The 51,529-nt window shown below is 70.0% G+C and carries 53 protein-coding genes; 12 read left to right on the plus strand and 41 right to left on the minus strand.

Annotated features, from left to right (window positions below; all coding sequences use genetic code 11):
- Window positions 1-136: 136 nt before the first annotated feature.
- From Afe05nite_RS39985 to Afe05nite_RS39995, 3 genes are all read right to left on the minus strand, one after another.
- A complete protein-coding gene (locus Afe05nite_RS39985; protein ID WP_203822553.1) occupies window positions 137-1,492 on the minus strand; it encodes a poly(ethylene terephthalate) hydrolase family protein in 1,356 nt (451 codons plus the stop codon).
- On the minus strand, window positions 1,492-2,856 hold the full coding sequence (locus Afe05nite_RS39990; RefSeq protein ID WP_203822554.1) for an extracellular catalytic domain type 1 short-chain-length polyhydroxyalkanoate depolymerase: 1,365 nt from the start codon (window positions 2,854-2,856) through the stop codon (window positions 1,492-1,494). The genes Afe05nite_RS39985 and Afe05nite_RS39990 overlap by 1 nt, the downstream gene beginning before the upstream one ends.
- A gap of 238 nt (window positions 2,857-3,094) precedes the next feature.
- On the minus strand, window positions 3,095-4,822 hold the full coding sequence (locus tag Afe05nite_RS39995) for an amylo-alpha-1,6-glucosidase (RefSeq protein WP_203822555.1): 1,728 nt from the start codon (window positions 4,820-4,822) through the stop codon (window positions 3,095-3,097).
- A 222-nt stretch (window positions 4,823-5,044) separates the two neighbouring features.
- On the opposite strand from Afe05nite_RS39995, the gene Afe05nite_RS40000 reads away from it, so the two are divergent.
- The 3 genes from Afe05nite_RS40000 to Afe05nite_RS40010 all read left to right on the plus strand — a co-directional run bounded on the left by Afe05nite_RS40000 (window position 5,045) and on the right by Afe05nite_RS40010 (window position 9,377).
- A complete protein-coding gene (locus Afe05nite_RS40000; RefSeq protein ID WP_203822556.1) occupies window positions 5,045-6,058 on the plus strand; it encodes a LacI family DNA-binding transcriptional regulator in 1,014 nt (337 codons plus the stop codon).
- Window positions 6,059-6,156: 98 nt separating this feature from the next.
- A complete protein-coding gene (locus Afe05nite_RS40005; protein WP_239118569.1) occupies window positions 6,157-7,896 on the plus strand; it encodes a cellulose-binding domain-containing protein in 1,740 nt (579 codons plus the stop codon).
- Window positions 7,897-7,907: 11 nt separating this feature from the next.
- Window positions 7,908-9,377 (plus strand): arabinofuranosidase catalytic domain-containing protein, encoded by a 1,470-nt coding sequence (locus Afe05nite_RS40010; protein WP_203822557.1) that lies wholly within the window; start codon window positions 7,908-7,910, stop codon window positions 9,375-9,377.
- A gap of 52 nt (window positions 9,378-9,429) precedes the next feature.
- Here the strand turns inward: Afe05nite_RS40010 and Afe05nite_RS40015 are convergent, their stop codons facing one another.
- The 5 genes from Afe05nite_RS40015 to Afe05nite_RS40035 all read right to left on the minus strand — a co-directional run bounded on the left by Afe05nite_RS40015 (window position 9,430) and on the right by Afe05nite_RS40035 (window position 14,686).
- Window positions 9,430-9,795: a hypothetical protein gene (locus tag Afe05nite_RS40015; protein ID WP_203822558.1), complete on the minus strand. Its 366-nt coding sequence runs from the start codon at window positions 9,793-9,795 to the stop codon at window positions 9,430-9,432.
- Between the two features lie 100 nt (window positions 9,796-9,895).
- The gene (locus tag Afe05nite_RS40020; protein ID WP_203822559.1) at window positions 9,896-11,341 is read right to left on the minus strand and encodes a multicopper oxidase family protein; all 1,446 of its coding nucleotides are present in this window, start codon (window positions 11,339-11,341) and stop codon (window positions 9,896-9,898) included.
- Window positions 11,338-11,745 (minus strand): COX15/CtaA family protein, encoded by a 408-nt coding sequence (locus tag Afe05nite_RS40025; RefSeq protein WP_203822560.1) that lies wholly within the window; start codon window positions 11,743-11,745, stop codon window positions 11,338-11,340. The genes Afe05nite_RS40020 and Afe05nite_RS40025 overlap by 4 nt, the downstream gene beginning before the upstream one ends.
- A gap of 248 nt (window positions 11,746-11,993) precedes the next feature.
- On the minus strand, window positions 11,994-13,481 hold the full coding sequence (locus tag Afe05nite_RS40030; protein WP_203822561.1) for a DUF6851 domain-containing protein: 1,488 nt from the start codon (window positions 13,479-13,481) through the stop codon (window positions 11,994-11,996).
- 41 nt (window positions 13,482-13,522) lie between these two features.
- Window positions 13,523-14,686, minus strand: a complete 1,164-nt coding sequence (locus Afe05nite_RS40035) for an acyltransferase family protein (protein ID WP_203822562.1) — start codon at window positions 14,684-14,686, stop codon at window positions 13,523-13,525.
- A 292-nt stretch (window positions 14,687-14,978) separates the two neighbouring features.
- On the opposite strand from Afe05nite_RS40035, the gene Afe05nite_RS40040 reads away from it, so the two are divergent.
- A complete protein-coding gene (locus tag Afe05nite_RS40040; RefSeq protein ID WP_203822563.1) occupies window positions 14,979-15,785 on the plus strand; it encodes an SDR family NAD(P)-dependent oxidoreductase in 807 nt (268 codons plus the stop codon).
- A gap of 69 nt (window positions 15,786-15,854) precedes the next feature.
- Here the strand turns inward: Afe05nite_RS40040 and Afe05nite_RS40045 are convergent, their stop codons facing one another.
- Together Afe05nite_RS40045 and Afe05nite_RS40050 are read right to left on the minus strand one after the other, a co-directional pair.
- A complete protein-coding gene (locus tag Afe05nite_RS40045) occupies window positions 15,855-16,532 on the minus strand; it encodes a hemerythrin domain-containing protein (protein WP_203822564.1) in 678 nt (225 codons plus the stop codon).
- 92 nt (window positions 16,533-16,624) lie between these two features.
- Window positions 16,625-17,779: an acyltransferase family protein gene (locus Afe05nite_RS40050; protein WP_203822565.1), complete on the minus strand. Its 1,155-nt coding sequence runs from the start codon at window positions 17,777-17,779 to the stop codon at window positions 16,625-16,627.
- 256 nt (window positions 17,780-18,035) lie between these two features.
- On the opposite strand from Afe05nite_RS40050, the gene Afe05nite_RS40055 reads away from it, so the two are divergent.
- The gene (locus tag Afe05nite_RS40055) at window positions 18,036-18,959 is read left to right on the plus strand and encodes an NADP-dependent oxidoreductase (RefSeq protein ID WP_203822566.1); all 924 of its coding nucleotides are present in this window, start codon (window positions 18,036-18,038) and stop codon (window positions 18,957-18,959) included.
- 71 nt (window positions 18,960-19,030) lie between these two features.
- Here Afe05nite_RS40055 and Afe05nite_RS40060 read toward each other — a convergent pair whose 3' ends face one another.
- Window positions 19,031-20,491 (minus strand): MFS transporter, encoded by a 1,461-nt coding sequence (locus Afe05nite_RS40060; protein ID WP_203822567.1) that lies wholly within the window; start codon window positions 20,489-20,491, stop codon window positions 19,031-19,033.
- 175 nt (window positions 20,492-20,666) lie between these two features.
- On the opposite strand from Afe05nite_RS40060, the gene Afe05nite_RS40065 reads away from it, so the two are divergent.
- On the plus strand, window positions 20,667-21,542 hold the full coding sequence (locus Afe05nite_RS40065; protein ID WP_203822568.1) for a MarR family winged helix-turn-helix transcriptional regulator: 876 nt from the start codon (window positions 20,667-20,669) through the stop codon (window positions 21,540-21,542).
- A gap of 72 nt (window positions 21,543-21,614) precedes the next feature.
- Here Afe05nite_RS40065 and Afe05nite_RS40070 read toward each other — a convergent pair whose 3' ends face one another.
- The 10 genes from Afe05nite_RS40070 to Afe05nite_RS40115 all read right to left on the minus strand — a co-directional run bounded on the left by Afe05nite_RS40070 (window position 21,615) and on the right by Afe05nite_RS40115 (window position 30,600).
- Window positions 21,615-22,220 (minus strand): hypothetical protein, encoded by a 606-nt coding sequence (locus Afe05nite_RS40070; RefSeq protein WP_203822569.1) that lies wholly within the window; start codon window positions 22,218-22,220, stop codon window positions 21,615-21,617.
- Window positions 22,221-22,312: 92 nt separating this feature from the next.
- Complete coding sequence (locus Afe05nite_RS40075) at window positions 22,313-22,519, minus strand: hypothetical protein (protein ID WP_203822570.1); 207 nt, start codon at window positions 22,517-22,519, stop codon at window positions 22,313-22,315.
- On the minus strand, window positions 22,506-23,051 hold the full coding sequence (locus tag Afe05nite_RS40080; RefSeq protein WP_203822571.1) for an AfsR/SARP family transcriptional regulator: 546 nt from the start codon (window positions 23,049-23,051) through the stop codon (window positions 22,506-22,508). Before Afe05nite_RS40080 ends, Afe05nite_RS40075 begins: the two co-directional genes overlap by 14 nt.
- Before the next feature lie 18 nt (window positions 23,052-23,069).
- Window positions 23,070-23,783 (minus strand): thioesterase II family protein, encoded by a 714-nt coding sequence (locus Afe05nite_RS40085; RefSeq protein WP_203822572.1) that lies wholly within the window; start codon window positions 23,781-23,783, stop codon window positions 23,070-23,072.
- A gap of 45 nt (window positions 23,784-23,828) precedes the next feature.
- On the minus strand, window positions 23,829-25,481 hold the full coding sequence (locus Afe05nite_RS40090; RefSeq protein ID WP_203822573.1) for an NAD(P)/FAD-dependent oxidoreductase: 1,653 nt from the start codon (window positions 25,479-25,481) through the stop codon (window positions 23,829-23,831).
- Entirely contained in the window at window positions 25,475-26,302 is an 828-nt protein-coding gene (locus Afe05nite_RS40095) for a methyltransferase domain-containing protein (protein WP_203822574.1), read from the minus strand. Before Afe05nite_RS40095 ends, Afe05nite_RS40090 begins: the two co-directional genes overlap by 7 nt.
- A gap of 14 nt (window positions 26,303-26,316) precedes the next feature.
- Complete coding sequence (locus Afe05nite_RS40100) at window positions 26,317-28,113, minus strand: ATP-binding protein (protein ID WP_203822575.1); 1,797 nt, start codon at window positions 28,111-28,113, stop codon at window positions 26,317-26,319.
- Between the two features lie 55 nt (window positions 28,114-28,168).
- Window positions 28,169-28,357, minus strand: a complete 189-nt coding sequence (locus Afe05nite_RS40105) for a hypothetical protein (RefSeq protein ID WP_203822576.1) — start codon at window positions 28,355-28,357, stop codon at window positions 28,169-28,171.
- Window positions 28,354-29,067 carry an SRPBCC family protein gene (locus Afe05nite_RS40110; protein WP_239118570.1) on the minus strand — a complete coding sequence of 238 codons (714 nt, stop codon included), beginning with the start codon at window positions 29,065-29,067 and terminating at the stop codon, window positions 28,354-28,356. The genes Afe05nite_RS40105 and Afe05nite_RS40110 overlap by 4 nt, the downstream gene beginning before the upstream one ends.
- A gap of 12 nt (window positions 29,068-29,079) precedes the next feature.
- A complete protein-coding gene (locus Afe05nite_RS40115) occupies window positions 29,080-30,600 on the minus strand; it encodes an acyl-CoA carboxylase subunit beta (protein ID WP_438869716.1) in 1,521 nt (506 codons plus the stop codon).
- Between the two features lie 305 nt (window positions 30,601-30,905).
- On the opposite strand from Afe05nite_RS40115, the gene Afe05nite_RS40120 reads away from it, so the two are divergent.
- Window positions 30,906-31,427, plus strand: a complete 522-nt coding sequence (locus tag Afe05nite_RS40120) for a flavin reductase family protein (protein WP_203822577.1) — start codon at window positions 30,906-30,908, stop codon at window positions 31,425-31,427.
- Complete coding sequence (locus tag Afe05nite_RS40125) at window positions 31,424-32,317, plus strand: AfsR/SARP family transcriptional regulator (RefSeq protein ID WP_203822578.1); 894 nt, start codon at window positions 31,424-31,426, stop codon at window positions 32,315-32,317. Before Afe05nite_RS40120 ends, Afe05nite_RS40125 begins: the two co-directional genes overlap by 4 nt.
- 48 nt (window positions 32,318-32,365) lie before the next feature.
- On the opposite strand, the gene Afe05nite_RS40130 is transcribed toward Afe05nite_RS40125, so the two are convergent.
- A complete protein-coding gene (locus Afe05nite_RS40130) occupies window positions 32,366-33,325 on the minus strand; it encodes a questin oxidase family protein (RefSeq protein ID WP_203822579.1) in 960 nt (319 codons plus the stop codon).
- Window positions 33,326-33,422: 97 nt separating this feature from the next.
- Here Afe05nite_RS40130 and Afe05nite_RS40135 point away from each other — a divergent pair, with 97 nt between their 5' ends.
- Window positions 33,423-34,145 (plus strand): response regulator transcription factor, encoded by a 723-nt coding sequence (locus Afe05nite_RS40135; protein WP_203822580.1) that lies wholly within the window; start codon window positions 33,423-33,425, stop codon window positions 34,143-34,145.
- A 25-nt stretch (window positions 34,146-34,170) separates the two neighbouring features.
- Here Afe05nite_RS40135 and Afe05nite_RS40140 read toward each other — a convergent pair whose 3' ends face one another.
- The 4 genes from Afe05nite_RS40140 to Afe05nite_RS40155 are packed head-to-tail and all read right to left on the minus strand — an operon-like array spanning window position 34,171 to window position 37,605.
- Complete coding sequence (locus Afe05nite_RS40140) at window positions 34,171-34,593, minus strand: ester cyclase (RefSeq protein ID WP_203822581.1); 423 nt, start codon at window positions 34,591-34,593, stop codon at window positions 34,171-34,173.
- Window positions 34,590-35,108 carry a cupin domain-containing protein gene (locus Afe05nite_RS40145; protein ID WP_203822582.1) on the minus strand — a complete coding sequence of 173 codons (519 nt, stop codon included), beginning with the start codon at window positions 35,106-35,108 and terminating at the stop codon, window positions 34,590-34,592. The genes Afe05nite_RS40140 and Afe05nite_RS40145 overlap by 4 nt, the downstream gene beginning before the upstream one ends.
- Window positions 35,109-35,151: 43 nt before the next feature.
- Window positions 35,152-36,804: an NAD(P)/FAD-dependent oxidoreductase gene (locus tag Afe05nite_RS40150; protein WP_203822583.1), complete on the minus strand. Its 1,653-nt coding sequence runs from the start codon at window positions 36,802-36,804 to the stop codon at window positions 35,152-35,154.
- 30 nt (window positions 36,805-36,834) lie between these two features.
- Window positions 36,835-37,605: an SDR family NAD(P)-dependent oxidoreductase gene (locus Afe05nite_RS40155; protein WP_203822584.1), complete on the minus strand. Its 771-nt coding sequence runs from the start codon at window positions 37,603-37,605 to the stop codon at window positions 36,835-36,837.
- Between the two features lie 82 nt (window positions 37,606-37,687).
- Between Afe05nite_RS40155 and Afe05nite_RS40160 the strand changes: the two genes are divergently transcribed.
- Window positions 37,688-38,170: a MarR family winged helix-turn-helix transcriptional regulator gene (locus Afe05nite_RS40160; protein WP_203822585.1), complete on the plus strand. Its 483-nt coding sequence runs from the start codon at window positions 37,688-37,690 to the stop codon at window positions 38,168-38,170.
- 11 nt (window positions 38,171-38,181) lie between these two features.
- On the opposite strand, the gene Afe05nite_RS40165 is transcribed toward Afe05nite_RS40160, so the two are convergent.
- The 11 genes from Afe05nite_RS40165 to Afe05nite_RS40215 form a co-directional block, all read right to left on the minus strand.
- A complete protein-coding gene (locus tag Afe05nite_RS40165) occupies window positions 38,182-38,652 on the minus strand; it encodes an anthrone oxygenase family protein (RefSeq protein WP_203822586.1) in 471 nt (156 codons plus the stop codon).
- An 18-nt stretch (window positions 38,653-38,670) separates the two neighbouring features.
- Window positions 38,671-39,861 carry an FAD-dependent oxidoreductase gene (locus tag Afe05nite_RS40170; RefSeq protein ID WP_203822587.1) on the minus strand — a complete coding sequence of 397 codons (1,191 nt, stop codon included), beginning with the start codon at window positions 39,859-39,861 and terminating at the stop codon, window positions 38,671-38,673.
- A gap of 10 nt (window positions 39,862-39,871) precedes the next feature.
- The gene (locus Afe05nite_RS40175) at window positions 39,872-40,180 is read right to left on the minus strand and encodes an antibiotic biosynthesis monooxygenase family protein (RefSeq protein WP_203822588.1); all 309 of its coding nucleotides are present in this window, start codon (window positions 40,178-40,180) and stop codon (window positions 39,872-39,874) included.
- Complete coding sequence (locus tag Afe05nite_RS40180) at window positions 40,177-40,500, minus strand: antibiotic biosynthesis monooxygenase family protein (protein WP_203822589.1); 324 nt, start codon at window positions 40,498-40,500, stop codon at window positions 40,177-40,179. Before Afe05nite_RS40180 ends, Afe05nite_RS40175 begins: the two co-directional genes overlap by 4 nt.
- Window positions 40,500-41,240, minus strand: a complete 741-nt coding sequence (locus Afe05nite_RS40185; protein ID WP_203822590.1) for an SDR family NAD(P)-dependent oxidoreductase — start codon at window positions 41,238-41,240, stop codon at window positions 40,500-40,502. The genes Afe05nite_RS40180 and Afe05nite_RS40185 overlap by 1 nt, the downstream gene beginning before the upstream one ends.
- An 18-nt stretch (window positions 41,241-41,258) precedes the next feature.
- The gene (locus tag Afe05nite_RS40190) at window positions 41,259-42,458 is read right to left on the minus strand and encodes a ketosynthase chain-length factor (protein ID WP_203822591.1); all 1,200 of its coding nucleotides are present in this window, start codon (window positions 42,456-42,458) and stop codon (window positions 41,259-41,261) included.
- Window positions 42,455-43,726, minus strand: coding sequence for a beta-ketoacyl-[acyl-carrier-protein] synthase family protein (locus Afe05nite_RS40195; protein ID WP_203822592.1), 1,272 nt, complete (start codon window positions 43,724-43,726; stop codon window positions 42,455-42,457). Before Afe05nite_RS40195 ends, Afe05nite_RS40190 begins: the two co-directional genes overlap by 4 nt.
- Window positions 43,723-44,145, minus strand: coding sequence for a cupin domain-containing protein (locus Afe05nite_RS40200; RefSeq protein WP_203822593.1), 423 nt, complete (start codon window positions 44,143-44,145; stop codon window positions 43,723-43,725). The genes Afe05nite_RS40195 and Afe05nite_RS40200 overlap by 4 nt, the downstream gene beginning before the upstream one ends.
- Before the next feature lie 153 nt (window positions 44,146-44,298).
- Window positions 44,299-44,610: an antibiotic biosynthesis monooxygenase family protein gene (locus tag Afe05nite_RS40205; RefSeq protein WP_203822594.1), complete on the minus strand. Its 312-nt coding sequence runs from the start codon at window positions 44,608-44,610 to the stop codon at window positions 44,299-44,301.
- A gap of 22 nt (window positions 44,611-44,632) precedes the next feature.
- A complete protein-coding gene (locus tag Afe05nite_RS40210; RefSeq protein WP_203822595.1) occupies window positions 44,633-45,556 on the minus strand; it encodes an oxidoreductase in 924 nt (307 codons plus the stop codon).
- Complete coding sequence (locus Afe05nite_RS40215) at window positions 45,557-45,907, minus strand: TcmI family type II polyketide cyclase (protein ID WP_203822596.1); 351 nt, start codon at window positions 45,905-45,907, stop codon at window positions 45,557-45,559.
- A 215-nt stretch (window positions 45,908-46,122) separates the two neighbouring features.
- On the opposite strand from Afe05nite_RS40215, the gene Afe05nite_RS40220 reads away from it, so the two are divergent.
- Window positions 46,123-46,770, plus strand: a complete 648-nt coding sequence (locus Afe05nite_RS40220; RefSeq protein ID WP_203822597.1) for a response regulator transcription factor — start codon at window positions 46,123-46,125, stop codon at window positions 46,768-46,770.
- 4 nt (window positions 46,771-46,774) lie between these two features.
- On the opposite strand, the gene Afe05nite_RS40225 is transcribed toward Afe05nite_RS40220, so the two are convergent.
- On the minus strand, window positions 46,775-47,644 hold the full coding sequence (locus Afe05nite_RS40225; RefSeq protein WP_203822598.1) for a MarR family winged helix-turn-helix transcriptional regulator: 870 nt from the start codon (window positions 47,642-47,644) through the stop codon (window positions 46,775-46,777).
- A 102-nt stretch (window positions 47,645-47,746) separates the two neighbouring features.
- Window positions 47,747-49,069 carry a cation:proton antiporter gene (locus Afe05nite_RS40230; protein ID WP_203822599.1) on the minus strand — a complete coding sequence of 441 codons (1,323 nt, stop codon included), beginning with the start codon at window positions 49,067-49,069 and terminating at the stop codon, window positions 47,747-47,749.
- Between the two features lie 192 nt (window positions 49,070-49,261).
- On the opposite strand from Afe05nite_RS40230, the gene Afe05nite_RS40235 reads away from it, so the two are divergent.
- Entirely contained in the window at window positions 49,262-49,555 is a 294-nt protein-coding gene (locus Afe05nite_RS40235; RefSeq protein ID WP_203822600.1) for a chorismate mutase, read from the plus strand.
- A gap of 189 nt (window positions 49,556-49,744) precedes the next feature.
- On the opposite strand, the gene Afe05nite_RS40240 is transcribed toward Afe05nite_RS40235, so the two are convergent.
- Complete coding sequence (locus Afe05nite_RS40240) at window positions 49,745-51,226, minus strand: glycoside hydrolase family 10 protein (RefSeq protein ID WP_203822601.1); 1,482 nt, start codon at window positions 51,224-51,226, stop codon at window positions 49,745-49,747.
- A 125-nt stretch (window positions 51,227-51,351) separates the two neighbouring features.
- A partial coding sequence (locus Afe05nite_RS40245) for a non-reducing end alpha-L-arabinofuranosidase family hydrolase (protein ID WP_275407551.1) occupies window positions 51,352-51,529 on the minus strand: 178 nt, incomplete at its 5' end.

The raw sequence follows: 51,529 nt of genomic DNA on the forward strand, positions 1-51,529 counted from the left end.
TCGGCGATCCCGGCCGGGCCGGCCACCCCGATCCCCGCGACCAGGGCGCCGAGAGCGGCGGCGACGAGCCATCTTCTTCGTCCGCGCATGCGGAAGTCTCCGTTTCGTGGTCCAGGCAATCGAGGGGGGTTCAATCTCAAGGACTGGTGCAGGTGAGCGCCGGGACCGACGGGGTGCCGGTGCCGAGGAATCCGAAGACGACCGACCCGCCGGCCGGGATCGATCCGCCGTAGGCGGGGTTGCGGACGGTCACCGTCGAGCCGCTCGTGGTCAGGGTGCCGTTCCAGAGCTGGGTGATGCTCTGGCCGCTGCCGAGCGTCCAGCCGACGGTCCAGCCGTCGACCGGTGCGCCGCCCGCGGAGACGGTCACCTCACCCTGGAAGCCGCCCGGCCAGGAGTTGACCGTCCGATAGGTGGCCGCACAGCCGGTCGCCGGGTTCGAGGGACTCGGCGTGAGGCTCACCGAGGGCGACGGGCTGGCCGTGGGGCTGACCGACGGTGACGGGCTGAGCGTGGAACTGGCCGACGGCGACGGGGAGGTCGTGCCCGGCGGCAGGTAGGGGCATTTGCTGCGATACAGCGAGATGCCCTGCGGGTCGGCGAGCGACGGGCACAGGAACTGGGTGTACCGGGTGTCGTTGTCGAGGAAGATCTTGAGCCACGGGATCAGGACCTTCATCTCGGTGTTGTTCGCCCGGGTGAAGAAGAGGTGGTCGGCGCCGGCGATCTGCACGAAGTCGCTCGGCGTCGCCGCCGGCATGGTGGCGTACAGGTTGTTCAGATAGGACGGCGTCACGGTGGGATCGGTCTGCCCACCGATGATCATCATGGGCACGTGGTTGGTGGCCAGGCTGAGACTGCCGGGTGTGCCCGGAGCGAGGCCGACCGCGGCCTTGAGCGACGGGCGCCGCTCCGAGGCGAGGATCGTCCCCGCGCCACCGGCCGAGTGACCCATGACCGCCAGCCGGGTGGCGTCGACGCGGTCCCGGACCTGGCTGCGCTGGGTCAGGTAGTCCAGCGCGGCGAGGAGCTGGGTGGCCCGGGCGTCGGCGCCGTCGTTGCGGGTGATCGTCTCGACGCCGATCACCACGAAGCCGAAGGAGGCCAGCCACGGCCCCATCCAGGCTTCCTCGTTGGCGAACAACGCCGAGTAGCCGGGCACGATCGCCACCGCGCCGTACGTGCCCCGGCTGGTGTCGGTCGGGTAGTAGATGTATCCCCCGCCGAATCCGTTGCCGGCCGGCACGGTGAGCTGCGCGGTCGCGAAGGTCCCGCGGGTGGCCGCGACGCTCGCCACGGTCGGGTCCGGGCCGCGCTGGTACGGGTTGTCCGCGGCGAAGGCGGTGCGCGGCGACAGCAGCGCGGTGAGCAACACCGCGGCGGCCACGGCCGTGATCGCGACGAGTGCGGTGAGCCGCTCGCGCGGCCCCCGTCCCGTCCGCGACGCGGTGATGTCCGGTGAAGCCGGGTCTCGCGGCACGGCGGGCGACATCAGCCGACGCCGCACGCGTTGCCGTTGAGGGTGAAAGCGGTAGGCGCGGCCGAGTTACCGGTGTGCGTCGCCTGGAAGCCGATGGTCACCGACCCACCGGCCGGGATCGCCGCGTTGTAGGACGCGTCCTTCGCGGTCACCGCCCCGGAGCTGGGCGCGTAGGAGGCGTTCCAGCCGGAGGAGATCGTCTGCCCGGCGGGCAGGGCGAAGTTCAACGACCACCCGTTGACGGCCGAGCCGCCGGTGTTGGTGATCGTGATGCTCTCGGTGAGCCCGGTGCTCCACGCGCTGACCGTGGCCGTGACGCGGCAGGCGGCCGGACCCGCGGTGCTACTCGTCGGCGGGGTCGTGACCGGCGACGACGGCGGGGTCGAAGGCGGGTTCGAGGGCGGGGTCGAGCTCGGGGTGGTCGGCGGGGTCGTCGGCGGCGCGGAGGTGCGGTCCAGACCGAGGAAGGAGATCGCGTACGCCAGTTGGCCGGTCTGCGGCAGCGCGTGCCCGACCCCGGCGATGCTGACGCCCTCGATCGTGGCCAGGGTGCCGGTGCTGCCGTAGCGGGTACGCGTCCAGGAGGACTGCGGGTGATCGGTGAACGACGGGGTCTGGCTCAACCCGTGCAGGGCGGTCCACTGCTTGATCTCCTCGCCGAAGTTCGGGTAGGCGAGGGTCGTGTCGGTGGTGCCGTGCCACAACTGCATCCGTGGGTAGCCGCCGGTGTAACCGGGGTACATCGCCCGCGCCTGGGTCGCCCACTGGGCGGCGGTCTTGATCAGGCGTCCACCGGAGCAGGTGCTGTTCCACAGTGATCCGTCGGTGGTGGCGAAACAGCCGGCCGGCACGCCGGAGAACGCCGAGGCCGCCGAGAACACGTCCGGATACTGCGCGGCCAGCACGTTCGTCATCATCGCGCCCGAGGAGAAACCGCTCACCACGATCCGGGCCGGGTCCACGTGATAACGCGACCGGGCCCAGGAGACCATCGACATGATGCCGGTGGAGTCGCTGCCGCCGTCCCGCTTGAGCCCCTGCGGGCTGGACACGTCGAAGCAGCTGCCGCTGCGGGTGGCCTCGGGCAGCACGATGACGTAGCCGTAGCGGTCGGCCGCGTTGACGTAGTCCCGGCCGTTGCCGTTGAAGATGCCGCTGGCCGAGCCGCTGCAGTAGTGCACGAGAAGCAGCAGGGCGGGCTGCGGCGCCACGTTGTTCGGCACGTAGACGTACATGTTGAGGTTGGTCGGGTTGTTGCCGAAGCCGGTCACCCTGGTCAGGGCGGCGGCCGACGCGGGCCGGGCGACCAGCATCAGGGCCGCGGCGATCAGCGGGAGCAGGGCGATCGGCAGGAGCATCCGTAGACGCCTTCGCATGTCGACTCCATTCAAACGAGCGGGATGGGGACAGCGGTCACCCAGGATCGGCTCCCGCACGCGAGAGGTACGCATGCCGGGACCTTGGCCGCAGCCATTTGCGTTAACGTTAACAACGCGATCCGGATGTTACGGAAGCATTGCCGAGCATTCAAGGCCGTCATTGGATAACGGCTTTTCAGCAAGAATTGTGGGCGGCATTCCCGAGCTATTCGCGGCGCCCGGGAGCCGCCGCCAGCTAGCGCACCGTGCGGCGGCGGTGGTCCGCGGCGAGCACGAGGTACGCGGCGGCGGTCCAGGTGTAGGCCCGATCACGCAGGCCGGCACCGGTCTCGGCGTCGAAGTTCTCGGCGAAGCCGGACTCCTCGCACAGGTGCCGGAAGCGCTCGCTGACGGTGTCGGCCAGCTCGGTGTGGCCGGCCCGGCGCAGGCCGTCCTCGATGAGCACGGTCGAGGGCGCCCAGATCGGCCCGCGCCAGTAACCGTCCGCGGCGTAGTGCGGCGAGTCGACCGGCTCGGTGGCCAGGCCGTACGCGGTGAGGTGGGTCTTGATCCGGTCGGCCAGCGCGGTGTGGATCTCGGCCGGCAGGTCGGCGCCGAGCACGATCGGCATCAGTGCGAGCAGGCTGGAGCTGCGCCGGGCCGGCCCGCCGTACGGGTCCCGGGCGACGAAGTGGCTGCCGTCCCACAACTGCGACACCAGCGCCGTGGTGATCTCCTGCGCGGTGGCGTGCCAGCCCGCGGCGGCGGCGTCGTCGCCCAACTCGGTGGCGAGCGCCTCGAGCTCGCGGAGCTGGGTGATCAGGAAGGCGGCGAGGTCGGCGGTCTCCAGGACGCGGCCGGCGTCGAACGTGGTGGAGTTGTCCCAGCCACTGTCGTTGCCGTGCTGGTAGTGCGGCAGGACGTGGCCGGGAGCGCGGCGCTGGGTCAGCCAGAAGGTGGTCCAGCGGCTCAGGCGCCGATAGGCGTCGGTCAGCTGGGGCCGGGTCAGCGACATGCCGGGCTCGGCGCGCAACCGGGCGAGCGCCCAGCCGTGGATGGGTGGCTTGACGAAGTTGTGGAGCACCTCGGAGTGGGTCACCGAGTCGGGCAGCGCCCCGGTCGGATCCTGGTGGTCGAACGGGAGGTGGAACTGGTGCCAGGCCAGGGCCGGGTCACCGGCCGCCAGCGCGAGGGCGTTGAAGCAGTGGTCCCAGCTCCAGACCTTGTCCATCCAGTGCTTCGACATGAGCACGGCCGGACGGGCGAGGAAGCCGGCCGGCGCCACCGTCGCCGACCACAGCACGTAGGTGGCGAGTCCGGCGGCCGGCGTCTCGGCGGCCCGCCAGGGCGCCACCGCCTCGAGGTAGGCATCGAAGGCGGCGGTGACCCGGCTGACCACGTCGTCGAAGCCGACGGTGGCTCGGTAGGGGTCGCGGCTGGTCGCGTACTCCTCGATGGCGACCTCCCAGGAACCACCCGCCGGCAGGTCGAGGTGCCGCTCGCCGGCACCGAGCAGTTCCGCGCCCGCCCCGGTGACAGACGTAGCGCCGGTGGCCGAGGTCGCGCCGAGCACGGTGACCCGGTAGCGGCGACCGGTCTCGTAGGCGGTGAAGACGAAGGCCCGGTCGCGCGGGTCGCGGTAGAGGTAGGTGCCGGAGAACGGGGTCAGCGTGCCGGCGGCGGCCGCGATCCGCAGGCCGAGACCGGTGCCGCGGAGCCGGACCGTGTCGGCGCTCTCATAGGCCAGCTCGATCTGCCCGGCCGGGTGCTCCCAGCGCAGCCGGGCCGGGGTGGCTTCGACGTCGGCCGCGGCCCGCCCGTCGCCGTCCCGCGCTTCCAGCCGCAGGATGGCGTGCATGCCGGTCTGGTGCGACACCAGGTGCGGGTCGTCGGCGTGGGTGTTCTCCGCGACGACCGGTGAGATGCCGAACCACGATCCCGGGTGGCTGAACGGGATGCCCTGGATCGAGAAGGTGGTGAGCACGGAGCGGTGCCCTCCGTTCGAATCGGTTCGACAGCGGGTCCGCCGAGGCTATGACCGGGACGATCGTCCGGTCAACTACTGAATAACCGTTACCGGAAACAGTAGCGTCATGACCTCGACACGCGACGTTGACATCGGCATCCGTCCATGCCTACCTTGTGCTGCGAACCGATTCGACTGTTCGTTCGCCGAGATTTTGTTGGGCCGAGATGAGGTGCCGCCGTGGACATCGGGGAGATCGCCCGACGGGCCGGGGTGTCGCGCAGCACGGTGTCCTACGCGCTGAGCGGCCGCCGCCCGGTGCGCGCCGAGACCAAACAGCGCATCCAGGCCGTCATCGACGAGATCGGTTACCGGCCCAACGCCGCCGCCCGGGCGCTCAAGGAGGGCCGCACCCGCACCCTCGGCCTGGTCATCCCGCCGGCCAGCCTCCGGCTGACCGACATGCAGCTGGGCTTCGTCGCCAGCGTCGTCGAGGCCGCCGCGCACGCCGACCTGGACGTGCTGCTGTCCCCGTCGGGTGGCGACCACGACCGCTCCTTCGAACGGATGATCTCCGGCCGGCGGGTCGACGGGGTCGTCCTCATGGAGATCCGGCTCGAGGACGAACGGGTCACCCGGCTGGACCGGGCGGGCCTGCCGTTCGTCACCATCGGGCACACCGCGCATCCGCGGGGCACCTCCTGGATCGACGTGGACTACGCCACGCTGGTGGCGCGCTGCGTGCACCACCTGGCCGACCTCGGCCACCGCCGCATCGCGCTGATCAACCGATCCCCGGAGCTGGTCGCGGCCGGTTACGGGCCGGCGCACCGGGCGCAGGCGGGGTTCGCCGAGGCGGTCCGCCGCCGCGGCCTGACCGGCGTCGAGCTCGCCTGCCAGGACGATCCGGCGGCCGGCGAGGAGTGCTTCGAACAACTGCGCGAGCGGCACCCCGACGTCACCGCCATCACCACCGTCAACGAGGCGGCCCTACCGGGCATCCAGCGCGGCATCGAGCGGGCCGGGGTGGACGTCCCGGGTGCGATGTCCATCGCCGGGGTGGCCGCCCGGCACTGGGCCGAAGGCTTCCGCCCCCAACTGACCGCGGCCGACGTCCCCACCCTGGAAATGGGCGCCCGCGCCGTCGAACTGCTCCTCGAGCGGATCGCCACGCCCGGCGCGCCAGCACGTCACCTGCTGCTTACACCCCCCATCTCGCTGCGGGACAGCACCGGGCCGGCGCCCGCCCGCTGACCCCCGTCCCCCTCCCCGGGCGCGGCCACCGGCTCCGCCCGCGATCACCGCTGTCCACGTCCCGTCGCGTAGCCGCTCCCCCATCTTCTGGAGGCACCGTGAGATCCGCATCCCCACCCCGTTTCCCGGTCGGCCGTGTGCTGGCCGGGGCCCTGATCGCGGTCGGCGTGCTCGCCGTCCCGGCGCCGGCCCAGGCCGACAACCAGAGCATCGGCGTGAACTTCGCCGCCGGCACCGCGGCGCCCACCTATCGGGCCTCCGGCTGGATCTACGGCATGACCGAGAACGGCACCAACCCGCCGAGCAACTACTTCACCGACGTCAAGTTCCAGGCCATGCGGGCCGGCGGTGCGCAACTGGCCGGCGGCGGCTGGCAGGGCGGCGGGTACGACCGCAGGTGGAACGCCACCCGGGCGCAGATGCTGCGGACCAAGGCCCTCGGCGGCAAGTTCGTCCTGCTCCCGCACGACCTGTGGGGCGCCGACGGCGCCAACATCGCCCGCTACCCGGGTGACAACGGCAACTGGACCGACTACAACAACTTCCTCACCCGGGTGATCGCCGACGTCAAGGCCACCGGCGTACCGGTGCAGTGGGACATCTGGAACGAACCCAACATCTCGATCTTCTGGAACCGGCCGCAGTCGCAGTACTTCGAACTGTGGCGGCGCACCTACCAGCGGCTGCGCGCCGACATGCCGGGCACCCTGATCGTCGGACCCAGCTACGCCGGCGTGCCGACCACCAGCAACGGCGCCTGGTGGAACCAGTACCTCGACTACGTCAAGGCCAACAACGTGGTGCCGGACATCATCAGCTGGCACTCGCTGCCCGGTGACCCGGTGGCCAACGTCGCGGCGGCGAACTCCACGCTCGACGCCCGCGGCATCCCGCACCCCCGGCCGTACCAGATCAACGAGTACGGCGCCGGCAACGAGCAGAACCCGGCCGACGGCGCCTGGTACATCACCCGGCTGGAACGGGCCGGCGCCGACGGGCTGCGGGCCAACTGGGCAAGCGGTGGCAACCTCCACAACGACCTGGGCAATCTGCTGATCCACAATTCCGCCGGTCAGTACCAGACCAAGGGCGAATGGTGGGTCTACCGGTTCTACGCCCAGCAGACCGGCACCATCGTGACCACCACGCCGTCGTCGGGTTACGACGCGTACGCCACCAAGGACACCGGGACCGCCAAGGTCCTCATCGGCGGGGGCCGCACCACCGGGAACATCGCCGTCTCGCTGCAAGGGCTCAACAGCACCACCGGGCTCGTGGTGAACAACCAGGTGCGCGCGGTGGTGCAGCGCATCCCGGACAACAACGGCGGGGCCGTCACCGGTCCGGTCACCGTGCAGGACCAGGTCGTCACCCTGACCGGCAACGCGGCCACGGTGAACGTCAACAACACCAACGTCAACGACGCGTACACCATCACCTTGCTGCCGTCGTCCACCCCGACCTCGCCGTCGCCGTCGCCGTCCGCCTCGGCCTCGCCGTCGCCGTCCTCGTCCGCGTCGTCCCCGCCGGCGACCGGCACCGCGTGCACCGCCTCCTACCAGATCACCGGCACCTGGCAGGGCGGCTTCCAGGCCGAGGTCGCGGTCTCGAACACCGGCTCGGCGGCGACCCGCGGCTGGGCGGTGAACTGGACGCTGCCGGCCGGGCAGGCGATCAGCCAGATCTGGAACGGTTCACTGGTCACCAGCGGCAGCGCGGCCACCGTGACGAACGTGTCCTACAACGGGACGCTGGCCCCGGGGGCCACCGCCACGTTCGGCTTCCTGGCGTCCGGCAACTCGGCGAGCACGCCGTCGCTCACCTGTTCGGCGAACTGAACGGAGGCATCATGAAACGTCAAGCGATCATCCTCAGTGTGGCCCTGGCCGGTGCGGCCGGACTGGTGGCCACGGCCGGATCGGCGCAGGCGGCCACCGGCTGCCGGGCCGACTACGCGATCACCAGCTCCTGGCAGGGCGGCTTCGGGGCCTCGGTCACCGTCACCAACCTCGGAGACGCCCTGAACGGCTGGCAGGTCGGCTGGTCGTTCACCGCCGGCCAGAAGATCGACCAGTTGTGGAACGGCACGGTGAGCCAGTCCGGTGCGCAGGTGACGGTGTCCAACGCCGCCTACAACGGCAGCGTCGCCACCGGCGGGAGCGCCTCGTTCGGCTTCAACGGTTCCTGGACCGGCAGCAACCCGGCGCCGACGGTGTTCACCCTCAACGGCGTCGCGTGCACCGGGGCGCCGGTGACGACGAGCCCGTCCGGCCCCTCGACCTCGCCCAGCACGTCGGTTTCACCCAGCACCTCGGTCTCACCCAGCCCGTCCACCTCGAACCCGCCCCCGGCGACGGCGCTGCCGTGTGACCTCTACGCCGCCGGCGGCACCCCGTGCGTCGCGGCGCACAGCACGACCCGCGCGCTGCTCGCCTCCTATTCCGGCCGGCTCTACCAGGTGCGCCGCAGCTCGGACAACACCAGCCGCGACATCACCGTGCTCACCCGGGGCGGGACGGTGAACGCGGCCCTCCAGGACTCGTTCTGCGCCGGCACCTCGTGCGTCGTGACCGTCGTCTACGACCAGTCCGGCCGCGGCAACGACCTGTGGTACCAAGGCTCCACTGTGGTGCCCGGATCGCCGCAGAGCAGCCCGGCCAACGCCACCACCGAATCGCTGTCGGTCGGCGGGGCCAAGGCCTACTCGCTCTACATCCGGGCCGGCAACAGTTACTGGCGCGACGGACACCTGACCGGTGTGCCGACCGGCAGCGCCCCCGAGGGCATGTACATGGTCACCAGCGGCACCCACGTCAACAGCGGCTGCTGCTTCGACTACGGCAACAGCGAGACCACCCGCAAGGCCGACGCCGCCGGTGCGATGGACGCCATCTACTTCGGCACCAGCTGCTGGTTCGGCGGGTGCTCCGGGTCCGGCCCGTGGGTGCAGGCCGACCTGGAATGGGGCCTGTTCCCCGGTGGCAGCAGCAAGTGGAACCCCAACCAGCGGGCCTTCAACAGCAAATTCGTCACCGCGATGCTGAAGAACAACGGCACCAGCCGCTTCGCCATCAAGGGCGGCAACGCCCAGTCCGGCTCCCCGATCACGCTGTGGGACGGTTCACTGCCGTCCGGCTACAGCCCGATGAAGAAGCAGGGTGCCATCGTGCTCGGCAGCGGTGGTGACTGCTGCAAGCCCAACGGCGGCGCCAACCAGAGCGCGGGCACGTTCTACGAGGGCGCCATGGTCGCCGGCTACCCCTCCGACGCGACCGAGGCCGCGGTGCAGGCCAACATCACCGCCGCCGGCTACCGCTGATCCCGCGGAACGCTCGGCGTCGCCCCGGCGGTCACCGCCGGGGCGACGCTGTTCATCGGTGGGTCACAGCCGGCGTACGCGTGACCCACCGGTCGGTGATCGGTGCCTTCGGAGACTTCGACGGCTCAGGCGTGGTGGCATCGGCATCACCGTCCCCGGAGCGCCACCAGTAGGCGACCAGGCAGACGAAGATCAGGAAGACGAGCGTGCCGCGCCTGACCGCCGTCCACCACGCCTGCCAGTAGGCCTTGCGCTGCTTCGGCAGACCCGCCTTGCTCGACTTGTAGTCCTTGTTGGCTCGGTGCATCACCGCCATCGCATAGCCGACGACGAAGACCGCCGAGCCGGTCAGCAGCAGGATCAGAACGACGGGACCGGCGACGTCGCGGCCGGTCACTTCAGCAGCGGTCTCGAACATGCGGCCCAGCCTGCGACACAGACCTACCGGAAGTCCTCCGCCGGCGTGCCGGCCGGGTCCAGCGGGTCGAGCAGCTGGACCCGGCCGGCCGCGCTGACCTCTATTCCGGGATGTTGCTGGCCGCGCCTCCGATGACGTACGGCGTGGTGATGCCCTCGTACATCAGGTGGGCGACCATGCCGTCGGCGGCGTGCGGCAGGTTGTGGCAGTGGTCGGCCCAGATGCCGGGGTTGTCGGCGACGAAGGCCACGTCGAACGACTCACCGGCGGGAACCTCGAGCGAGTCCGTCCACCATGGACTGCCGGTGGCCCGGGTGCCGTCGCGGGCCAGGACCAGCAGTCGGTGACCGTGCAGGTGCATCGGATGCGATTCGCCGCTGTTGTTGCTGATCGTCATCCGCGCGACGTCCCCGGTCCGCACCATGAACATCGGGACGTCCGGGTAGAGGTGACCGTTGATGGTCCAGAACAGTCCGGGGCGGCCCCGGACGAAACCCGGCCGGCGGTTGATGTCGTACTTGAAATGGCGGACGGCCCGGTCGGGATCGAACGGGACGGCCTGCGGGGTGCCGTAGCTCAGCAGGTCGAGGGTGGCTCCCGGGCGCGGCGACGCGGCGACGGCCGGGCCGAGGGTGACGGCGGCCGCTCCGCCGATCTCGACACGGGCCCCGGTGGCCGGCACCGTCAGCCCGAGGTCGACCCGGCCACCGGCGGGCAGGTTGAGGGCGGTGTCGCGCACCTCGGCCGGCCCGTTCACCTCGGAGCCGTCGACGGCGAGCACCCGGAAGGACGCGCCGCTGACCCAGACCGGCACGAGGCCGTTCTCGGTGTTGATCACCCGGACCCGGACCTTCCGGCCGGGTTCGGCCGGCACCGCGGCCGGTTCCGACGAGCCGTTCACCGTGGAGTAGCCGCGGTACTGGTGCATGAGCGCCACGAAGTCGGTCTCGTCCGGGACCGGTTTCGCGGGATCGACGACGAGCGCACCGAGCAACCCGCCGCGCACCTGTTCGTGGGAGATCTGGTGCGAGTGGTACCAGAACGTGCCGGCCCGGTCGGCCACGAACCGGTAGGTGAAGGAACCACCGACGCCGACTGCGTCCTGGGTGACGCCGGCGACGCCGTCGTCGGCGTTGGGCACGTCGACGCCGTGCCAGTGCAGCGTGGCGCCGTCCGGCACGGACTCGTTGACCAGGCGCACCTGAACCAGCTGGCCGACCTTGGCCCGGATGGTCGGGCCGGGCGACGTCCCGTTCAGCGTGTAGCCGTCGACCTTCTGCCCGGACGCCAGCGTGAACGATCCTTTCCGGGCGGTCAGCGTGACGTCCACGTCGGGCCGCCGGTCGGGGTCGGCCCGCAGCTGCGTCACCGGCACACCGCCGGCGTGCTGATGAACCGCGGGACCGCCACCGTCGTCGAGATAGCCCATCGACATCATGCTGTACGCGTCGGGCAGCAGACTGGCCTGCCAGAAATACCCCAGTGGACCCAGGATCGCCGCTGTCGCCACCAGCGCCACAGCCGTGCGGATCCGGCTCCTGGTCATCGTGCGGCAACCTCGACCGGAGCCGAGACGCGCTTGGCACGGCGGTCGGCGGCGTTGGCGGCGCCGATGATCAGGAAGGCCCCGAGCGCGTGCAGGATTCCGAGGCCGGGGACGCCGTGCGCGAAGATGCCGAGCGCGACCTGCGCCACCACCAGTCCGACGACGATGCCCGCCGCCGCCACCCCGCCCGGGATCTTGGCGAAGAAGGACACGATGAGGAAGGCCAGGACCACCAGCGGCACGAGAACCATGCCACCGATGCCGTGCAGCATCATGCCGCGCTGCTCGGTGAAGTTGAGTGTGTCGCGATCGTCCAGGACGGCCTTGTTCATGACGCCGCCGTCCTCGATCCAGTGGAAGAGACCGAAGAACCCCCAGACGATCACCATCGTCTGGAGGATCACCAAGATCATGATTGAGTGCGCCAGGACTCGGTAGGCAGTTTTCATCGTCTCGTCTCTCGTCCGCAAGTCGCCCGCAAGCTTAGGCAACTATCTATTTTGCCTATTGATAGTTACGCCAGTACACGTTCTGCACAGCGTAGGGCATCGCCCCCAGGGCTCGGTAGTGCGCGGGTGACATTTCGGCGAAGGGCCGCCCCGCGGGCTGGGGATGCCCGCGGAGCGGCCGTACAGGAGTTCGGAGCCGGCGGTCAGCGGTGGGCCCGGCCTTCGATGCGGGCCTGCACGAACTCGTAGCCGAGGTCGCCGAACTGGGTGCCGAGGGCCAGGCCGGCGGTGGTCGCGGCGGGGAAGTGCACGCCGCCGTCGAGCCGGGACGCGCGGCAGGCCGCCCCGAACTCGGTCCAGCTGCTGAAGTGCAGAGCGAGATCCCGCGCGGGGGTGACACCCGGCTCGACCAGGGAAGTGCCTCTGGGCGCCTGGTAGGTCAGGTCCAGCGCGTCCGACTTCAGGTAGCGGATGGCGGCCTGCGTGTGGGTCGAGCACAGCACCGAACTGCCGGACGGGTACTCGGGATGTTCGTTGACATCGAGATAGGACGTCCACTGGCTGCCCGGCAGGTCGTGGACCGTACCCTTGCCCGGCCCGCCCCAAGCGGTCACCCGCTTGTTCTTGAACAGGTACCGGATCGCGGTGAACGGCCGTACCGTGTCGTACCGGAATTTGTTGTACCAGCACGCGATGATCGCGTCGAACTCGGAGACCGCGGTCACGGCGTTGAGCTGGATGATCTCGTCGAAGCTGAGGTTCGACCCGACGGCCGCGGCCCCGAGCGAGTAACCCAGCGAATAGATCTTGTCGTTGAAGATCTCCGCCTTCATCTTGGTCACGTCGGTCAGCGCGGCCGAGTGCGCGAGGACGGTCTCGGCCTGTTCCCGGTAACCCCGCGGGTTCCTCTTGAAGTCGCTGTTCGCCGGCGCCGGCAACAGGAACTCGCGGGCGTCGGTGAAGGTGTACGGCCGCACCCGCCCGAAGAACGGCGTGAGCGCCTGCTGGATCCGGTAGGTACCACCCTTGTTCGTGAAGACCGCCGGCTGCCAGCGGGAGAGGTCACGCACCTCGCCGACGGTGTTGACCGGCTGGTAGTCCGAGTAGTCGCGGTAGGGCTGCCGGTTGTACGGCCCCCAGCCGATGTCGCCGAGCATGTTGGCCCCGTCGTGCAGCCGGGCGGCGATGACGCTGCGACCCGCCCGGTTGCCGATGCCGACCGCGGTGGTCGTGTTCTCCTGGTCGTCGTCGGGGTCGAGACCGTACTTGGTCAGCACCGCCCGCAGCTTGGGGCCGGCGCTGAACGGCAGCGCGGTCAGGAACGCCCGGTAGGTGGCATAGACCAGGGCGATGTTCTTGTTCCGGTTGGTCGCCGACTCGCCGGCCGGCCGGCGGCCCAGATTCGAGTGCACGCCCACCGCGGTGGGGTGGTACGGGGCGATCGCGTCGAACATCGACACCGCGATCAGCAGGTTGAGCCGGATCACCAGGGTCGCGTCGCCACCGGTGATGTAGTTGAGGATGATCGGGTCGAACTCGGCGACGACGATGGAGAAAGCGGCGTTGCCGTTGTCCCAGTCGAAGTCCTCCGCCGCCGCGGCCGGGACCGCGAGTGATGGGAGCGCCAGGACGGCGCCGGCCCCCGCGGCCACACCGCCGAGCATCGTGCGACGGGTTATCTGACCATTCATCTGAGCAGGCCTTTCGAGAGGGACGCAGGGATTTTGGCGGGCTAGCTCCGAGCCGGTCGGGGCGGTGCCGGGTCATCCCGGCCCGCCGCCCGGCGGAAGAAGCGGCGTAGCACCCGTTCGAGCGGGGCCTCGTAGATCCGGTACAGCAGCGCCGACAGGGCCAGCGACACCAGCAACGCGATGGCCGCCGGCCCGGCATGGCTCCAGCTCGGCTCGACCGGGTCGAGGAAGAAGTCGACCACCTTCTTGTCGGGGAACACCGAACTCGACACCGCGACCAGCACGGTGAAGTGGAAGAGGTAGAAGGCGTACGACCAGCGACCCAGCCGGACCAGCGGGGCCGAGCTGAGCAGCGAACGCTTCCCGTCCTCGTCCCGGGTCGCCACGGCGGCGATCAGCAGGGCGAACAGCGGCGCGGTGACCTGGTTGACGGCGTCATACGGCACGGACGACCGCCAGGCCGCGTCCCGGAACAGCCAGAGCACCAGGAAGCCCGCCGCGAGCAGCGCCGCCGCCTGCCAGACTCGCAGCGGGCTGCGCCAGCCCTTCCGCAATGCCGCCGCGACCACCACGCCCAGCAGGAACTCGACGAGCCGGAACGGCGGCGCGTACGTCCCCAGCACGGACAGACTGCTGGAGCTGATGTCGGCCGAGGAGACCGCGGTGGTCGGCGGGTCGGCGATCCACACCGCGACCCGGATCAGCCATCCCAGCGCGACCAGGCCGATCGCCAGGTACAGCAACTGCCGCAGCCCGCGCCGCACGATGGCCGGCGCCACCAGCGGGAAGAGCACATAGAAGAAGGCCTCGCAGGAGAGGCTCCAGGTGACCGGGCTCGGACCGGTGAGGATCCAGCCCGGCACCCAAGCCTGGATCAGCACGACGCTGGCCAGCCCGACGAGCACGAACGTCGGCACGTCGATGTCCGCGCTGTTGCCGGTGACGGCGAACAGCGTGGGCAGCGCGATGGCCAGGAACAACAGCGGCCAGACCCGGGCGAAACGCCGGCCGAGGAAGTAGCCGGTCGTGTCGTTCGGCGTCATCGTCCAGGTCAGCACGAAGCCGGAGAGGACGAAGAAGAACGTCACCCCACTGACCCCGAGACCAAACAGACCATGGGTGTACGGGAGTGGGAGAAAGACGTTCACGTGGGCCAGGAATATGGCCAGTGCAGCAAACCAGCGCAGGCCGGTGAGCGACTCCACCCGACGCGCTCCGCCGGAAGTGTCAGCAGTTCCGCCAGCATGGGCAGCGAGCGCCGCCGGCACGTCCCGATTTGTCGTTGACATCTCATCTCCGCACTTCAGAGCGGTTCCGGGCGATCGCATGCGTCGCTCAGCAAGGACTCTGGCAGCGCCCGATCAACGGCCAATAAAGCTCGGGTAATTCGTTTGATATAGCACCGATAAAGCGGCTCGAAACGCAATTCTTTCGGCTGCCCGCGCTCGCTAAAATCGGTGCGTCCGACGTTTGATGACGGTTCTAACGGAGGAAACCATGGCTTACGCCTACCGCACCGCACTCGTCACCGGAGCATCGAGCGGCCTGGGCCGGGAATTCGCCGAGCAGGCCGCCGCCGCGGGCTCCGATCTGATCCTGGTGGCCCGACGCGCCAACCTGCTCGACGAACTCGCCGCCGAACTCGGCCGCCGGCACGGGGTCGCCGTGGAGGTGCTGCCCGCCGACCTCGCCGACGAGCAGGACATCACCCGGGTCGAGGAGCGACTGGCCGAGCCGGGCCGCCCGGTCGACCTGCTCGTGAACAACGCGGGATTCGACATGACCGGCCGCTTCGCCGAGGTGCCGGCCGACGTGCAACGACGGCAGCTGGCGGTCAACGTGACGGCACCGATCCGGCTGGCTCGCGCGGCACTCCCCCGCATGATCAAGGAACAACGGGGTGGCATCCTGCTGGTCTCCTCACTCGTTTCGGCGCTGCCCATGCCGGGTTCGGCGCTCTACGGCGCGAGCAAGGCCCTGCTGACCGCCTTCGGTGAGAGCCTGCACATGGAGGCGATGCCGCACGGCGTCCAGGTGACCTCGGTGAGCGCGGGACTGATCCGGACGAACTTCCACGAGGTGGCCGGGATCAATACCGAGGGTCTGCCCAAGGCGGCCTGGATGGAGGCCGACGCCGTGGCTCGGGCCGGCCTCGCCGCGATCTCGGCCGGCCGGGTCTCGGTGATTCCCGGCCGCCTCAACCGCATTCAGGCCGTCTACGCCAAACTGGCGCCCAGGGCACTGCTGCGGGCGATGACCAAACGGTTCCTCTACCGCGACGTGCCGGCCACCACCGGCAGCTGACCGACGAGTCAGGCCCCGCCCGGCATGACCGGTGCGGGGCCTGGCTCGTCGACGTGTCCGGCCGGCGGCTCAGGCCGTCCAGTGCGGGGTGGAGTAGTAGAGCGGCTTCCACTCCGCCTCGAACTTCTGGGCCACGATCGGCGGGTAGGTGCCGATCACCTTCGCCTTGCGCTCCGGCGGCAGACCGTCGACGATCCACGGCACCATCTCGACCGCGTCCTTCACGTTGCCGGCCGCCCGGATGTTGTTGGTGACCTGAGCCCACTCCTGCTGGGTCATGTATTCGCCGATCATCGGCAAGGTGTCCTTCTCCTCGTGCCCGAGGTGGAAGGTCAGCTTGGTCACGAGTTCGTCGATGACGTCGGCCAGCATCGCCTCGGTCACCTCCGGCTTCTCGAACGCCGCGTCCACGCCCGCCAGCAGCGGGTCGATGAGCTCGTGCTCGGCCTCCATGGCGTCCAGTGTGGACATCCCGGAGACGCTGCCGCGGAGCTTTTCCCGCAGGGGCGGCCAGAGGAAGCTGTCCTCGCTGCGGTGATGCTGCAGCAGCTGACGCTTGAACACGCCCCAGCCGTTGAAGATGGCCAGTTGCTGGACCGGGTCGCTCAGGTTGCTCTTGCTCGCGGTGGTCGCGAGGCTGACCAGGTCGCGGCGAAAGGCGTCGTGGGCGGCCATCATCGCGGTGAGATCGATCTCGCCGGCCCCATGACGTGCCGCATTCGAATCGGGCAGATTGCTCGATGACATGAACGCACTCCTGTGGTCGGGATGATCCGCGCTCATTGCGCCAGATCATCCGGCAGACGCTGCGGGACCGGCCAAGGCACCACGCAGAAAGCTTAGTTAGCTAACTTCCTTTGGTCAACGGCGACCGGCTCGGCGCCGCCTGCCGCATTGGGCCGCCGCGGGCTGCTGAACCGGCGGACGAACGGTCGCTCGACGGATCGGTACAACCCGCGGGCGGCGAGCAGGATCACGGTGAACATGACGGCCCCCAGCAGCAGACCGACGCCCACCGGCCAGTCCTCGGTTCCGGAGATCTCCACCGAGATGCCCCAGCCGAAGGCCAGCAGCAGGCCGTGCACCATGTAGAAGGCGAACGAGGTCTCGCCGAGCCAGACCCAGCGCCGTCCGCTGAAGACGGTTCCCCGCCCGGCCCGGTCGGCTTGACTGGCGGCCGCGATGAGCGGCACGCAGAAGAAGCCGATCACTCCCGACACAGTGATCAGATAGAAGGGCGTGAACAGGGCGGCGGCGTAGCCCGCCAGGAAGATCCCGGCGGCCGGCAGCATGCCCGTCCGCGGCCAGCGGTGGGCGATGACGATCCGGGCCGCCAGCATGCCGAGCACGAAGTCGAGCAGGCGAGCCAGCGGGAAGAAGTAGACGAACCACAGCTGGGTGGGTGGCAGACCCTCGGGCTGACCGGGCAGCGTCACCGTGCTCGGTGCGTCCGACACGAGGAAATAGCTGATGAACGGCACCGATGTGGTGACCACGGCGAGCAGTCCGGCGGCCGGCCACAGCCGCGCCTCCGGAATGCGCCGCAGCGCGCGCAGCAGGAACGGGAAGAGCAGGTAGAAGAACGCCTCACAGGCGATGGACCAGCTCAGCGGGTTCATCGAGGTCGCATAGCCGAGTTTGCCGGGGAACCACGGCTGGATCAGGAAGAGGTTCGCCACCGCCGGCCCGGCCGCGATGGCGGTGCCGGACATCGTGATGATCAGGGCGGCGAACAGGAAGGTCGCCACGTGGTTGGGATAGATCTTGACCAGCCGGCGGCGCCAGAAGCGCAGCGCCGTGTCGGCCTCCCGGGCGGACCAGGTGAGCACGAATCCGCTCAGGATGAAGAAGAACGACACCCCGGCCGTCCCGCCCTTGGCGAACACGAACTCGGTGACCTTGCCGACGCCGCCCGACAGGTACGAGAACAGCGTGAAGTGGAACGCGAAGACCATCAGCGCGGCCGCGAACCGCATCCCGGTCAGCGAGTCCAACCGGGTCTCCTGACCGGGCGGAAGGCCGGGCGGCGAGCCGGGCGACGCAGCGGCGCGTGGGGGTGTTTCGACTTGCCCTGGCGGCCCGGGCGAGGGCCGGGGGATCGCTCGGTCCATTACTGCCTCCGCTGGATCACGTCGGTGAGGTGCGTGCTCACCAGCGTTGACCTCGGCGATATAGCGGTTATTAAACGCGGATTGACGGTTCATGCTATTGATGGTTACGGCGGTTGACGTTATTCGCTAGGCTGTCGGCATGACTGAAGCGATTACGTTCTCGGAGTACGGCGGCCCGGAGGTGCTGACCCTGGTCGGCGTCGACGAGCCGGTCCCCGCGCCCGGCCAGGTCCGCATCGCGGTCCGCGCCGCCGGCGTCAACCAGCTCGACTGGAAGATCCGCAGCGGCGCGATGGCCGCGGTGCGACCGGTCCAGTTCCCCGCCCCGCTCGGGATGGAGGTGGCCGGCATCGTCGACGCCGTCGGCGACGGGGTCACCGCCTGGCGGGTCGGCGACGAGGTGCTCGCCCAGGTGCAGGCCGGTTATGCGACCCAGGTCCTGGCCGCCGCCGAGGTCACCGCGACCAAACCGGCCCAGATGTCGTGGGAGGTGGCCGCCGCCCTGCCGGTGGCCGCCGACACCGCCTACCGGGTGCTCGACGAGCTCGGCGTCAAGAGCGGCGAGACCCTGCTCATCCACGGCGCGGCGGGTGGCGTCGGCACCCTCGCCACCCAATTCGCGGTGGATCTGGGCGTCACCGTCATCGGCACCGCGAGTGATGCCAACCATGACTACCTTCGTTCGCTCGGCGCGGTCCCGATCCGTTACGGCGACGGCCTTCCGGCCCGGGTCCGCGAGGCCGCCCCACAGGGCGTCGACGCCGTTCTCGACTGTGCGGGCGCCGGCGTGCTCGCCGATTCGGTCGAGTTCACCGGCGATCCGGCTCGCGTGGCGACGATCGCCGACCCGATCGGGGCACGGGGCACCGGCACGCGTTTCTCGTCCGGCTTCGGTGGGCGTGGCTTCTTCGCCGAGGGGGTGGCGCAGGCCGCCCGGCTGTCCGCGGCGGGCACTCTGCAGATGCCGATCTGGCGCACTTTCGCCCTGGCCGAGGTCGCCGAGGCCCACCGGGCCAGCGCCGAGGGGCACCTGCGCGGCAAGATCGTCCTGCTCCCGCACTGAGTCCCGACGTCCGGCCTGCCGCACGCAAATCGCCCCGGTGATGGTCACCGGGGCGATTTGCCGGGGGAGGGTCAAGCTTTCGGGACCCCGGTGGTCCGGCGCGGATAGAGGAAGACGAGCAGAGCGGTGAAGGCGAACACCGCGGCATCGATGTAGAGCACCCGGCCGGCCGACGTCGGGAAGCTCGTCCCCTTCTGGAACTCCGCGAGCGCCACGCCGAGCGTCGCGACCCCGATCGCGCTGCCCATCTGGACCATCGTGGCCTGCAGGCCCGAGGCCGAACCGGCGTCCGACTCGGGGATGCCACTGAGGATGAAGTCCTGCAGGGGCGCGACCACGATGCCGAGACCGACACCGAGTCCGGCCAGCGGCCCGACGATCGTCCAGAGGTCGAGCTCGTTGCCCCGGTCGATGATGGTCCAGCCGACCCAGATCGCCCCGGCCATCGCGATCACCCCGCCCAGCTGCAGCACGGTGCGCCCGAGCGCCTTGGACAGCTTGACCGACAGGCCGGCACCGATCATCAGGCCGAGCGCCAGCGGGATCAGCGTCACGCCGGCCTTGAACGGGCCGAAGCCCAGACCGCCCTGCAGGAACACCATCAGGACGAAGGCGATCGCCGTGACGCCGCCGAAGAAGATCAGGGTCACCAGCAGGCCGACCGAGAAGGAGCGGATGCGGAACAGGCGCAGGTCGACGAGCGTGGACTCACCGAGCCGGGTCTTGCGGCGCTCGACCAGGAGGAACAGTGCCGCCGCCGGTACCGACAGGGCCAGCATGACCCAGATCCACGGCGCCCAGTCCTCCTCCTGCCCCTGGATCACCGGGAACACGATGAGGAAGACGGCGACCGCACTGGTAAGCGTGCCCAACAGGTCGACCTTGAGCCGGTCGGACGAGCGCGACTCCCCCATGACGGAGGAGGCGACGAGGAAGACCGCGATGCCGATCGGGATGTTGATCAGGAAGATCGGCCGCCAGTCGAGACCGAACAGGTCGGCGTCGATGAGCGAGCCGGCGATCAGCGGCGCGGTGAGGCCGCCGAGGCCGGTGACGGCACCGAAGAGCCCGAAGGCGGCGGCGCGCTGCTCCTTCGGGAACCAGACGCTGATGCTGGCCAGCACCTGCGGCAGCATGACCGCCGCGGCCAGGCCCTGCAGCACCCGGGAGGCGACCAGGAAGCCCGCGGTGGGCGCGACGCCGCACAGCGTGGAGGTCACCAGGAACCCGACGAGGCCGGTCAGGAACATTCGCTTACGACCGTAGATGTCGCCGAGCCGGCCGCCGGTCAGCAGCATGACGGCGAAGGCCAGCGCGTAGCCGGCGACCACCCACTGCACCTGCTCGTAGGACGCGTCGATGTCGGACCGGATGGACGGCACGGCCACGTTGGCCATCGTCACGTCCATCAGTTCCATGAACGTCGCGACCAGCAGCGTGACCGTCGCGATCCAGGTGCGGCGAGTGACGACCGGCTCGCCCGACGCCGGCGGCTCGTTGAGGCCGATCGGAGTTGTTTCGGCTGATGCCACGACTGTCTCCAGATGGATGAGGAGCTTGCGGAACGAGGTGCGTGGAGCGTTGGCCGATCGAACGCAGGTTATCGTCAGTCTCAAACACCGTCAACAAGTCGATTCATCATCTCGCGTAATTATCTTCTTGAAACTCCGTCAACCACTGATACTCTTCGGCCCGGGAGGGAGAAGCGTGCAGATCGCCGACGACTTCGACAGCGCGCCGGTCACGTCCGCGCTCGGGGCATACACCGCTCATCTGCTGCACCGCGCCTGCGTCCGGACGCGAGCGGTGATGCGTTCGGCCGTGCCGGCCGGCGCCGATCCGCGCGACTTCGTCATCCTCGGCGTGCTGATGAGCGGCGAGGGGATGTCCCAGCAGGAGGTCGCCGACCGGCTCAACATCAACCGCACCGCCATGGTCAAGCTGCTGGATCGGCTCGAGAGCATCGGTCACGTCGTGCGCCGGCGCAATGTCAACGACCGCCGGTCCTACATCCTGACGCTGACCCCGGCCGGCCGGGCCGCCGTGCAGGCGTGGGAACCCCTGGTGGCGGCGGGCGAGGCGGCGCTCACCGCCCCCCTGCTGCCCGAGGAACGGCAGCGCCTCAACGACCTGCTCCGCCGGCTGCTCCCGGCCCTGGACGCCTGGTTGCCGCATCTGCCCAGCCAGCGCACGGGTTACCTGCTGATCCACGCCGACCTGCGGCTGCGCCGGCACGCCGAGTACGAGCTGTCCCGGATCGGCCTGCAGCAGCGCCACTTCGCCGCGCTGGCCACCCTGGCCCAGATCGGCCGGCCCTGCACCCAGCAGGAGCTGGCGCAGCGACTCGACGCCCACGACGCCGCGATGGTCCCGGTCCTCGACGATCTCGAGGCCCGCCGCCTGTGCGAGCGCCGCCGCGACCGGCGGGACCGGCGGCGCTACGCCCTGCGGTTGACCGAGGAGGGGCAGGCGGCGCTGCGGGCGGCACAAGTGGTGATGCGGGCGGTCAACGAGGGGGTGGTGGCCCTGCTCGCCGCCGACGGCGAGCGCGAGCTGCGCCGGCTGCTCACCAAGCTGGGTTGAGCGGCCGCCGGCCGGGCGGTCCCGGTGCGGACCACCCGGCCGGATCGGCTGCGCTTCAGCCCGGCGCCGGGCTCACTGCGGGATCGGCTCGGCCGGGAAGTTCTCCGGAACGGTCCAGACGCTGAGCCGCTCGCCGAAGAACTCACTGACATTCGGCACGGTGAACGGCCCGAACACGCGCTTGCCGGTCTGCGGATCGAACTGGTGCACCACCGCCGTCGCGGAGTGCGACTTGAAGTGGTTGTCGTCGGCCATCGTGAACAGCACGTCGACGGTGAAGGCCTGCTCCATCCCGGTGGTCTTCGGGTCCCAGGTGAAATGGACCTGGTGCATGAAGTAGGAGCAGTCGGCGTTGCGCCGCCAGAAGCCCGAGTTGGCGGCGGGCGAGACGTTCACCGGGTTCGCCTCGACCACTCCCCCGCCCGGGGTGAAGGTGATCAGGGTCGACTCGGTCCGCCCCGGGAACGGCTGCCCGGGGAAGTAGACCTGGGCGTACCAGGAGCCGACGATCGGGGCGTACAGCGAGGTCGTGGCGCATCGGGGCGGTTTGGCCGCCGGCACCGAGGCGGAGGCGGCGGGCGCCGGCCCGACGAACAGCAGGGCGAGCAGTGCGAGAAGACCGCCGACCGCGGTACGCCTGCCGGGTCGCCGGAGCGGACGGTGATTCGCCAACGTCATGGCGGATTTCCTTTCGAGAGGTGCCACGATTGATCGGACTACTGGTCCGGCCGACTATGGGCCGCACCGATAACGCGGCGGTGAAGCCGCGCTCACCGCCCGACGCAGCGGCCGCCGCACCGGCCCGGACAGCGCGGGCGCGACGGAGGCGGGCCGGCCGCGGCCGGGTCACCGGGGGGTGGGTGATCGCCCCACAGGACCGCCTGGACGATGTCGAGCGGTGGGTGGACCGGGGCGGCGTACAGGCCGGAGATCGCTATGTGCAGACCGAAATTGGCGATCAGGTCACGAAACTTCACTGGGTCCTCCATGGGCGACGGGCAGGCGGGCGGCCAGCAGGCGGCATTCCGCGCGGGCCGCGGTCAGCCAGCCGGCCAGCGAGGCGACGACCGGGCCGCCGCGCCGGCCGCCGAGCACCGGGCCCCGCCACTGCCGCAGGGCCAGGTCGAAACTGTGCGCGGCGAGATCGGCCCGGCGTTCGTGCAACTGGCTGCGGCCCTCGTTGACCAGCCGGACGAAGTCGTGCATGTCCGAGCCGTCCGGCGACGCCATGCTGAGCAGATAACCGTGGCCACGGGTCAGGATCGGGGCCGCGCCGTTCGCGAACGGGCTGAGCACGGACCGCAGTCGCGAGATGTAGTTCTGCAGACCGGCTCGGGCCCGGCGCGGCGGCAACCGGCCCCACAGCTCCTCGACGATGTGGTCGGCGCTGATCTCCTCGTTGGCCCGCATCACCAGCGTGGTCAGCAGGATCTCGAGCTTGGGGCCGGCGATCGCGACGACCCGGCCGTGATCGACGATCCGGGCCGGGCCGAGGATCTCGTAACGCATGTGGGTGCCCCCGTCGGGTCAGGCGGCCGCCGTGAGCGGGCTGCTGAAGGTCGCTCGCAGGCAACGCCGCAGCTCCGCTCCGAACGCGGCGGAATGCAGGAAGAAATGGCCGCCGGGCACGGTGACCCGGGCGGCCGGGCCGGTGGTGGTGCGGACCCAGTCACGCTGACCCGCGGGTGTGATGAGCGGATCCGCGCTGCCCGCGAAGACGGTCACCGGACAGTCCAGCAGGTCGCCCGCGGGCGGCCGATAGGACTGGAGCAACCTCAGGTCGGCACGCAGCACCCCGAGCAGCCGCGAACGCAGTGCCGGGTAGACGTCGAGCTCGGGCGGCAGGCCACCGAAGCTCGCGACGGCGCTCGCCAGCTCGTCGTCCGACAGGGCGGCGTGCACCGCCCGGGCCGTCGGGTGGGCCGGGGCGTCCCGGCCGGACACGAGCAGGTGCGCGGGTTCCCCGAGCCGGTGCCGCGCCGCCCGGGCCGCCTCGAAGGCGATCAGGGCGCCGAAGCTGTGCCCGAACACCGCGTACGGGCCGCCGCGGTGGTGGTGGGCCATCTCCTCGACGACCCAGGCGACCATCGCGGGGAAGTCGGTGATCGGGTTCGCCCGGCGGCGGGTACCGCGGCCGGGCAGTTCCACGGCGTACATCTCGATGGTCGCCGGAAGCAGCGTCGTCCAGCGGCGATAGGTGGCGGCGGAGCCGCCGGCGTAGGGAAGGCAGAACAGCTGCATGAGTTCATTGCAGCAATCGTGAATAAAGCGAGGGTTTGCTGCCGATCAGATGCTTCGGCGGCCGCGGATCAGGTCGAACACGACGGTCCGCCAGATCGATCTGGAGTTGCGCCGCACGTCCGCCGGCGCGGTCCAGCGGGCCCAGGTGAGCAGGCGCACCACGTTCCAGCCGGACGGCACGATGAAGCGCTGGGCCGGATCCTTCCAGCCCAGCGGCGGCACGTAGTCGGCCGCCTGGATCGCGTTCATGATGTGTCCGGCGGCCTCGTCCCCGGTCAGGCCGCCGCGACGATATCTGCCGCAGACCTCCACGGTCAGGTCGAACAGATCCGCGTAGCCCTCGTGACCGGGCCACCAGAGGCCGGCGTTCTTGGCCCCTTCCAGCTCGTTGAGCACCCGGTAGTCCTTGGCCCGGCGGGCCCGGACCAGCCCGTCGAACAGCCGTAGCGTGCCCGGGGTCGAGCCGATGGCCCACACCCGCAGGACCGCGTCGAAGAGGCGATGGTGCGAGAACGCGGTGAAGGCGCAACCGACCAGGGCGTCGCTGTAGTCGAGGGTGGCCTGCTCGAGCTGTTCGACGAAGCGGAACCGCTCGGCGCTGAAGTCGTCGTCGCGCACGGCGGCGAGCAGCCGCCAGGCGAGCGCGTTGATCACCTCGGCGGTGCTCGACAGGCCGACCGAGAACAGCGGGTCGACGAAGCCGGCCGCATGCGAGAGCAGGCACCAACGGTCGCCGATCGACGCGGTGGCCGAGTACTGCAGGCGGTCGGTGGCGATCCATTCGCGGACCGGCCGGGCGTCCTGGAACTGACGCGCGATCGCCGGGAAACGCCTGACGTACGACCAGAACTCCTCGTCCGGCGCGACGGTCTCGTCCCGCGGGAAACGACGCGAGTCCAGGGTGAGTCCGACGCTGCAGAGCGGGTTCCCGGAATCCGGATGGTTGCCGAACGGAATCACCCAGAACCAGCCGCCGTCGAAGAAGTGGTGCTGAGTTCCGGCGTGCCACGGCAGCGGTGGCCGCTCGGCGACCGGATGGCGCAGCACGTCGTCGAGCGGCGCGACGCCGATCATGTGGGTGAACAACGAGCGGGAGTGGTGCTTGAGCCGGGTGGGTCGTTCCCGCAGGTTCAGCCGGTCGGCGAGGGCCGAGCGGGCGCCCGTCGCGTCCACGAAGTAGCGGGCCCGGTAGAGCTCGTCGTTCGCGCCGACCACGGTGACGCCCTCGTCGTCGAAGTCGATGTCGACGACCTGCCACCCCTGCCGGATGTCGCAGCCGTACTCGGCCGCGGCCCGGAACATGTAGGCGTCGCTGTCCTGGCGGAACAGATGCGGGGCACGACTCATCGCCCGCGGAGTGGCGATCAGATTGGTTTCCGCCGGATCCGGTTCGGCACCCTCCTCGTGGCGCAGGAAGCCGAAGTGCTTCTTGATCCCGAACGTGTTGCCGATGCGTTTGTTGCACAGCCGCACGTCGGTCAGGGTGCGCAGTTCCGGCACGCCGTACCGCTCCGCGAGCACGTGCAGATTGACCAGGAACAGCGGGGTCGGCGACTCGCCGACGGCGAACCGGGGGTGACTGCCGATGTCGATCATGAGGGTACGGGCGCCGTTGCGCGCCAGGATCGCGGCGAGCATGGACCCCGCGATCCCGGAGCCGAGGATGAAGACGTCGTACGGCCGATGGACGGTCAGCACGGCGCCGGAACCCGGCCGACCGTGGCGATCACCGCACCGCACATGAAGAACGTGCCCTCCTCCTGCCGGCGCCGCAGGCTCTCCACGAACTCGTCAGCCACCTCGATCGGCACCACCCCCTGCGCGGCCGCGGCCGGACCGAGCGCGTTCAGCCCGGTCATCGCGTCGGCCGCGGCCAGGTCGTCGAAGACGATCGGGAACAGCCGGGTCCGTACGTCCACCAGACCGGCCGCCTTGGCCAGCACCGGTCCGGTGCGCGCCACCCACGGGTTGGCGATGAAGTCGAACCACCAGGCGGTCAGGGTCCGGGCCAGCGACCGGTCGGGCAGGTCCAGGGCCCACATGCCGTGATCGGGGTCGGCGATCAGCACCCGGCCGCCCGGCCGGGTCACCCGGGCCAGTTCGGCGACCGCCGCGGCCGGCTCGGCGAGGTGCATCAGGACCCGCTCGGAGCGGGCGACGTCGAAGGTGGCGTCGGCGAACGGCAGGCGGTGCGCGTCGGCGACCTGGTAACGCAGGTTCCGCGCGCTCAGCGGAGTCAGCAGGCGCGCTTTGTCGATCAGCTGGCGGCTGTTGTCGACGCCCTCGGCCCGCCCGGTCTCACCCACCTCGCCGGCCAGGAGCCGCACGTCGGCTCCCGTTCCGCAGCCGACGTCGAGCACCCGCTCACCGGGCACGAGCCCGAGCATCGCGTGCAGTCCGGCCTTGAGTTCCGCGAGCTGTTCGCCCATCCGGGCCAGGTAGTCCGGAAAGGCGTCCGTCGCCGCCGCGTCGTCCACGGTGGCGAAGCTGGTCTGGTCCTCGGCGAATATCGACGTCATCCCTGCTCCCTCGGTCATCCAGCCGGAACGGCGTGGATCTCGCAGATCACCGCACCCGCGGTGACCGTGTCGCCGACTCGCGCCCGCAGACCGGAGATCACGCCGGCCAGACTCGCGACAACCGGCTGTTCCATCTTCATGGCCTCCAGGACGACCACCGGGTCGCCGGGCTTCACCAGGTCGCCGTCGCCCACCGGCACCTGCACGACGGTGCCCTGCATCGGCGCGGACAGGACCCCGTCGCCGGCCGTCGCTCCGGCCGGGCTGACCGCGCCCCGGCCGCGGCCCAGTGACCGGCCGACGCTCGGCGGCCGGGGCGCCGCTCCGGTGACCACCGGAGCGGGCGAGCCGGGCGGCAGGACCACCTCGACGCGCCGGCCGTCGACCTCCACGGTGATCCGTTCGCGGGTCCCCACCGACCCGGCCGCGCCGCCCGCCGGGACGTCCTGCGGCGGCAACGCTCCGGTCAGGTTCTCCTCGATCCAGCGGGTGTGCACCGAGAACGGCGTCGCCGGGTCGGCCGGCGCGAAGTCGGGGTGCTCGACGGCGAGCCGGTGGAAGGGCAGCACCGTCGGCAGCCCCTCGACCGTGAACTCGCTCAGCGCCCGGCGCGAGCGGCGCAGCGCGTGGGCGCGGTCGGCACCTTTGACTATCAGTTTCGCCATCATCGAGTCGTACATCCCGGAGATCTGGTCGCCGGCCACCACCCCGGAGTCGAGCCGCACACCCGGGCCGGACGGCGGGGTCCAGGCCGTGATCGGGCCGGGCATCGGGGCGAAGTTGCGACCCGGGTCCTCGGCGTTGATCCGGAACTCGACGGCATGGCCGGTCGGAGTCAGTTCACCGCCGGTGATGTGCTCCCAGGCACCGATCCGCAGCTGCTCGACGACCAGGTCGAGGCCGGTGACCTCCTCGCTCACCGGGTGTTCGACCTGAAGCCGGGTGTTCACCTCGAGGAACGAGATCGTGCCGTCGGCCGCCAGCAGGAACTCACAGGTGCCGGCGCCGACATAGCCACCGGCTCGGATGATGGCGGCGGACGCGGACACGATCTCGTCGTGCTGGGCCCTGGTGAGGAACGGCGCGGGCGCCTCCTCGATGAGTTTCTGGTAACGGCGCTGCACCGAGCAGTCCCGGGTGGACACGATCTGCACCTCGCCGTAGGCGTCGGCCAGACACTGCGTCTCGATGTGCCGGGGGCTCACCAGATAGCGCTCGGCATAGCACTCGGACCGGCCGAAGGCCGCCTGCGACTCCCGGACCGCCGCGTTGAACTGCTCCGGGATCTCGGCCGTCGTCCAGGCCACCCGCATGCCGCGGCCGCCACCGCCGTGCGCCGCCTTGAGCGCCATCGGCAGCCCGTGCTCCGCGGCGAAGGCCATCGCCTCGGCGACGTCGGCCAGCGGGATGGGGGTGCCGGCCACCAGCGGGGCGCCCACCCGCTGGGCGATCCGGCGGGCGGCGAGCTTGTCGCCCAACTGCCGGATGGCGCCGGCCGGCGGCCCGATCCAGAGCAAACCGTGGTTGAGCACGGCCTCGGCGAACTCGGCGTTCTCCGACAGAAAACCATAACCGGGGTGTACGGCGTCGGCGCCCGACCGGCGGGCGATCTGCAGCAGCTTGGCGATGTTGAGGTAGGTGTCGGCCAGCGTCGGCCCGTCGAGCAGGAACGCCTCGTCGGCCATCCGGGCGTGCAGCGCGTCGCGGTCCGGTTCGGCGTACACCGCCACGCTGGCGACTCCCAGATCCCGGCAGGCACGCACGATCCGGACGGCGATCTCGCCCCGGTTGGCGACCAGCACCTTGTCCATCAGGCCACCCCGTCCGTTCCGGCCACCACGTCCATCAGGTCGTCCATCGCGCCGGTTACCGCGCTCGGGCCGGCGTGAACCGCCAGGACCGGGGGCCGTGCAAGGATTCGGCCACCGGCGGGCGGACCCGGCGGCGTACCACCGCGGGCGGCTCCGGGGTGACCCCGGGCCGGGCTCGCAGGGCCAGCAGGATGGCGATCACCTCGGCCGGGTCCGGCCGGCCGGTCATCTCGACGGCGGTCATCGCGGCGACCCGGCGGCAGCCTCGACGATGCCGCGGATCCGCTCCATCTGTACGGCGGAGTTCTCGTTGATGTACGCGGTCATGCCCTCCGTCGTCGCCGGGGCACCCGGCTTGGTGGCGAAGTCCTGGATCCAGCGCATCTCGACGCCGCCCTCGACCTCGGTGTACCGCCACTCGATGTCCATGTACTCGAAGAACCCGGTCTCCACCCGGTGCGCCCGGACCGTGTGGGTGGCCTCGTCGGGGACGCGTTCGGAGACCCAGCGATAGACCGTCCCGGTCTCGTCCGGGTGGGTGGCCAGGCGGAACAGCACCCGGTCGCCGTGCCGCTCGAGGATCTCGGCGGAGGCGTACTCGCTGAACAGCTTCGGCCAGGACTCGACGTCGTTGGTCATCGACCAGACGATCGGCAGCGGCGCGGCGATCACCACCCGGTTGTCGGTGTGGCCGGGGGTTCGGGTGCCGCCGTCGAGCATCCGGTTGACGTACGAGACCATGGCCGGCAGCGTTTCGATCGCCTCGCCGTCGTCGAGGCTCAGGTCGTACTCGTTCTCGAGTTCACCGACGACGCCGAGCCAACCGAGCGAGTCGATGCCGAGGTCGCTGACCGTGGCCGGCCGGGCGGCCAGCGCGGTGGTGTCGACCGGGACGCCCGTCTTACGGGACACCAGGGCACCGAGGGTGTGCAGCGAGAGATAGCGGTCGCTCACGGACTTTCTCCTTTACTGCGGCTGGTTGCCGTGCTTGCGAAGCGGCAACGCTTCCTGTTTGGAGTCGAGCATCTCGAGGGCCGCGCAGAGCGCCGCTCGGGTGTCGCGGGGGTCGATGATGTCGTCGACGAGCCCACGCTCGGCGGCGTAGAACGGGTGCATCAGATCGGTGCGGTACTGCTCGATCAGGGCGGACCGTTCGGCCTCGGGGTCGACCGCCGCGGCGATGCGCTTGCGGTGGATGACGTTGGTGGCCGCGTCGGCGCCCATCACGGCGATCTCGTTGCCGGGCCACGCGAGCGACAGGTCGCAGCCGATGCTGCGCGAGTCCATCACGATGTACGCCCCGCCGTACGCCTTGCGCAGGATGACCTGGATGCGCGGCACCGTCGCGTCGCAGTACGCGTAGAGCAGCTTGGCGCCGTGCCGGATGATGCCGTCGTGTTCCTGCTCGACACCGGGCAGGAAGCCGGGCACGTCGACCAGGGTGATCAGCGGGATGTTGAACGCGTCGCACATCCGGACGAAGCGGGCCGCCTTCTCCGACGCCGCGATGTTCAGCACGCCGGCGAGCGCCATCGGCTGGTTCGCCACGATGCCCACGACCTGGCCGCCCATCCGGGCCAGGACACACATCACGTTGGGCGCCCAGTCCTCGTGCAGGGCGAGATAGCCGCCGTCGTCGACGATCTGGGTGATCACCGCGCCCATGTCGTACGGCTGGCCCGCCTCGGCCGGCACCAGCGACAGCAACTCCTCGCAGCGACGATCGACCGGGTCCAGGCAGTCGACGGCCGGCGGCACCTCGCGGTTGTTGGCGGGCAGCAGCGAGAGCAGTTCACGAACCGCCTCGAAGCAGCTGGCCTCGTCCTCGTAGACGAAGGTGGCCAGCCCGGACTTGGCCGCGTGCACGTACGGGCCGCCGAGCTCCTCCTGGGTGACCGTCGCGCCGGTGACCGCCTGCACCACGTCGGGGCCGGTGAGGAACATCTGCGAGATCCCGGCGACCATGAACACGAAGTCGGACAGCGCCGGGGAGTAGGAGGCACCCCCGGCGCACGGGCCGAGCATCACGCTGATCTGCGGGATCACGCCGGATGCGCGGACGTTGCGGCGGAAGATGCCGCCGTAGCCGGCGAGCGCGGTGACCCCCTCCTGGATCCGGGCCCCCGCACCGTCGTTGAGGCTGATGATCGGGGCGCCGACGGACTCGGCGAGGTCCATCACCTTGTGGATCTTCGAGGCGTGCGCCTCGCCCAGCGAACCGCCGAAGACCCGGAAGTCGTGGGCGTAGACGAAGACGCGGCGGCCGTCCACCGTGCCCCAGCCGACGATGACGCCGTCGGTGTGCGGGCGGCGGGCCTCCATCCCGAAACCGGTCGACCGATGCCGGCGGAACTGTTCGAGCTCGTGGAAGGAACCCGGGTCGAGAAGGAGTTCGATGCGCTCGCGGGCGGTCAGTTTGCCCCGCCGGTGTTGCGCTTCGGTAGCGGTCGCGTCGCCCTGCTCGGCGGCGTGCCGAGCGGCGGTCAGCTCGCTGAGGCGCCGGGTTCCGGCGTCGCCGTCGAGAGTCCCGGCATCGCCGTTGAGCACCTGCGTCACGTTCACCTCCGGAGGTCCCGTTCGGATGTGACCATGCTCCGGTTCGGTGATAAAGGGGCAGTTAGCGCAGAAATAAAAGGGCGTCGGACACAAAGCGGATAGATCGGATGGACGAAATTTCGGCCTTTTGTCGGGCATCCGGCGCCGCCGCGCGAGCTGAGTCATTACGAAGTATGCAAACCGTTCCCCGTTTGGGAGGAAGAATTGCCGATTGGCGGCCACTAACCTCAGACCACATGGATGCTGCCAGTAACACCGCGGTTGCAGCGGGTACGGCACCGATCGATCCGCTGGTCCTGCGTCAGGTGTGTGGACGTTTCCTGACCGGCGTCGCCATCGTGACGAGCTCGCTGGACGACGCCCCGGTCGGCGTCACCATCAATTCCTTCACGTCGGTGTCTCTCACCCCACCCCTGGTTCTGTTCTGCATTCACCACGGCTCCGCGCTCGTCCCCGCGCTCGACGACTGCGACTACTTCGCCATCAACGTCCTGGCCGCCGACCAGTCATCGCTGGCCGGCCGGTTCGCCAGGCGTTCCACCGCCTCGTTCGCAGCGTTGCGAACCTGGCGCGCCACCACCGGAGCGGTCCTGCTCTCCGATGCGATCGCCTATCTCGAATGCCGGGTGGCGGCCCGGCACGACGGCGGCGACCACCTGATCGTCATCGGCGAGGTGATCGATCTGGGGGTGCTCCGCGACACCCACCCGCTCGCGTTCTTCCGAAGTGGACACCCGCGATTCGAGGTATCACCATGACTCCTGCCCTCGGGCTCTTCGTCGAACCACCCCTGGGATCACCGAGCTACGACATCGACCGCGACGCCGGCCGGACGACCCGCACGGTCGTCGGAACCGATCTGGACATCGGCATCCTCGGACCGCTGCAGATCCGCTGCGGCGGCCGGGAAGCGCGCCTGCCGCAGGCGAAACTGCGGCTGCTGCTGACCACCCTCATCCTTCGGGAGAACCGGGTGATCTCCAACGACGCCCTGATCCAGGGCCTCTGGGGGGAGGCGCCACCACCGACCGCGCTGCGCGCCCTGCGGGTCTACATCTCCCAGTTACGCAAGTTCTTCGCGGTGCTGGGCGTCGACGAGGAGCAGTGCACCATCATCACCCAGCCGCCCGGCTACCGGCTGATCGTGCCGTGGGGCTCGCTCGACCGGCATCATTTCGACGAATTCCGGCGGCGCGCCAAGGATTCCGCCGAGGGGGGCGACATCGCCGGCGCCACCGGCTGTTACCGCAGTGCCCTCGAGCTGTGCCGAGGGCGGGCGCTGGCCGATGTCCGCGGCGAGTCGGCTCTGATCGAGAGCAGCGCGTTGTGGCTGGACGAGACCCGGCTCAGCGTGGCCCTGCGTTACGTCGACCTGCAGCTGCAGATGTCCCAGCACCTCGACATGATCAGCGAACTGACGATGCTGGCCAACGACCACCCGTTCAACGAGGGGGTGCACAGCCGGCTGATGATCGCCTTGTACCGCTCGGGCCGTACGGGTGACGCCCTGGCCGTCTTCCGCACGATCCGGAGTCTTCTCGTCGACGAACTCGGCACCGATCCCGGACCGGAGATCCGCCGGGTCCAGCAGATGATCCTCAGCGCCGAGCCGATCGCTCACCAGGAACACGATCTCTGGACGCTGTAGCACCTTTCTTCGCAACGGGGGACCTCGGCGGCGAGCACACCGCCGAGATCAGCCGCGGACCAGCCGGCCGACAAGCGCCGCCGGGGCCCGCCGGAGCCGGTCGTCCGGACCGGCCAATCCGAGCCGGTGGCAGGCCTCGGCCAGTTTGATCGCGTGTTCGTCGCCCAGCTCCACCGCCCGGGCGATCGTTTCGCCGAGGTCGGGCGGGGCCGACCCGGGATTCGCGAGGGTCGCCGTGAACATGCCGGCGAACACTCCCGCGATCCATTCCGCGGCCCGACGGGCGTGGTGGTAGGACTGCTCGTGCAACTCCACCGGCAACGCCGGCAGCACCAGGTGCACGGCCGCGGGCACGGTGACCATGTGGACCAGTGGGATCGGCGGGCGCGGGCTCCGGTCGGCGTAGACCCCCGCCGCGGTCAGCGCCAGTTCGCGTAACGCGCCCTCGGGATCGTCGCCGGCCGTCGGCGGCACCTCGGCGAACAGCAGGCTGCCCGGCCCCCGCGGTTCGGTGTAGCGCGCCGCCCAGTAGCCCAGCCCCTGTGCCAGTTCATCGAGTTGGAGCTTGGTGGGGCGTGGGCTGCTGGCGACCGAACGGGCCGCGTGCACGGTCCGGATGAGCCCGTGCCCGAGCGCCCCGACCAGGCCCGGCAGCAGTCGCGGCCACCAGCGCGCCAGCACGTCGGGCCAGGGCTCGCCGGCGAGTTCGCGTTCGAAGAGCGCCGTCCAGTCGGCGACCCGGCCGAAGTCGCCCAGGTGCGTACGCCAATCGGCGGCCGCTATCGGCCAGCGGGGCGCCGGGCGCTCCAGATAGGGCCGCTGCCGCAGATTGCCCCGGACCCACTGCGGCACGTGGTCCGCGTAGCCCAGCTCGCTCAACGCCTCGGCGGCCATCGGCGCGTGGCAGGAGAGGAACCCGCCGAACTCGAATCCGGTGCTGCGCAACCGATCCAGAGCTTCCTCGACGGCGGCGGTGTAGCCCTCGGGAGGCGCGGCGTTCCGTCGCATCCCGTAACCAAACCTTAACTCATGGGTACCCATGGCTGCTTCCTTATCGATATGCTTGGTTCGCTATCTAATTATTCCCATGCCCGGGGGAGCTGGGATGACCCTTGAAAACAGGACAATTGACAGTAAGACGATCGAAAACAAGCCGATTCGGCTGCTCTTCGCCGACGACCGGCCGTTCATGCGCCTGGGCCTGCGCACCACCATCGATCGTCTCGCCGGCATCGAGCTCGTCGCCGAGGTCGCCAGCTGGGCCGAGACCCTGCACCTGAGCCGCCAGCTCCGGCCGGACCTGGCCCTGCTCAGCGATCGGATCCGGGAACCCGACGCGGTGAGCGTCGACGACCTGCTCGGACAGATGGCCCAGCTCGGCGTCCCGGTCCTGCTGCTCGCCGGCGGCACCGCCGCGGCTCAACGAAACGCCCTGCGCGACGGCGCGACCGCCCTGTTGCACGAGCTCACGGATCACCGTCTGCTGTGGTCGGCGGTCCAGCTGGCGGCCGCCGGCTACCTGATGATCAAGTCGTCGGCCGCGGTCCCCGCGGTAGCGACCGCCGGCCGGTGTCCGGCAGTCGCGCTGACCGACCGGGAGAGCGAGGTGCTGGCCCTGATCGCGCAGGGCCTCAGCAACGCCGAGATCTCGGGGACTCTGATGCTCAGTGCCAACACGGTCAAGTCACATGTCCGCAGCGTGCTGTCCAAGCTGCGGCTCCGCAACCGGATCGAAGCCGTCATCTACGCCTACGACGAAGGTCTCATCGATCGGCGCACCGCCTTCTGGTCCGGTGCCCTGAAACGCCCCGAGGGCGTCGCGCGCTGAGCGCGACGCCCTCGGGGCGAAGCTCCTACCGGGGCCCGTCCCGGAGCTGAGCGACCATGCCCCACTCGTCGAAGATGTTCCAGTCCTGCACCACCCGGCCGTCCTCGACCCGCCAGATCTGCACGCCGGACGCCTCGACGGTCCGGCCGGTCGGGTCGATGCCCCGGTACGGCGCCAGGGTGTGCCGGCCACGGGCGGTGTAGTGGCTGACGACGTACCGCTCGTCGGCGATCTGCTGGTCGACCGTGACCCGCATCGGGTCGAACACCGAACGGATGTGCCGCACGCTGCGCTGCGGGCCGGCCGGGCCGACCCGCTTGCCGCTCAGCACGAAATCGGGCGCGAAGATCTCCTCGGCGACCTCCAGGCGGCCACCGTTCCAGCCCTCCTCGAACCACCGGCGGGCCAGCGCCATGAGGGCCTCGGAACGGCCGAGCGTCACGGTCATCGCCCGACCGCCGAACCGTTCCCGCCACCGGCCGCCGACCCGGCGGGCTGCGGCGGACGCATCGGCTCCAGCCCGACCACGCCGTGCCGGGTGGCGATCGCCGCCATCACCGCCGGGTCCGGCGGGCCACCGGCGGCCAGCGCCTTCTCCAGATCCTCGAAGAAGGTCTCATGCCCGCCCGGCGTCGCGACGATCATCAGGCGGCTCGGTGTCTCGAGCACGTTGCGGAACCGGTGCGCGACGTTGCGCGGGCTGAACACCACCGTCCCCGGCGTCGCCTCGACCGTACGGTCGTCGAGCCGGACCTCGTAGGCGCCGTCGAGGACCAGCAGGGCCTCGTCGTGGTCGGTGTGCATGTGCAGCGGAGGGCCACCGCCCGGTGCGGTGGTCACCTCGAAGAACGACAGGAGCCCGCCGGTGTCCTCGGCCCGCAGCAGGAACCGGCCCTGCTCGCCGACCCAGCGCACCGGATCCACGGCGTCCCGCATGATGATCTTCCCAGGTATCGCGGTCATGATTCTCCTTGAGATGAGCTGCGGCCGACGGTGCGGGCGAGGATCAGCCGACCTTTTTGCCCTGCCGGCGGGCCCGGATGGTGGCGCGCAGCAGGCCGGAGGCCAGTTCGCTGACGTTGGGCGAGCCCTTGCGGATCGCCCAGTTGAGGAACCGCGCCAGGGCGATGTTGCTGGGATAGATGACCTGGTTGTCGCGATCCTTGTAGCCGAAGGTCGGCGGCGGGACCGGGGACTGTTCGATCAACCGGAACAGACGCTCGGCCGCATCGTCCCCGTCGAGCTCGCCGACCTCGTACTTCTCGCAGGTCTCGACCATGATGTCCCACATGCGCTTCATCTCGTCGTCGTCCGGCCACCAGAATCCGGTGTTCGGCGCCTTCTCGAGATCGGTGAACGCGTTCTTGTCACCGAGCTTGTAATTCAGTTCGGCCCGGGTGAGTCGCATCGAGCCGTAGTTGGAGCTGATCCCCCAGATCCGGAACACCGCGTCGAAGAGCCGGAAATTCGAGAACGCGATGTACGAACAATTGACGAGGTCGTCGTTGTAACTGAGCAGGCCCTGTTCGAGTTCCTCCACGTACCGGAATCGCTCGTCGGAGAAGTCGTCGTCCTCGAGTGCCGCGAGCAGCCGGCCGGACAGCGCGTCGATCACCTCCGCGGTGTTCGACAGGCCCCGGGAGTAGAGCGGGTCGATGAAGCCGGCGGCGTGCGACATGAGGCACCACCGGTGGCCGATCGACTGCTTCGAGGAGTACTGGATGCGCCCGGTGGAGGTCCACTCCCGGATCGCCCGCGCCCCCTCGAACTGCCGCGCCACCGCGGGGAACTTGTTGACGTAGTGCATGAACTCCTCCTCCGCCGACATGCCGTCGGGTTTGGGGTAGGTGCGCTCGTCGAGTGTGAGACCGACACTGACCACGGGGTTGCAGGACTGCTCGTAGTTGTTGAACGGGATGACCCAGAACCAGCCACGGTCGAAGACGTGGTGCATCGTGCCCTTGTACCAGGGCAGCGGCTGCCGCTTGGCCGGGTCGATCCCGCAGACGTCGTCCCAGCGCTTCACGTCGATCATGTGGGTGAAGATCGACCGCGAGTGGTGCTTGAACCGGCTCGGCTTCTCCCGCAGGTCGAGTTTGTCGGCCAGCGGGGACCGGAACCCGCTGGCGTCCACCAGGTAGCGCGCGCGGAACACCTCGCCGTTCTGGCCGGTGACGGTGACCGCGTCGGCACCGAGATCGATGTCGGCGACCCGCCAGTTCTGCCGGGACACCGCGCCGTACCGGATGGCGACGTAGTGCATGTAGGCGTCGCTGTCCTGCCGGAACAGGTGCGGGCCCTGGTAGAGGTTCTTCGGGGTGGCCGCCATGATGACCTTGCGCGGGTCGGGTTCGGCACCCTCCTCGGCCATCTGGAACGTCGCGTGCAGCTTCACCCCGTGCGTGCTGCCCATGGCCGCCGTCACGGTCTTGACGTCCTGCAGTTCGCGGATCTCCGGGACGTCGAACCGGGTGGCCAGCGCCTGCTGGCGGACGAGCAGGTGCGGAATGGTGGACTCGCCGATCGCGAAACGGGGATGGCTGCCGGCGTCGACGAGCACGACCTTGGCACCGTTGCGGGCCAGGATCGCGCCGAGCATCGTTCCGGCATAACCCGAACCGATGATGAGGACATCGCAGTCGTGCTGGTCGGTCTGCATGGGATGGATTCCTTCCGGGAAAAGGGCCGGCTAGACCATTGCCGTTCCGCCGTCGACGAGGACATAGGAGCCCGTCAGGTAGGAGGCCTGCGGTGACGCGAGGTAGGTGATCGCGGAAGCCACGTCGGCCGGCACGCCGTTGCGCCGGAGCGCGGCCCGCTCGGCCGCCGCCTGGACCAGGAACTCGGGGGCCTCGGCGGTCGCGGCACTGAGGATGAAACCGGGACCGACCCCGTTCACCCGTACGCCCATCGGGCCGACCTCCCGGGCCAGGCTCTTGACCAGGGCCTCCAGGGCCGCCTTGGCCATGCTGATGGCGAGCAGCCCGGCACTGGGCGTCCGGGACAGGGCCGCGCCGACCGCCACGACGCTCCCGGAACCGCGCTCGATCATCGCCGGCAGCACGGTCTGCAGCGGGAAGAAGAGGGACTGCATCTGCCGGGTGACGGTGCGCTCCAGGTAGGACCAGCTGACCTGGGCGAACGGGAGGAACGGGACGTCCCGGCCGTAGAGGCCGGTCGCGTTCAGCACCAGCACGTCGATCGGCCCCAGGCGCGTCACCGTCTCGGCCACCATGGCCGCCACCTGTTCGGCGTCGGTCACGTCGGCGCCGACCGCGATCGCTTTCCCGCCGGCTGCGACGATCGTGTCGACCAGTTCCTTGGCCTTGCCCTCGCCGGTGTGGAAGTTGACCGCCACCGCGGCCCCCCGGGCGGCCATCTGCCGGGCGGTGTCGGCGCCGATGCCATCGCTGCCGCCGGTGATCAGGGCAACAGTTCCGCGGTAATCCTGTTCAGGCATGGAGTTCGTCCTCTCTGCTGGTCATCGCGATCGGTCGAGCCGGTAACGTTCGGAAGAAGCCGCATTTCAGAGGAGCGTTCGCATGGCCGGCAGGACGAGAGATGTCGACATCGCTGACCGTGACGAGCAGGAGCCGGTCGGCCGGCTCATCAACCTGACCGCCAAGGCCATGCGCAGCCATTACGACCTGGTGATGGCCGAGTCGGGATCGACGTTCGCGTTCTGGACCGTGCTGGCCGTGCTGGAGACCCGCGGCCCGATGATCCAGCGGCAGCTGGCGGAGTCCCTCTCGATCGAGGGGCCGACCCTCACCCGCAGCCTCAGCATGATGGAGGGCCAGGGACTGGTGGCCCGGGAGCGCACCGGCGAGGACCGCCGGGCCACGATGGTGCGGACGACCGCCGCGGGTCATGCCCTGTTCGTGAAGCTGCGTCGCGCCATGGCCGAGGCGAACCGGACCCTGCTCGACGGGGTGACCGCCGAGGAACTGGCCGGGCTGCGCACCAGCCTGACCCGGATCCGGGACAACTCGCGGGCGGCCGGCCGGCGGTCCCGGCTGCGCTGAGCGCACCGCGTTCACCGGACACCCACCCAGGCCAGGGCCACGGCCGCGATGGTCACCGCGAAACCGCCGAGCGCCACCAGCGTCCGCGCCTGGTTGGCTCGGGCCCAGCGGGCCCGGACCTCCGGCCACTCGGCCGGCGGATCGCCCACCGGCCAGGCCGCGATCCGCTTGTTCAGCCGCACGTTGTAGACCTCGGAGATGACCGCGACCCCGCCGATCGACAGCGCGGCCGCCGCGAACGCCACCTTCGTCGCCGGGCCGGGCACGAAGACGATCAGCACCAGCCCGATGGCGAGCGCCACCTTGTTCATCCGGGGCATCATCGGATCGAATCGCCTGTCGAGCAGCACGTGCACCCGGATCCACGGGTCGGCCGCCAGCGCCCGGATGGTCGGCACGATGGCCATCTCGACGGTGAACAGCACGCCCGCGAGCAGTCCCGCGAGCAGCAGGAAGAGCGCGGCCAGCACCTGGAGCCACATGGATTCACCTCCGGATTGCTAGAAGTCGATGCCCATCATCAGTTCGTAGCTCTGCTTGCGACCCACGCTGCCGAAGAACGTGCGCATGAAGGCGTTCCGGCCGGCTACCCGCAGGTCGCTCTGCCAGCGCCCCATCGAGCCGATCTGCCACGAGGTGTTGATCATGTCGGTCACCCGGGCGAGGCGGCGCTTCTCGAAGGCCGTCACGGTCTCCGGCACGCTGCTCCCCGACGATCCGGTGAGCATCTCGGCGAGGATCACCGCGTCCTCGATCGATTGGCCGGCGCCCTGGCTCAGGTTGAGGGTCATCGGGTGGGCGGCGTCGCCGATCAGGACCACCCGGCCGCTCCCCCAGGGTCCGAGCCGATCCGGCGGCCGGTCGAAGATCTCGATGGGCAGCACCGCCGCCTCCGGGGTGGCGGCGACGATCTGCCGGACCACCGCCGGCCACCGCTGGTAGGTGTCCAGCAGGGCCTCCACCTTGCCCTGGTGGATGGTGTCCATGGCGCCGCCGACGTCGTCGGAGACGATGGCGTCCCAATAGACCTCGTCCGGGTTGAGCCGGCTGTACAGGAAACGAAGACCGCCACGCCCCCAGAGGTTGAAGAACGTGCCGCTGGGCACCACGTCCTCCCCCGGCAACGGGGCGATCGCCTGCCAGGCGGTGTAGCCCGCGTACCGGGGCGGCAGGTCGTGACCGTGGCGCAGCTCGGACCGGACGGTCGAGCGCAGCCCGTCCGCGCCGATCACGATGTCCGCGGTGTCGGTGCTGCCGTCGTCGAACCGGACGGTCGCGCCGCCGGCGTCCTGCGTCAGGCCGATACAGCGGACACCGAGCCGGACGTCGGGGCCGGCCTCGGTCATCAGCAGGCTGTTGAGCTCCGACCGGCGCAGCACGATCGCCGGTGCGCCGTACCGGTCGGCCGCGTCCGACACCGACCAGGTGGCCAGGCTGCGGTCACGGTCCGACCGGAACTCGTGGATCCCGATCTCGAGGCCGGCCTTCACCACCGCCCGGTCCAGCCCGATCAGGCGCAGGGCAAGCACGGCGTTGTGCCACAGCATGAAGCCACCGCCGGTCAGCAGGGCGCTCGGTTCCCGCCGGCGTTCGTAGACGGTGACCTGCACACCCCGTTGTTGCAGGGCGATCGCTGTGGTCAGGCCACCGATGCCGGCGCCGACCACGATCGCCCGCGCGATCTCGGGCATCTCGATCCCCTCAGGCGCTCTCGACGCTGATCCGGACCGTGAAGATCCGGCGTTCCTCGGTGGTGGTGGCGACGAACGGCATGATCGGCGCGGCCATCTCGAGGTGGCGGGGGTGGTCCTCCCAGGCGCGGAAGGCCTCCTCGCTCTCCCACTCGGCCAGCAGGATGTAGAGGCTGTCGTCGTTCGCGTCGCGCAACAACTGGTCACGCAGGTGGCCCGGTGTCCCCCGGACCGCCGAACTGACCTCCTCGAAGGCCTTCTCGAACGCCTCGCGGTCCTCGGCGCGGGGACGCGAACGGACCATTACCCGTACGCTCATGGCAGCGTGCTCCTCTCCCGGACGTCGCCTCCGACGGTCGTGACGACCGAGAAGACGTTCTTGGCGGACTTCTCTCGTAACGGGTCCAGCCCGGCCGACAACTGCCGGCGCACCGAGCTGCCCTCGAACAACCGCAGAGCCGACCGGTCGTCCCAGTCGCTGGAGATCACGAACTGCCGCGGCTCGGCGGCGTCGCGCAGCAGGGTCTGGCCCCGGCAGCCGGGCCAGAGGGCGATCTCCGCCGCGGCGGCCCGCCAGATCCGCTCGAACTCGGCCTCCGACCCGGCCCGGACCAGCATCGACAACACGGTCCGGACCATCAGATCCCCCCGTCGACTTCGAAGATCGCGCCGGTCATGTAGCGGGAGGCGTCGCTGAGCAGGAAACAGACCACGTCGGCGATCTCGGCGGGCTCGCCCAGCCGGCGCAGCGAGGTCATCTCGACGTACATCGCCTTGCCCTCGTCCCCGCGCGGGTTCTTGTGCCCGGTGTTGTCGATGACGCCGGAGGCGAGGCAGTTGACCCGCACGCCGCGCGGGCCGAGTTCCTTGCAGAGCGCCCGGGTCAGCCCGAAGATCGCGGCCTTGGAGGTCACGTAGTGCGCGGCGAACGGCATGCCGTGCCGGGCCACACCCGAGGAGATGTTGACCACCGAGGCCTGCTCGGTGAAGTGCGGCAGGGCCGCCCGGATGGTGTTGTACATGCCGCTGACGTTGGTGTCGAGGATGCGGTGCCACTCGGCCGGTTCCATCGCCTCCAGCGGCAGGTGGCTGATCACCCCGGCGTTGTTGACGAGCGCCGTGATCGGGCCGAAGCGGCCGACGGCGCTGTCCATCAGAGCGCCCACCTGCTCGGCGTCGCGGACGTCGGTCCGGACCAGGTGGAGCTGCCCGCCCAGGTCGGCGACGGCGCCCGGCAGCGACTCGGATTCGGCCGAGTCGCTGGTGAAGCAGGTGGTGACGGCGACACCCTGCTCGATCAGGGCGAGCACGGTGGCCCGGCCGATACCTCGGGTTCCGCCGGTGACGACCGCGTGCCGGCCTTTGAGTTCGAAGTCCATGATGTGTGCCTCCTTGGGTTATGGAGCCGTGACGATCAGGCAGGCGTTGAACCCGCCGTGCCCGCGGGCGATCACCAGCGCGGTCCGGATCGGCGTCGCCCGGGCCTCGGCGACCAGGTCGAGGTGGTAACCGGTGGCGGGTTCGGCGGTCGCGCCGCCGGGGATGACACCGTCCCGAATGGCCAGCAGGGCCGTGACGACATCCAGTGCGGCCCCGCCCGCCAGCAGTCGGCCGACGAGCGCCTTGGGGGCGGCGACCGGCACCGCGCAGGGTCCGAAGACACCCGCGATCACCTCGGCCTCGGCCGCGTCCAGCCCGGCCACGCCGGCCGCGTCGGCGAAGACCACGTCGATGTCGTCGGGCGTCAGCACCGCGTCGGCCAGCGCCAGTTCGACCGCCCGGCGCAGGGTCGCGACCGCGAAGCCGCCCGGGTCGAAGGTCGCGGCGTACCCGGCGATCCGGCCGTACCGATGAACCGCCCCGCGGGCCTCGGCATGCGCCTCGTCCTCGATGATCAGCATGGCCGCGCCCTCCCCCGGTGGGTAGCCGGCGGCCTGCGCGCCGAACGGCTGGTACGCCGTCGCCGGATCGCCGGCCGAGGTCAGGTTTCCGGTGCTCAACTGGGCGACCAGGCCGTACGGGCAGAGCGCGGAGTCGGCCCCGCCGGCGACCACCACCTTGGCGCCGTCCCGGATCAGCCGGCGCGCCTGGGCCAGCGCGTCGAGGCCACCCGCCTGTTCGTTGGCGATCACCCCGCACGGCCCGCGCATGCCGTGCCGGATCGAGATCTGGCCGGTGGTGGCGGCGTAGAACCAGGCGATCGACTGATAGGGGCCGACGTGGCGGGGCCCCCGGCGCCACAGTGCCTCGATCTCGCGCTGGCCGAACTCGGTGCCGCCGGAGGAGCTGGCGGTGACCACTGCCATCTCGTACTCGTTGAGGCGGCCCGGATCGACCCCGCCGTCGGCCAGCGCCAGTTCGGCGGCGACCAGGCCGAGGTGCGTCCACTGGTCGGTCTGGACGGCGAGGGCGCCCGGGATGTGGTCGGTCGCCACGAAGTCCTTGACCTCGCCGGCCACCGAGACCGGGTAGTCGGTGGCGTCGAAGCGGGTGAGCGGGCCCAGCCCACTCGTCCCGGCTCGGACGGCCGACCAGTAGTCCGGCGCGCCGATGCCGTTCGGGGCGACCACCCCGAGACCGGTGACGAGCGCGTTCATCGGGCGTCACCGGCCTCGCGGCTGAGGATCATCGCGGTCTGGAACCCGCCGAATCCGCTGCCGACGCTCAGCACGGTGTCGAAGGTGTGGTCGCGGGCGGTCTTGGGGACGTAGTCGAGGTCGCACTCGGGATCCGGGTTCTCGAGGTTCGCGGTCGGCGGGACCACCTGGTGTTCCAGGGCCAGCGCGCAGGCCGCGATCTCGATGGACCCGATCGAGCCGAGCGAGTGACCGACCATCGACTTGATCGAGCTGACCGGCACGTCGTACGCCCGGGAACCCAGGCTGCGCTTGAACGCCGCGGTCTCGTGCCGGTCGTTCTGCCTGGTGCCGGAGCCGTGCGCGTTGATGTAGCCGATCCGGTCCGGGCCGAGCCGGGCGCGGTCCATCGCGACCCGGATCGCCTCGGCCATCTCCCGGCCGTCCGGCTTGAGCCCGGTCATGTGGTAGGCGTTGCTGCGCGACGCCGCACCGGAGATGTGCGCGTAGATGCGCGCGCCGCGGGCCCGGGCGGCGGCCAGTTCCTCCAGGACGAAGACCGCCGAGCCCTCACCGAGCACGAATCCGTCCCGGTCGTTGTCGAACGGGCGGGACGCGTGTTCCGGGTCGTCGTTGCGAGCCGTGGTCGCCTTGATCGCGTCGAAGCAGGCGACCGTGATCGGGGAGATCGGCGCGTCGGTCGCCCCGGCCACCGCGACGTCGATCGCGCCTTCCTCGATCAGCCGGGCGGCGTGGCTCACCGAGTCGAGCCCGGAGGTGCAGCCGGTGGAGATGAGCGCGACCGGGCCCTGCGCGCCGACCGTCCGGGCCACCTCGACCGCCATCGTGCTCGGCACCATGTAGCCGTACAGGTGCGGTACGCCGTAGGTGTGGTCGACCACCCAGTCGCGGCCGCGGTTGCTGAGTACGACGTACTCCTCCTCGAGGCCCATCGTGCAACCGACCGCGCTGCCGATGCTGACCCCGATCCGTTCCGGGGCCACGTCGGCGAGGACCGCCCCGCTGTCGGCCAGCGCCTCACGGGCGCTGACCACCGCGAACTGCGCGGCCCGGTCCATCCGGCGGGCCTCCTGCGGGGTGAGTCCCGCGGCCAGGGGTTCGAAGTCGCACTCCGCGGCCACCTGGGACCGGAACGCGCGAGCGTCGAACAGCGAGATCCGCCGGGTCGCGGTGTTGCCCGCGGCGAGCAGTTCCCAGAAGGCGTCCCGGCCGGTCGCACCGGGGGCCACCACGCCGATACCGGTGATCACCGCTTCCCGGGCCGTCATGCCGGCGTCCCGCCGGCGTTCGCCACCTCGGCCGGGTACGGCTCGGTGTCGACGTGCCCGAGGTCCGGCCGGGGGGCCAGCGGCCCGAGGTGGAAGACCACTTCGGCACGCTCGTCGCCGACGTTCATCAGCCGGTGGCGGGCGTTCTTCGGGACCACCAGTCCCTCGCCGGGGGCGAGGTGCACCGGCTCGTCGTCGATCCGCATCACGAGCAGGCCGCTGACGACGTAGATGAACTCCTCCGAGTACGGGTGGTAGTGCTCGGACACGAATTCGCCGGGTTCGAGGACCGCCACGCCCATGAATCCGGAGGTGGCGCCGACCGTCTTCGAGGTCAGCATGGCCCGGACGTCACCGCCGCGCTTCCGGTTGGACGCGACGTCGGCGAATGCGATCTTCTTTGCCGGAAGTGCGGTCACAGGAAACTCCTTCTCGCCGACGCATACGTCGAGGGCTATTCAGGTGCGCCAAAACATCGTCGCGAGTTCCGATAAAGCCGCCCTTATGGCCAGGAAAAGACCACGGCCGCACCTCCCGGAGGAGATGCGGCCGCGATCGGCGGGCAACAGATGTCAATAGCCGGCTATTACCTCCCAGAGCGCGAACGATTTGCGCCGGGCCGGATCGAGATCCTGGAATTCGTCGAGCGGCGAGGTGCTCCGGTGCCCCGGACTGGTGTCCCACGCCTGGAAGGCGGCCAGGTCGGTCCACTCGCTGAGCACCACGTAGCCGGCCGGATCCAGGACGTCGTGCAGCAGCTCGTTGCCGGCCAGCCCGGCGGTTCCCTTCATGGTCGCGCTGACCTCGTGATAGACCCGCTCGACCGCACCCGGATCGGTCTCGGGGGCCCGGTAGAAGACGGCGATACGAAGACGGTTGGCCATTGTTCTCCCTCGGGTCCGGCGTTCAGTGGGCGGCCGCGAGTCCGAAGGAGACGCCGGTCAGCTCCTCGGACATGTCGAACAGCCGGGCCGCGGCGGCGGCGTCGGCGGCGGCCCGGGCCGGGGCGACCTCGCCCGGCCGGCCCCGCATCTGCGCCAGGCCGGTCGGTCCGTAGACGGCACCGCCGACGACACCCGGCGCGGTGGCCGCGTGGAGCACCGCTTCCGCTCCGGCGGACGCGGACTGCGCCAGCAACGCGGTCGCGATCCGCAACGGACGTTCGCCCTTGCCGCCGTCCAGCCGTACCCCCTTGAACTGGATCTCGGTGTCGGCGAAGCCGGGGTGCGCGGCGACGGAGGTCAGACCGGCCGGGCCGGCCCGGCGGTCCAGCTCCTGGGCGAACATCAGGTTGGCGAGTTTGGACTGGTTGTACGCGCCGAACTTGTCGTAGCCGGTGCCGGTCGGATCGAACGCCGGCGCCTTGACCATCCGGGTCGACAGGCTGATCAGCGACACCACGCGCGGCCGGTGCGACCGGTAGAGCGCGGGGCAGAGCAGCCCGGTCAACGCGAAATGGCCCAGGTAGTTGGTGGCGAACTGGAGCTCGTACCCGTCCGGGCTCAGCCGCCGCGGACCGCCCATGATGCCGGCGTTGTTGACCAGCAGGTCGAGCCGCGAGCCTTGCTCGGACAACGCGGCGGCGAGCTCGCGAACCGAGGCGAGGACGGACAGGTCGGCCAGTGCGACCTTGAGGTCGGCGGCCGGCGCCGCACGCAGCATCGATCGCCGTGCCTCGTCCGCGCGCAGCCGGTCACGGCAGACCAGGGTCACGTGCGCGCCGCGCCGGGCGAGGCCGAGCGCCGTGTGGTAGCCGATGCCGGAGTTCGCCCCGGTCACCACCGCCGTCACGCCCGCGAGCGGGGCCGACTCGGTGGGCCGCCCGGCCATCTAGCGCGCCCCGCCCGCCGGCACCGGCCCGGACTCCGGCGTCCACGTGTAGAACACGTTGGCCATCGCGTCCCTGGGCTCCGACCAGTTCGGGTCGTAGGGGGTGATGAACTGGCCGAGCTTGGTGTTGATGTCCTGGTAGAGGTCGGTGCCGCGCTGCCGGTACAGGTTCGGCGAGATGTCCCCGTCGGCCTCCACCAGATGGAAGTAGAGCTGGTGGAACGAGAACAGGGTGCGTCGGCTGACGCCCACGAGATGCGGCAGCTCGGTGGCGTCCGACTCCGCGAAGACGCCGGCCACTCCGTCGGTGTCCGCCGGATTCATCCGGGCGACAATCAAAGTGCGGTGCAAGGAAATCCCCTCGCTTCGTTCAACACGGTCTATATCGGATGTCGAGGGCAGACGCTATCGGGGACCGATAAAGCGACAGTCAAAAATATTTCTTTTCCGCGCTTTGCACGGGGCTTAAGCTGCGTCCGTCAACGTGTCCACGAACTGGACCACGACGGGGGAAATTCGTGCTCGAACCAAGTGTCCTCGAGAGTGTCGGACAGCCGAGGATGGCGGTGATCACCGGCTCACGCGACCACGTTCGAATCATCCGGGAGGCAGTCGGTTATACGTCCGAGTTCGTGATCATCGCGGAGGTGCCGGCCATCCGCGAGGCGGTGACCCAGGTCCTGGAACTGGAGCCGGAGATATTCCTGCTGGGCACCGGCCAGGACGGCCAGAAAGCCCTTGAACTGGCCCGGCTGCTCCAGCGCCGGGACGGGGCCGCCGAGCCGATCATCGTGCTGATCTCCGACGCCACCGGCGAGGACTTCGCCGAGGCGGCCGCCCTGTCCCGCGGCGTCATCTGCGACGAGCTGCTGCCCGAGTTCCTGATTCCCGTGTTGCGCCTGGTCGCCGACGGCTACGTGGTCATGCCGCCGGACATCCGGGAGCGGGTGCTGGCCACGATCGGGCCGGCCGACACGGTCGGCGAGTTACGCGAGCGGATCAGCCGGGTCCTCAGCCCGCGCGAGCTCGAGATCGTCATGCTGGTGGCGCGGGGCCAGAGCAACGCGCAGATCTCGGCCGGCCTGCATCTGAGCGAGGCCACCGTGAAATCGCACATCCACCGGATCTCCGAGAAGCTTCAGGTCCGCAACCGGATCGGCATCGTGCTCCTGGCGATCGGCGCCGACCTGCTCCACGACGGGATCGACCCATGACCGGTCAGGACGGCCACAACAGCTTCGTCAGCAATGCCCGCAACCGCTGATCGCCCCGCTCGCCGAGCAACGCGACCACCTCGCCCTGCAGCTCGTCAAGCACCCGCAACGCCCCGGCCAGCAGCTCCTCGCCGACCGGCGTCAGCACGACCACGTTGAACCGCCGGTCGGCCGGATTGCGTTCCCTGGTCACCGCGCCGGTGCTCTCCAGCTCGTCGACCACCAGGACGGTGGTCGCCTCGGTGGTGCCGACCGTCCGGGCCAGTTGCTGCTGCGAGCACGGCCCCAGCTCGCGCAGGGCGATCAGGGCGCCGGCGTGCCGGGCCTGCAACTGGTGCTCGGCCATCGCCTCGTTGCCCTGCCGGCGGAGCCGGTGATAGGCCAGCGTGATGAAGTAGCTGCTCAGCTGCTCGCCGCCGACCTCCTGGCTGATGTCGGGCAGCAGCGCGCGCAGCAACTTGTTCAACTCTCGGCGTTCGCGGACCGAGAGCGGCTCCAGGAAATCGTTCTCGCCGTCCGCCGTGCTGTGGTCGATGGACTTGAGCAGCTCACGACCGGCCGCCGTGATCGAGAGCACGTGCGTGCGCCGGTCGGCCGGGTTGCGCGTCCGCTGGGCGTACCCGGCCTCGGTGAGCTTGTCGATCAGCTTGACCATGATGGTCCGGTTGATCTCCAGCCGGCCCGCCAGCTCCTGCTGGGACAGCACCTCCTGCTCGGCGAGCACGCTGAGCAGGGCAAGATCACGTGGTTGCAGGCCGCCCGGCAGGCCGACGTGCGAGATCTGGTTGGCGCGGTGGAACGCGCGCCGGAGAAGGTGACTGGTGTACCGGCGCAGGACGGGTGACATCGGCTGTTCCGACACCTGCTGCTGCACCTGTACTCCCTGCTGAACGCGGAAAGACCGGCGACGAGCACGCCGGTCTTCCCCACTATGCCTCACGGCCGGCGAGCGACCCCATCGACACCGCCGTGCGGCTCATTCACGAGCGGCCACGGCTACCGGTTCACGGATCGGCTCGTCGACGATCGGCGTCTCCCCGTGCGGCCCGAAGGTCAGGCCGCGACGCTCGTTGAGGCGCTCGAACATCCGGTGCAGCGGCGTCGCCATGAACGTCGTGATGATCGCCATCAGGGCGAGCACCGTGTAGAGCGTCGGGGTGACCACCCCGGCGCTCAGGCCGATGTTGAGCAGGATCAGTTCCATCAGACCGCGGGCGTTCATCAGCGCCCCCAGTGACCCGGCCTCCCGCCACGACATGCCCTGGGAGCGAGCCGCGATCGAGACGGCGCCGAACTTGCCGACGAACGAGGCCACCAGCACCAGACCGGTCACCAGCAGCACGACCGGGTCGGTCAGCAGGTTGAGCTTGGTCTGCAGGCCGGAGAAGATGAAGAAGGCGGGCAGCAGCACGTACGCGGTCAACGGCTCCAGCCGCTGGCGGAGCAGGTCGACGAACGGGCCACGCGGAATCACCGTGCCGGCGAGGAACGCCCCGAACACCGCGTAGATGCCGCACCAGTCGGTGAACCAGGCCGCCGCCAGCACGATCATCAGAACCGTGACGAGCGGGCCGATCGGCAGGCCGACACCCTCGCTCATCTGCTTCTCGGCCCGGTCGACCACCCGCCGGAGCACCCGGCGGCCGACGGTGATCATGAGAAGCAGGTAACCGGCTCCACCGACCACCGCGAGGATCGCCCCGTCGGCCGAGTCCTTGGTCGCCGCCACGACCGTGGCCAGCATGATCCAGGCGAAGGCGTCGTCCGCCGCGGCGCAGGCCAGCGCCATGGTGCCGAGCCGGGACTTGAGCAGACCGGAGTCGTACACGATCCAGGCGAGCATCGGGAACGCCGTGATGCAGATGCCGGCCGCCAGGAACAGGCCGCCCTGCCACGGTTCGACGTCCTCGGCGAACCAGCGCCCGCCACTGGTCAACTGCCATCCGATCAGGCCGCCCAGCAAGATCGGCACGCTGATCCCGGCGATCGAGGTCGCCGCCGCGTGCCGCATGTGCCCGCGGAAGATCGAGGTGTCGAACGAGGCACCCACCACGAACATGTAGAACACCAGCCCGAGCTGGCCGATGACATAGATGGCGCTCAGCGACGGATGGACGATGCTCTGGCCGTTCACCGAGATGTTCGTCGGGAACATCCAGTGCTGGAAGGTCGGCCAGATCAGGCCCAGAACGGACGGCCCGAGCAGGAAACCGGCGACCATGATCGCCACCACCTGCACCTGACCGAGTCGTTTGAAAAGCGGCCAGAGAAGCCGGTAAACGGCCAGAATGACGACCATCTGCAGAAAAAGATGCTCTGCCGTTTCGAACAATGTGGGCACGACACGCTCCAGATCTGATCTTTAGATGTCACCTCAGCAGGATGTTTATCAATCTAAAATCGGCATGTTCGGCGGCGGTAAAGCGCGGGTAGTTGAGCACCCGGGCAAATCATTTCGGCGGTAAGGGATCGGGACGGCATCATGGACGGCATGACCGAACCCAGTTCTCTCGAGGACGTCCGTTCCCGCATCGACGACCTCGACACCCGACTCGTCGCGCTGCTGGCCCGCCGCCAGGAGCTCGTCGCGGCCGCGGCCGGCTTCAAACGCGACGAGGACGCGGTGCGCGCGCCGGACCGGGTCGAACGGGTCGTCGCCGCGGTCCGCGCGAAAGCCGGCCCCGCCGGGCTGGACCCCGGCGTGGCCGAGGCGATCTGGCGCGCGATGATCACCGCGTTCATCGACTTCGAGCTGGCGCGTCACCGGCAGTCGGCGACCGGATAGAACGCGGCGCCGCGGCGGGATGCTCGCCGCTCCGGCCCGGCCCGCGCAGACCACTGCCGAGCTGAGGCAGCAGATCGCCCGGCGGATCCGGCTGGCTCCGGGTGGCAGGACCTCGGCCGACGGAACCGCCGGACAGCCGGGAACGGCGGGGCTCGGTGTCGACCGGGCCCCGCCGTTCCGCGGTTGCTGTCAGGCGACGCTGCAGGAGAGGTTGCCGGGCGCCGTGGAGCTGCTTCCGTTCACCAGGAAGCCGAAGGTGGTCGAGGCGGTCCCGCCCAGAGTGCCGTTGTAGGCGGCGTTCCGGACGCTGATCGTCCCGGTGGTGCCGGTGTTGACGCCGTTCCAGATGTTGGCGACGGACTGCCCACCGACCAGGGTCAGCTGCACGGTCCAGCCGCTGATGGTGGCGGTGCCGGTGTTGGCCACGGTCACCTCACCCTGGAAACCACCGCTCCAGGTGCTGATCGTCCGGTACGCCGCGGAACAGCCACCCGGCTGCCCGGTCACCGGCGGCGAGCTCGGGCTGGTGGGCGGCGTGCTCGGACTCGTCGGCGGCGTGCTCGGGCTGGTCGGCGGCGTGCTGGTCGGGGTGCTCGGCGGCGGCGTGCTGGTGCCGGGCACCGTGGTGGACGCGGCGTTGAGGGCGTTGAGAACCGAGGTGTACGCCGCCTTGGGGTTGCTGTTGCGGTCGAACAGCAGCGGGTTCTCACTGCCACGCCACGAGTCGCTGTCCCGGATGCCCCACGTCGTGATGCCGACGCAGCGCGGCACGTTCATGCACGCCTGGGTCAGGCCGCCGTACTGGCTGGCCGAGGCGTTGGTGACGTCGGCCTCGGTCAGCGCCACGTCGACGCCGAGAGCACCGAAGCTGGACAGCGTGGTCTGGAAGTTGCTCGGCAGCGAGCTGCCCCCGGTGAAGTGGGTCTGCAGGCCCACGCAGTCGATCGGCACGCCGCGGGACTTGAAGTCCTTGATCATGTTGTAGACGCCCTGCGTCTTGGCGTACGTCCAGTTCTCGATGTTGTAGTCGTTGTAGCAGAGCTTGACCGACGGGTCGGCGGCCCGCGCGGTGCGGAACGCCACCTCGATCCAGTCGTTGCCGGTGGACTGCAGGTTGGACGAGCGGCGGCCGCCGTTCTCGGCGAACGCCTCGTTGACCACGTCCCAGTAGGCGAGCTTGCCCTTGTAGTGGGCCATCACGCCGTTGATGTGATCGATCATCGCCTGGCGCAGGGCGCTGCCGCTGAGACTCCCCCAGAACGACGGCTGCTGCGCGTGCCAGGCCAGCGTGTGGCCGCGGACCCGCATGCCGTGCTGGACGGCCCAGTTGTAGATGGCGTCGCCGCGGGTGAAGTTGAACTGGCCGCGGCTGGGCTCGGTCGCGTCCGGCTTCATCTCGTTGACGGCGGTCATCATGTCGAACTCGCGGTTCGCGATGGTGAGGAACCCGGAGTCGCTGAGCCGGTCGCTGCCCATCGCGGCGCCGAAGTACCGACCGCTGCGTTCGGCGGCGGCCTTCAGCGTGGAGCCGGGCGGGCCGCTGAGGTCGGCGTGGGCGAGGGTGGCCGCGGCCATCGAGGCGACGGCGGTCGCCACGGCGACGGCGCCACCGGCCAACAATCGGAGGCGACCACGGGTACGGGGTCTCGGCTGGACAGGAGCTTGGTTCATCTGTGCGCTTCCTTCTCGATGTCGCCGGCCGTGGCGGCGGGTGGGCGGCGGGTGGGCGGCCCCGCTGCCACCAGGCGGAGTTCGCTTGGTGGCAGCGGGCCGGCAGCCGGCGGTGCGACGCGCCGTCAGCGCTGCAGGGTGAGCAGGCCCGGACGCCACGGCAGGTTGTTGTAGTCCCCGCCGGCGTTGGGGTTCTTGCCCTGGTAGAGCAGTTGCAGGTTGCACGGGTCGACGGTCTTGGTCTGGTCCGGGTTCGTCCGCACCAGGTCGCCGTGGCTGATGTCGGTGGTCCAGGTCGCCCCA

Origin of the sequence: Paractinoplanes ferrugineus, from assembly GCF_016862195.1 — a bacterium.
Taxonomy (GTDB): domain Bacteria; phylum Actinomycetota; class Actinomycetes; order Mycobacteriales; family Micromonosporaceae; genus Actinoplanes; species Actinoplanes ferrugineus.

Bases quoted from the DNA above. Each gene is read 5' to 3' on its own strand.
- Afe05nite_RS40195 (WP_203822592.1), bottom strand. From the start codon at position 43,726: ATGACGGCCCGGGAAGCGGTGATCACCGGTATCGGCGTGGTGGCCCCC.
- Afe05nite_RS40170 (WP_203822587.1), bottom strand. From the start codon at position 39,861: ATGCCCGAGATCGCGCGGGCGATCGTGGTCGGCGCCGGCATCGGTGGC.
- Afe05nite_RS40135 (WP_203822580.1), top strand. From the start codon at position 33,423: ATGACCCTTGAAAACAGGACAATTGACAGTAAGACGATCGAAAACAAG.
- Afe05nite_RS40140 (WP_203822581.1), bottom strand. From the start codon at position 34,593: ATGACCGTGACGCTCGGCCGTTCCGAGGCCCTCATGGCGCTGGCCCGC.
- Afe05nite_RS40235 (WP_203822600.1), top strand. From the start codon at position 49,262: ATGACCGAACCCAGTTCTCTCGAGGACGTCCGTTCCCGCATCGACGAC.
- Afe05nite_RS40120 (WP_203822577.1), top strand. From the start codon at position 30,906: ATGGATGCTGCCAGTAACACCGCGGTTGCAGCGGGTACGGCACCGATC.
- Afe05nite_RS40015 (WP_203822558.1), bottom strand. From the start codon at position 9,795: ATGTTCGAGACCGCTGCTGAAGTGACCGGCCGCGACGTCGCCGGTCCC.
- Afe05nite_RS40085 (WP_203822572.1), bottom strand. From the start codon at position 23,783: ATGCAGCTGTTCTGCCTTCCCTACGCCGGCGGCTCCGCCGCCACCTAT.
- Afe05nite_RS40190 (WP_203822591.1), bottom strand. From the start codon at position 42,458: ATGAACGCGCTCGTCACCGGTCTCGGGGTGGTCGCCCCGAACGGCATC.
- Afe05nite_RS39990 (WP_203822554.1), bottom strand. From the start codon at position 2,856: ATGCGAAGGCGTCTACGGATGCTCCTGCCGATCGCCCTGCTCCCGCTG.
- Afe05nite_RS40055 (WP_203822566.1), top strand. From the start codon at position 18,036: ATGACTGAAGCGATTACGTTCTCGGAGTACGGCGGCCCGGAGGTGCTG.
- Afe05nite_RS39985 (WP_203822553.1), bottom strand. From the start codon at position 1,492: ATGTCGCCCGCCGTGCCGCGAGACCCGGCTTCACCGGACATCACCGCG.
- Afe05nite_RS40145 (WP_203822582.1), bottom strand. From the start codon at position 35,108: ATGACCGCGATACCTGGGAAGATCATCATGCGGGACGCCGTGGATCCG.
- Afe05nite_RS40205 (WP_203822594.1), bottom strand. From the start codon at position 44,610: ATGGCCAACCGTCTTCGTATCGCCGTCTTCTACCGGGCCCCCGAGACC.
- Afe05nite_RS40210 (WP_203822595.1), bottom strand. From the start codon at position 45,556: ATGGCCGGGCGGCCCACCGAGTCGGCCCCGCTCGCGGGCGTGACGGCG.
- Afe05nite_RS40080 (WP_203822571.1), bottom strand. From the start codon at position 23,051: ATGCGTTACGAGATCCTCGGCCCGGCCCGGATCGTCGATCACGGCCGG.
- Afe05nite_RS40240 (WP_203822601.1), bottom strand. From the start codon at position 51,226: ATGAACCAAGCTCCTGTCCAGCCGAGACCCCGTACCCGTGGTCGCCTC.
- Afe05nite_RS40100 (WP_203822575.1), bottom strand. From the start codon at position 28,113: ATGGACAAGGTGCTGGTCGCCAACCGGGGCGAGATCGCCGTCCGGATC.
- Afe05nite_RS40020 (WP_203822559.1), bottom strand. From the start codon at position 11,341: ATGACCAGGAGCCGGATCCGCACGGCTGTGGCGCTGGTGGCGACAGCG.
- Afe05nite_RS40070 (WP_203822569.1), bottom strand. From the start codon at position 22,220: ATGACGTTGGCGAATCACCGTCCGCTCCGGCGACCCGGCAGGCGTACC.
- Afe05nite_RS40185 (WP_203822590.1), bottom strand. From the start codon at position 41,240: ATGGACTTCGAACTCAAAGGCCGGCACGCGGTCGTCACCGGCGGAACC.
- Afe05nite_RS40155 (WP_203822584.1), bottom strand. From the start codon at position 37,605: ATGCCTGAACAGGATTACCGCGGAACTGTTGCCCTGATCACCGGCGGC.
- Afe05nite_RS40095 (WP_203822574.1), bottom strand. From the start codon at position 26,302: ATGACGTCGATATTCGCCGAGGACCAGACCAGCTTCGCCACCGTGGAC.
- Afe05nite_RS40130 (WP_203822579.1), bottom strand. From the start codon at position 33,325: ATGCGACGGAACGCCGCGCCTCCCGAGGGCTACACCGCCGCCGTCGAG.
- Afe05nite_RS40045 (WP_203822564.1), bottom strand. From the start codon at position 16,532: ATGTCATCGAGCAATCTGCCCGATTCGAATGCGGCACGTCATGGGGCC.
- Afe05nite_RS40125 (WP_203822578.1), top strand. From the start codon at position 31,424: ATGACTCCTGCCCTCGGGCTCTTCGTCGAACCACCCCTGGGATCACCG.
- Afe05nite_RS40230 (WP_203822599.1), bottom strand. From the start codon at position 49,069: ATGGTCGTCATTCTGGCCGTTTACCGGCTTCTCTGGCCGCTTTTCAAA.
- Afe05nite_RS40160 (WP_203822585.1), top strand. From the start codon at position 37,688: ATGGCCGGCAGGACGAGAGATGTCGACATCGCTGACCGTGACGAGCAG.
- Afe05nite_RS40165 (WP_203822586.1), bottom strand. From the start codon at position 38,652: ATGTGGCTCCAGGTGCTGGCCGCGCTCTTCCTGCTGCTCGCGGGACTG.
- Afe05nite_RS40175 (WP_203822588.1), bottom strand. From the start codon at position 40,180: ATGAGCGTACGGGTAATGGTCCGTTCGCGTCCCCGCGCCGAGGACCGC.
- Afe05nite_RS40010 (WP_203822557.1), top strand. From the start codon at position 7,908: ATGAAACGTCAAGCGATCATCCTCAGTGTGGCCCTGGCCGGTGCGGCC.
- Afe05nite_RS40030 (WP_203822561.1), bottom strand. From the start codon at position 13,481: ATGAATGGTCAGATAACCCGTCGCACGATGCTCGGCGGTGTGGCCGCG.
- Afe05nite_RS40150 (WP_203822583.1), bottom strand. From the start codon at position 36,804: ATGCAGACCGACCAGCACGACTGCGATGTCCTCATCATCGGTTCGGGT.
- Afe05nite_RS40040 (WP_203822563.1), top strand. From the start codon at position 14,979: ATGGCTTACGCCTACCGCACCGCACTCGTCACCGGAGCATCGAGCGGC.
- Afe05nite_RS40105 (WP_203822576.1), bottom strand. From the start codon at position 28,357: ATGACCGCCGTCGAGATGACCGGCCGGCCGGACCCGGCCGAGGTGATC.
- Afe05nite_RS40180 (WP_203822589.1), bottom strand. From the start codon at position 40,500: ATGGTCCGGACCGTGTTGTCGATGCTGGTCCGGGCCGGGTCGGAGGCC.